This window comes from Thauera sp. 2A1 (genome assembly GCF_009469595.2).
Lineage (GTDB): Bacteria > Pseudomonadota > Gammaproteobacteria > Burkholderiales > Rhodocyclaceae > Thauera.
Genome location: NZ_SSXV01000022.1, coordinates 1 through 55172, shown reverse-complemented (window position 1 = coordinate 55172; position 55172 = coordinate 1). Strand labels below are relative to the sequence as shown.

General features: G+C 65.6%; 59 protein-coding genes (1 of these 59 running past the window's edge). 31 read left to right on the top strand and 28 right to left on the bottom strand.

What is annotated here, in order from left to right; translation table 11 throughout:
- From GH664_RS17550 to GH664_RS17520, 7 genes are all read left to right on the top strand, one after another.
- Positions 1–893, top strand: partial view of an ABC transporter permease gene (locus GH664_RS17550; RefSeq protein ID WP_153169361.1) — the 3' portion only. The gene continues 232 nt to the left of window position 1, outside the view; 893 of the gene's 1125 nt are visible here — the last part of the coding sequence; its start codon lies beyond the left edge, outside the window; its stop codon occupies positions 891–893.
- A complete protein-coding gene (locus GH664_RS17545; RefSeq protein ID WP_153169360.1) occupies positions 890–1669 on the top strand; it encodes an ABC transporter ATP-binding protein in 780 nt (259 codons plus the stop codon). Before GH664_RS17550 ends, GH664_RS17545 begins: the two co-directional genes overlap by 4 nt.
- Before the next feature lies 1 nt (position 1670).
- Positions 1671–2615, top strand: coding sequence for an MlaD family protein (locus GH664_RS17540; RefSeq protein WP_153169359.1), 945 nt, complete (start codon positions 1671–1673; stop codon positions 2613–2615).
- On the top strand, positions 2616–3284 hold the full coding sequence (locus tag GH664_RS17535; protein ID WP_153169358.1) for an ABC-type transport auxiliary lipoprotein family protein: 669 nt from the start codon (positions 2616–2618) through the stop codon (positions 3282–3284).
- 52 nt (positions 3285–3336) lie between these two features.
- A complete protein-coding gene (locus tag GH664_RS17530) occupies positions 3337–4989 on the top strand; it encodes an acyl-CoA synthetase (protein WP_153169357.1) in 1653 nt (550 codons plus the stop codon).
- 104 nt (positions 4990–5093) lie between these two features.
- The gene (locus tag GH664_RS17525) at positions 5094–5894 is read left to right on the top strand and encodes an enoyl-CoA hydratase (RefSeq protein ID WP_153169356.1); all 801 of its coding nucleotides are present in this window, start codon (positions 5094–5096) and stop codon (positions 5892–5894) included.
- Positions 5895–5925: 31 nt separating this feature from the next.
- Positions 5926–6708 (top strand): TatD family hydrolase, encoded by a 783-nt coding sequence (locus GH664_RS17520; RefSeq protein ID WP_153169355.1) that lies wholly within the window; start codon positions 5926–5928, stop codon positions 6706–6708.
- A gap of 67 nt (positions 6709–6775) precedes the next feature.
- Here the strand turns inward: GH664_RS17520 and GH664_RS17515 are convergent, their stop codons facing one another.
- Positions 6776–7375 carry a TetR/AcrR family transcriptional regulator gene (locus tag GH664_RS17515; protein ID WP_153169354.1) on the bottom strand — a complete coding sequence of 200 codons (600 nt, stop codon included), beginning with the start codon at positions 7373–7375 and terminating at the stop codon, positions 6776–6778.
- 186 nt (positions 7376–7561) lie between these two features.
- Here GH664_RS17515 and GH664_RS17510 point away from each other — a divergent pair, with 186 nt between their 5' ends.
- The 4 genes from GH664_RS17510 to GH664_RS17495 are packed head-to-tail and all read left to right on the top strand — an operon-like array spanning position 7562 to position 11782.
- Entirely contained in the window at positions 7562–8311 is a 750-nt protein-coding gene (locus tag GH664_RS17510) for an electron transfer flavoprotein subunit beta/FixA family protein (protein ID WP_153169353.1), read from the top strand.
- 1 nt (position 8312) lies between these two features.
- Positions 8313–9248 (top strand): electron transfer flavoprotein subunit alpha/FixB family protein, encoded by a 936-nt coding sequence (locus GH664_RS17505; protein WP_153169352.1) that lies wholly within the window; start codon positions 8313–8315, stop codon positions 9246–9248.
- Positions 9249–9275: 27 nt separating this feature from the next.
- The gene (locus tag GH664_RS17500; protein WP_153169351.1) at positions 9276–9941 is read left to right on the top strand and encodes an energy-coupling factor ABC transporter permease; all 666 of its coding nucleotides are present in this window, start codon (positions 9276–9278) and stop codon (positions 9939–9941) included.
- A gap of 44 nt (positions 9942–9985) precedes the next feature.
- Positions 9986–11782 (top strand): acyl-CoA dehydrogenase, encoded by a 1797-nt coding sequence (locus GH664_RS17495; RefSeq protein ID WP_153169350.1) that lies wholly within the window; start codon positions 9986–9988, stop codon positions 11780–11782.
- Positions 11783–11932: 150 nt separating this feature from the next.
- Here the strand turns inward: GH664_RS17495 and GH664_RS17490 are convergent, their stop codons facing one another.
- The 7 genes from GH664_RS17490 to ompR all read right to left on the bottom strand — a co-directional run bounded on the left by GH664_RS17490 (position 11933) and on the right by ompR (position 16740).
- Positions 11933–12715: a peptidylprolyl isomerase gene (locus tag GH664_RS17490; protein WP_153169349.1), complete on the bottom strand. Its 783-nt coding sequence runs from the start codon at positions 12713–12715 to the stop codon at positions 11933–11935.
- Positions 12712–12987 (bottom strand): BolA family transcriptional regulator, encoded by a 276-nt coding sequence (locus GH664_RS17485; RefSeq protein ID WP_228111593.1) that lies wholly within the window; start codon positions 12985–12987, stop codon positions 12712–12714. Before GH664_RS17485 ends, GH664_RS17490 begins: the two co-directional genes overlap by 4 nt.
- Positions 12988–13001: 14 nt before the next feature.
- Positions 13002–13301, bottom strand: a complete 300-nt coding sequence (locus GH664_RS17480; RefSeq protein ID WP_153169347.1) for a YciI family protein — start codon at positions 13299–13301, stop codon at positions 13002–13004.
- Complete coding sequence (locus GH664_RS17475) at positions 13301–13906, bottom strand: septation protein A (protein ID WP_153169346.1); 606 nt, start codon at positions 13904–13906, stop codon at positions 13301–13303. Before GH664_RS17475 ends, GH664_RS17480 begins: the two co-directional genes overlap by 1 nt.
- Positions 13907–13928: 22 nt before the next feature.
- A complete protein-coding gene (locus GH664_RS17470) occupies positions 13929–14378 on the bottom strand; it encodes a group II truncated hemoglobin (protein WP_153169345.1) in 450 nt (149 codons plus the stop codon).
- Between the two features lie 178 nt (positions 14379–14556).
- Positions 14557–15978 carry an ATP-binding protein gene (locus GH664_RS17465; RefSeq protein WP_153169344.1) on the bottom strand — a complete coding sequence of 474 codons (1422 nt, stop codon included), beginning with the start codon at positions 15976–15978 and terminating at the stop codon, positions 14557–14559.
- Positions 15979–15996: 18 nt separating this feature from the next.
- Positions 15997–16740 carry a two-component system response regulator OmpR gene (gene ompR, locus GH664_RS17460; RefSeq protein WP_153169343.1) on the bottom strand — a complete coding sequence of 248 codons (744 nt, stop codon included), beginning with the start codon at positions 16738–16740 and terminating at the stop codon, positions 15997–15999.
- Between the two features lie 341 nt (positions 16741–17081).
- On the opposite strand from ompR, the gene GH664_RS17455 reads away from it, so the two are divergent.
- From GH664_RS17455 to GH664_RS17440, 4 genes are all read left to right on the top strand, one after another.
- Positions 17082–17294, top strand: coding sequence for a hypothetical protein (locus tag GH664_RS17455; protein ID WP_153169342.1), 213 nt, complete (start codon positions 17082–17084; stop codon positions 17292–17294).
- Between the two features lie 55 nt (positions 17295–17349).
- A complete protein-coding gene (tsaB, locus tag GH664_RS17450) occupies positions 17350–18042 on the top strand; it encodes a tRNA (adenosine(37)-N6)-threonylcarbamoyltransferase complex dimerization subunit type 1 TsaB (RefSeq protein WP_153169341.1) in 693 nt (230 codons plus the stop codon).
- Between the two features lie 38 nt (positions 18043–18080).
- Positions 18081–18503 carry a ribosomal protein S18-alanine N-acetyltransferase gene (gene rimI, locus GH664_RS17445; RefSeq protein WP_153169390.1) on the top strand — a complete coding sequence of 141 codons (423 nt, stop codon included), beginning with the start codon at positions 18081–18083 and terminating at the stop codon, positions 18501–18503.
- A 110-nt stretch (positions 18504–18613) separates the two neighbouring features.
- Complete coding sequence (locus GH664_RS17440) at positions 18614–19483, top strand: uracil-DNA glycosylase (RefSeq protein ID WP_308445473.1); 870 nt, start codon at positions 18614–18616, stop codon at positions 19481–19483.
- 87 nt (positions 19484–19570) lie between these two features.
- On the opposite strand, the gene lplT is transcribed toward GH664_RS17440, so the two are convergent.
- Positions 19571–20821: a lysophospholipid transporter LplT gene (lplT, locus tag GH664_RS17435; RefSeq protein WP_153169340.1), complete on the bottom strand. Its 1251-nt coding sequence runs from the start codon at positions 20819–20821 to the stop codon at positions 19571–19573.
- A gap of 154 nt (positions 20822–20975) precedes the next feature.
- Here lplT and GH664_RS17430 point away from each other — a divergent pair, with 154 nt between their 5' ends.
- From GH664_RS17430 to GH664_RS17420, 3 genes are read left to right on the top strand one after another with little or no spacing between them, the layout of a single operon-like run.
- A complete protein-coding gene (locus GH664_RS17430; protein ID WP_153169339.1) occupies positions 20976–21896 on the top strand; it encodes a LysR family transcriptional regulator in 921 nt (306 codons plus the stop codon).
- Positions 21896–23266, top strand: coding sequence for a DNA repair protein RadA (gene radA, locus GH664_RS17425; RefSeq protein ID WP_153169338.1), 1371 nt, complete (start codon positions 21896–21898; stop codon positions 23264–23266). Before GH664_RS17430 ends, radA begins: the two co-directional genes overlap by 1 nt.
- A gap of 49 nt (positions 23267–23315) precedes the next feature.
- Positions 23316–24806 carry an NYN domain-containing protein gene (locus GH664_RS17420; RefSeq protein ID WP_153169337.1) on the top strand — a complete coding sequence of 497 codons (1491 nt, stop codon included), beginning with the start codon at positions 23316–23318 and terminating at the stop codon, positions 24804–24806.
- Between the two features lie 92 nt (positions 24807–24898).
- Here the strand turns inward: GH664_RS17420 and GH664_RS17415 are convergent, their stop codons facing one another.
- From GH664_RS17415 to GH664_RS17400, 4 genes are all read right to left on the bottom strand, one after another.
- The gene (locus tag GH664_RS17415) at positions 24899–25759 is read right to left on the bottom strand and encodes a hypothetical protein (RefSeq protein WP_153169336.1); all 861 of its coding nucleotides are present in this window, start codon (positions 25757–25759) and stop codon (positions 24899–24901) included.
- 31 nt (positions 25760–25790) lie between these two features.
- A complete protein-coding gene (locus GH664_RS17410) occupies positions 25791–27290 on the bottom strand; it encodes a nucleobase:cation symporter-2 family protein (protein WP_153169335.1) in 1500 nt (499 codons plus the stop codon).
- Positions 27291–27675: 385 nt separating this feature from the next.
- Complete coding sequence (locus GH664_RS17405; RefSeq protein WP_153169334.1) at positions 27676–28191, bottom strand: AmiS/UreI family transporter; 516 nt, start codon at positions 28189–28191, stop codon at positions 27676–27678.
- Positions 28192–28419: 228 nt separating this feature from the next.
- A complete protein-coding gene (locus tag GH664_RS17400) occupies positions 28420–28608 on the bottom strand; it encodes a hypothetical protein (protein WP_228111592.1) in 189 nt (62 codons plus the stop codon).
- A gap of 26 nt (positions 28609–28634) precedes the next feature.
- Here GH664_RS17400 and GH664_RS17395 point away from each other — a divergent pair, with 26 nt between their 5' ends.
- From GH664_RS17395 to leuE, 5 genes are all read left to right on the top strand, one after another.
- Positions 28635–28880 carry an FCD domain-containing protein gene (locus GH664_RS17395; RefSeq protein ID WP_153169332.1) on the top strand — a complete coding sequence of 82 codons (246 nt, stop codon included), beginning with the start codon at positions 28635–28637 and terminating at the stop codon, positions 28878–28880.
- Between the two features lie 448 nt (positions 28881–29328).
- On the top strand, positions 29329–30201 hold the full coding sequence (locus GH664_RS17390) for an aspartate/glutamate racemase family protein (RefSeq protein ID WP_153169331.1): 873 nt from the start codon (positions 29329–29331) through the stop codon (positions 30199–30201).
- 259 nt (positions 30202–30460) lie between these two features.
- Entirely contained in the window at positions 30461–31363 is a 903-nt protein-coding gene (locus GH664_RS17385; RefSeq protein WP_153169330.1) for a DMT family transporter, read from the top strand.
- Between the two features lie 225 nt (positions 31364–31588).
- The gene (locus tag GH664_RS17380; protein WP_228111594.1) at positions 31589–32626 is read left to right on the top strand and encodes an ankyrin repeat domain-containing protein; all 1038 of its coding nucleotides are present in this window, start codon (positions 31589–31591) and stop codon (positions 32624–32626) included.
- Between the two features lie 167 nt (positions 32627–32793).
- Complete coding sequence (gene leuE / locus GH664_RS17375; RefSeq protein ID WP_153169388.1) at positions 32794–33465, top strand: leucine efflux protein LeuE; 672 nt, start codon at positions 32794–32796, stop codon at positions 33463–33465.
- Between the two features lie 237 nt (positions 33466–33702).
- On the opposite strand, the gene GH664_RS17370 is transcribed toward leuE, so the two are convergent.
- Together GH664_RS17370 and GH664_RS17365 are read right to left on the bottom strand one after the other, a co-directional pair.
- On the bottom strand, positions 33703–35388 hold the full coding sequence (locus tag GH664_RS17370) for a diguanylate cyclase (protein WP_153169328.1): 1686 nt from the start codon (positions 35386–35388) through the stop codon (positions 33703–33705).
- Positions 35385–36434: an extracellular solute-binding protein gene (locus GH664_RS17365; RefSeq protein WP_153169327.1), complete on the bottom strand. Its 1050-nt coding sequence runs from the start codon at positions 36432–36434 to the stop codon at positions 35385–35387. Before GH664_RS17365 ends, GH664_RS17370 begins: the two co-directional genes overlap by 4 nt.
- A 183-nt stretch (positions 36435–36617) precedes the next feature.
- On the opposite strand from GH664_RS17365, the gene GH664_RS17360 reads away from it, so the two are divergent.
- Both GH664_RS17360 and GH664_RS17355 read left to right on the top strand, forming a co-directional pair.
- On the top strand, positions 36618–36998 hold the full coding sequence (locus GH664_RS17360; RefSeq protein WP_153169326.1) for an antitoxin Xre/MbcA/ParS toxin-binding domain-containing protein: 381 nt from the start codon (positions 36618–36620) through the stop codon (positions 36996–36998).
- Positions 36958–37683 carry an RES family NAD+ phosphorylase gene (locus tag GH664_RS17355; RefSeq protein WP_228111591.1) on the top strand — a complete coding sequence of 242 codons (726 nt, stop codon included), beginning with the start codon at positions 36958–36960 and terminating at the stop codon, positions 37681–37683. Before GH664_RS17360 ends, GH664_RS17355 begins: the two co-directional genes overlap by 41 nt.
- Positions 37684–37838: 155 nt before the next feature.
- Here the strand turns inward: GH664_RS17355 and GH664_RS17350 are convergent, their stop codons facing one another.
- The 9 genes from GH664_RS17350 to uraH form a co-directional block, all read right to left on the bottom strand.
- Positions 37839–39242: a nucleobase:cation symporter-2 family protein gene (locus GH664_RS17350; protein ID WP_153169325.1), complete on the bottom strand. Its 1404-nt coding sequence runs from the start codon at positions 39240–39242 to the stop codon at positions 37839–37841.
- A gap of 156 nt (positions 39243–39398) precedes the next feature.
- On the bottom strand, positions 39399–39587 hold the full coding sequence (locus GH664_RS17345; RefSeq protein ID WP_153169324.1) for a 4-oxalocrotonate tautomerase: 189 nt from the start codon (positions 39585–39587) through the stop codon (positions 39399–39401).
- Positions 39588–39726: 139 nt separating this feature from the next.
- Complete coding sequence (locus tag GH664_RS17340) at positions 39727–40491, bottom strand: class II aldolase/adducin family protein (protein WP_153169323.1); 765 nt, start codon at positions 40489–40491, stop codon at positions 39727–39729.
- A 140-nt stretch (positions 40492–40631) separates the two neighbouring features.
- Complete coding sequence (locus GH664_RS17335) at positions 40632–41144, bottom strand: ureidoglycolate lyase (RefSeq protein WP_153169322.1); 513 nt, start codon at positions 41142–41144, stop codon at positions 40632–40634.
- A 94-nt stretch (positions 41145–41238) separates the two neighbouring features.
- Positions 41239–42288, bottom strand: coding sequence for an allantoicase (alc, locus tag GH664_RS17330; RefSeq protein ID WP_153169321.1), 1050 nt, complete (start codon positions 42286–42288; stop codon positions 41239–41241).
- Between the two features lie 72 nt (positions 42289–42360).
- Positions 42361–43293 carry an allantoinase PuuE gene (puuE, locus tag GH664_RS17325; RefSeq protein WP_153169320.1) on the bottom strand — a complete coding sequence of 311 codons (933 nt, stop codon included), beginning with the start codon at positions 43291–43293 and terminating at the stop codon, positions 42361–42363.
- A gap of 50 nt (positions 43294–43343) precedes the next feature.
- Complete coding sequence (gene uraD, locus GH664_RS17320; RefSeq protein ID WP_153169319.1) at positions 43344–43892, bottom strand: 2-oxo-4-hydroxy-4-carboxy-5-ureidoimidazoline decarboxylase; 549 nt, start codon at positions 43890–43892, stop codon at positions 43344–43346.
- Between the two features lie 33 nt (positions 43893–43925).
- Positions 43926–45119 carry a urate hydroxylase PuuD gene (locus tag GH664_RS17315; protein WP_153169318.1) on the bottom strand — a complete coding sequence of 398 codons (1194 nt, stop codon included), beginning with the start codon at positions 45117–45119 and terminating at the stop codon, positions 43926–43928.
- Between the two features lie 30 nt (positions 45120–45149).
- Positions 45150–45500 carry a hydroxyisourate hydrolase gene (uraH, locus tag GH664_RS17310; protein WP_153169317.1) on the bottom strand — a complete coding sequence of 117 codons (351 nt, stop codon included), beginning with the start codon at positions 45498–45500 and terminating at the stop codon, positions 45150–45152.
- Between the two features lie 215 nt (positions 45501–45715).
- On the opposite strand from uraH, the gene GH664_RS17305 reads away from it, so the two are divergent.
- A complete protein-coding gene (locus tag GH664_RS17305; RefSeq protein WP_153169316.1) occupies positions 45716–46672 on the top strand; it encodes a LysR family transcriptional regulator in 957 nt (318 codons plus the stop codon).
- An 88-nt stretch (positions 46673–46760) separates the two neighbouring features.
- Here GH664_RS17305 and GH664_RS17300 read toward each other — a convergent pair whose 3' ends face one another.
- The gene (locus GH664_RS17300) at positions 46761–47234 is read right to left on the bottom strand and encodes a universal stress protein (RefSeq protein ID WP_153169315.1); all 474 of its coding nucleotides are present in this window, start codon (positions 47232–47234) and stop codon (positions 46761–46763) included.
- A gap of 187 nt (positions 47235–47421) precedes the next feature.
- Positions 47422–48450 (bottom strand): AraC family transcriptional regulator, encoded by a 1029-nt coding sequence (locus GH664_RS17295; protein WP_228111590.1) that lies wholly within the window; start codon positions 48448–48450, stop codon positions 47422–47424.
- 241 nt (positions 48451–48691) lie between these two features.
- On the opposite strand from GH664_RS17295, the gene antA reads away from it, so the two are divergent.
- The 3 genes from antA (at position 48692) to GH664_RS17280 (ending at position 51609) form a co-directional block, all read left to right on the top strand.
- Positions 48692–50080 carry an anthranilate 1,2-dioxygenase large subunit gene (gene antA, locus GH664_RS17290; protein WP_153169314.1) on the top strand — a complete coding sequence of 463 codons (1389 nt, stop codon included), beginning with the start codon at positions 48692–48694 and terminating at the stop codon, positions 50078–50080.
- Between the two features lie 4 nt (positions 50081–50084).
- Positions 50085–50585 (top strand): anthranilate 1,2-dioxygenase small subunit, encoded by a 501-nt coding sequence (antB, locus tag GH664_RS17285; RefSeq protein ID WP_153169313.1) that lies wholly within the window; start codon positions 50085–50087, stop codon positions 50583–50585.
- A 103-nt stretch (positions 50586–50688) separates the two neighbouring features.
- On the top strand, positions 50689–51609 hold the full coding sequence (locus GH664_RS17280) for a DMT family transporter (RefSeq protein ID WP_153169312.1): 921 nt from the start codon (positions 50689–50691) through the stop codon (positions 51607–51609).
- A 29-nt stretch (positions 51610–51638) separates the two neighbouring features.
- On the opposite strand, the gene trmA is transcribed toward GH664_RS17280, so the two are convergent.
- Positions 51639–52733: a tRNA (uridine(54)-C5)-methyltransferase TrmA gene (gene trmA / locus GH664_RS17275; protein ID WP_153169311.1), complete on the bottom strand. Its 1095-nt coding sequence runs from the start codon at positions 52731–52733 to the stop codon at positions 51639–51641.
- Between the two features lie 280 nt (positions 52734–53013).
- Between trmA and GH664_RS17270 the strand changes: the two genes are divergently transcribed.
- Together GH664_RS17270 and GH664_RS17265 are read left to right on the top strand one after the other, a co-directional pair.
- A complete protein-coding gene (locus tag GH664_RS17270) occupies positions 53014–53943 on the top strand; it encodes a DMT family transporter (RefSeq protein ID WP_153169310.1) in 930 nt (309 codons plus the stop codon).
- 63 nt (positions 53944–54006) lie between these two features.
- Positions 54007–54765 carry an SDR family oxidoreductase gene (locus tag GH664_RS17265; RefSeq protein WP_153169309.1) on the top strand — a complete coding sequence of 253 codons (759 nt, stop codon included), beginning with the start codon at positions 54007–54009 and terminating at the stop codon, positions 54763–54765.
- Here the strand turns inward: GH664_RS17265 and GH664_RS17260 are convergent.
- Positions 54746–55172 (bottom strand): hypothetical protein (locus tag GH664_RS17260; RefSeq protein WP_194270433.1); only part of this gene is annotated, 427 nt, incomplete at its 5' end. The two genes, GH664_RS17265 and GH664_RS17260, sit on opposite strands and share 20 nt — an antisense overlap.

Sequence of the window (55172 nt, the reverse complement as noted above, 5' to 3'; positions counted from 1 at the left end):
CTGAAGGGCTGGGCGAGGCGCAGCGGAGGGTGATCGAGCGCGTCGCTGCCAGCTCCGGGAAACTGCGGCCTGGAGGTGCGCGTTTCGGCGTCGTGGACGCGATCATCCTGCTCGGCCGTGCGTTGCTCGGCTTTCGCTCGCATGCGCTGGGCTTCATCGCGCTGTTCGGGCAGATATTTCTCGACCTTGCACATCTGCTGCGCTATCCGCGCGAATGGCCACTGCGCGAGGTGTCTGCCAACATCCACAAGGTCGGGGTGAAGGCGATGCCGGTGACGGCGCTGGTCGGCTTCCTGATCGGGGTGGTGCTGTCCTATCTGTCGGCGTTGCAGTTGAAGATATTCGGCGCCGACATTTTCATCGTGAACATCCTCGGCCTGGGCATCATCCGCGAGCTGGGGCCGGTGCTGGTGTCGGTGCTGGTGGCGGGGCGCTCGGGGTCGGCGATGACGGCGCAACTGGGCGTGATGCGGGTGACCGAGGAAATCGACGCGCTGGCGGCGATGGGCATCTCGCGCAGCCTGCGGCTGGTGCTGCCCAAGGTGCTGGCGCTCACGCTGGCGATGCCCTTGCTGGTGCTGTGGACGTCGGCGGTGGCGCTGCTCGGCGGCTGGGTGTCGGCGCGGCTGGAGCTTGACCTGTCGCTGGGTTTCTTCGTCCAGACGCTGCCTGCGGTGGTGCCGATCTCCAACCTCTACATCGGCCTTGCCAAGGGCGCGGTCTTCGGTTTCCTGATCGCGCTGATTGCCTGCCATTTCGGCCTGCGCGTGCGGCCCAACACGGAAAGCCTGTCGGTGAACACGACGGCGTCGGTGGTGACGGCAATCACCATGGTGATCCTTGCCGATGCGGTGTTCGCCATCGCCACCCGTTCCATCGGGGTGCCCACATGAGCGACGGGCCGGTCGTGGCGCTGCACGACATCGTCACCCGCTTCGATTCGAACCTGGTGCACGACGGTCTCACGCTCGAAATCCAGGCGGGCGAGATCGTCGCGCTGGTGGGCGGCTCAGGCAGCGGCAAGACGACCCTGCTGCGCCACATCATCGGCCTGACGCGGCCTGCGGCTGGCACGGTGAGGCTTTTCGGCGAAGGCCTGCGCGACGGCAGCGTGCATGAGCGCATCGCACGCCAGCGCCGTTTCGGCGTACTGTTCCAGCAGGGCGCGCTGTTTTCGGCGCTGACGGTGGGTGAGAACATCGCCTTCCCGCTGAAGGAACTCGGCGTGGCGACCCACGCAGAGTTGCGCGACCTGGTGGCGCTCAAGCTGGCAATGGTGGAGATGGAGCCCGGGCATGCGTCCTTGATGCCGGCCGAACTGTCCGGCGGCATGGTCAAGCGCGCGGCGCTGGCGCGCGCACTCGCGTTGGAGCCCGAGCTGCTGTTGCTCGACGAACCGACGGCCGGGCTGGACCCCGATCGCAGCGCTGCCTTCGTCCGCCTGATCCGCTCGCTGCACCATGAGCTGGGGCTGACCGTGGTGCTGGTGACGCACGACGTCGATACGCTGGCCGCACTGGCGACGCGGATCGCGGTGCTGGCCGAGCGGCGCATCGTGAGCTTCGGGACGCTGGAAGAGACCTTGGCGCAGGATCATCCTTTCATCCAGCGCTTTTTCCTGGGCGAACATGGGCGTAACGCGCTGGCTCGCCACGGAGGAAATCACTGACATGGAAAATCGGGCTCACGCACTGGCAGCCGGGCTGTTCGCGCTCTTCCTCGGGGCGGGCCTGGTCGTCGCGCTGTGGTGGTTCTCGCAGAGCCGCGAGCCGATGCGCGAATACATCCTGGTGTCGAAAGGCACGGTCAATGGCCTCAACCTACAGGCGAGGGTGCGCTACCGGGGCATGGCAGCGGGCAACGTGACCGACATCGGCATCGATCCGGCCGATGTGCGCAACCTCCTGGTGCGCATCCGGCTGCGCGGGAACCTGCCGGTCACGCGCGGCACGCGCGCGACGCTGGGTACCCAGGGTGTCACCGGGCTGGCCTTCATCCAGCTCGACGATCGCGGCACCGACCCCACGCCGCTCACGGATGATGGCTCGGGGCCGCCGCGCATTGCCCTCGAACCCGGCCTGATCGAGCAGATCAGCGACCGCGCGCTGCAGACGGCCGAGCGTGTGCGGGTGGTGGCGGATCGGCTGGCCGCGCTGTTCGACGAGCAGAGCGTGGCGCGCTTGGGCCGCACGCTGGCGCATCTGGAATCTGCGGCGTCGGGCGTGGACCGCAGCGTTGCGCAGTTGCCGGCGACGGTCAGTGCGCTGCGCAGCGCACTGAGCCCGCAGAACATGCAGAAGCTCTCCGCCACCCTTGCCAATCTCGAGGCGGCCAGTCGCGAGGCGGCACCGGCGGCGGGCGAGATCCGCGCCCTGGTGGCCCGTATCGACCAACTCGCGCAGCGGGTGGACAAGGTCGCCGGTGTGGCCGGCGAGGGGCTGGTCGAGGGCACGCTGCCGCAGGTCGACGCGTTGCTGCGCGAACTGACGACGACCTCGCGGCGCCTCGGCCGTGTGCTGGAGGAAGTCGAGACGCAGCCGCAGGTTCTGTTGGCCGGGCGCGACGCCGGCGAGCCGGGGCCGGGCGAGGAAGGCTATGTGTCGGGAGGGAAGTGAATGAAGGATGGCAGCAGGAGCGTTCCGCCGCCGCTTGTGTGGCCTGGGCGTCGTTTCCGGCAGCTCGCCGGCGCGGCCTTGGTTGGGATTGCGCTTGGCGGCTGTGCCGGACTGCAGTCGCCGCCGCTCGCCATGTACGATCTCGGGCTGCTCGATGCGGTCGTCGTTCCCGCTGCGCTCGCGCCGGCCCGCATCGAGGTGGCAGTGCCAAGTTGGCTCAGTGGCAGCGCCATGCAGTACAGGCTGGCCTGGAAGCAGCCCGAGCGCCGCCGCAGCTACGTCGAGAGCCGCTGGGCAGCAGCGCCCGCCGACATGCTTTCGCAGTCCCTGACCCGGGCCTTGCGCCCGGCAGGCGGTGAGGCCGCGGGATCTCGTTGCCGGCTGAGGGTGGAACTGGACGAATTCGTGCATGTGTTCGAGACCGAAGAGCGCAGTCATGTCGAGCTCGTCGCACGGGCCCGGCTGCTGCCGGCGCGCGGCGAATTGCCGGTGGCGGCGCGGGACTTCAGCCGGCACGATGCGGCGGATACGCCTGATGCCGAGGGTGGCGTTCGCGCAGCGCGCAGCGCAGTGCGGGGATTGGCGGACGAGGTGGCGACGTGGCTCGTCGAACTTGACCGCAAGAGCGTGCACGGATTGAATAACGGCGGACGTTGCGCGTCGTCATGAGCTTTGCATGGGGACGGCTTTCGTCCGTTGTTTCATACAAGAGGGAGCAAGCATGACCGAGAACAAACAATCGCCCTATGACCATGGGCTGGACAAGAACCCCGCGAACTACGTGCCGCTGACGCCGCTGACTTTCATCCAGCGCAGCGCCTACGTGTATCCGGACCGCCTCGCCGTCGTTCATGGCAAGCGGCGCTTCACCTGGCAGGAGTGCTATGCGCGCTGCCGCCGTCTCGCTTCGGCCTTGAAGCAACTGGGCGTGGGCAAGAACGACACCGTTGCGGTGGTGCTCAACAACACCCCGGAAATGTTCGAATGCCACTTCGGTGTGCCGGCCTGCGGCGCCGTGCTGAACACCGTCAATACCCGCCTCGATGCCGAGGCGGTCGCCTTCATCCTGAACCACGCCGAAGCCAAGGTGCTGATCACCGACCGCGAGTACGCGCGCGTGATGAAGAAGGCGGTCGAGCTCGCCGACCGCCCCGACATGATCGTGATCGACGTCGACGATCCTGAATACACCGGCCCGGGCGATCGCATCGGCACGCTGGAGTACGAGGCGCTGCTCGCTTCGGGCAGCGAGGAATTCGTCTTCGAGCAGCCCGCCGACGAGTGGGAGGCCATCTCGCTGAACTACACGTCCGGCACCACCGGCAACCCCAAGGGTGTGGTCTACCATCACCGCGGCGCCTATCTCAATGCGATGTCGAACATCGTGTCGTGGGGCATGCCGCCGCACTCGACCTACCTGTGGACGCTGCCGATGTTCCACTGCAACGGCTGGTGCTTCGCATGGACGATGGCGGCCAATGCGGGCGTCAACGTCTGCCTGCGTCGCGTCGATCCGAGGCTGATCTTCGATGCCATCCGCGAGCATGGCGTCACCCATTACTGCGGCGCGCCGATCGTGCACTCCATGCTCGCCAACTCGCCGGAGGAGTGGCGCAAGGACATCAACCACAAGGTCTATGGCCTCATTGCCGCCGCGCCGCCCCCGGCCGCCGTGATCGAGGGCATGGCGAAGATCGGCTTCGACATCACTCACGTCTATGGACTGACCGAGACCTACGGCCCCGCTTCGGTGTGCGCCAAGCACGACGAATGGAAGGAACTGCCGCTGGCCGACCAGGTGACGCTGAACGGTCGCCAGGGCGTGCGCTACCACGCCCAGGAAGGCATCACCGTGCTCGATCCGAACACGATGGATCCGGTGCCCTGGGACGGCGAGACGATGGGCGAGATCATGTTCCGCGGCAACCTGGTGATGAAGGGCTACCTGAAGAACCCGACGGCCACCGCCGAGTCCTTCCACGGTGGCTGGTATCACACCGGCGACCTGGCGGTGATGCAGCCCGACGGCTACGTCAAGATCAAGGATCGCTCCAAGGACATCATCATTTCGGGCGGCGAGAACATCTCTTCGATCGAAGTGGAGGATGCGCTCTACAAGCATCCGGCGGTGATGGCCGCGGCAGTGGTGGCGCTGCCTGATCCCAAGTGGGGCGAGGTGCCGTGCGCCTTCGTCGAGCTGCGCGACGGCGTCGAGGCGACCACCGACGAGATGGTCGCCCATTGCCGGGAGCATCTCGCCGGCTTCAAGGTGCCCAAGAAGATCATCTTCGGTGAGGTGCCGAAGACTTCGACCGGCAAGATCCAGAAGTTCGTGCTGCGCGAGAAGGCGAAGTCGACCGCTTCGTTCGAGTGATGCAGGCGGGCTGAGCCCGCGTTGACCGATGGCCGTTCTGGGAGCGACGCGCTACCATGAACGGCCATTGACGTTAACGTAAACCGAGAAGTCGAGGAGGAGACATGAGCCCCACCGAACACCCTACTGACGAAGCCATGCTGCTGCGCCGCGACGACGGTGGTGTGGCCACGCTGACCCTGAATCGTCCCGCGCAGTTCAACGCGCTGTCCTCGGCGATGCTGGAGGCGCTGCTGGCCGAAGTGGACCGCATTGCCCGCGACGAATCGGTGCGCGTGGTCGTGCTGGCCGGTGCCGGCAAGGCTTTCTGCGCCGGTCACGACCTCAAGGAGATGCGCAGCAACCACACGCTCGCTTTCCAGCAGGGCCTGTTCCGCCTTTGCGGCAAGCTCATGATGAAGCTCACCGAGCTGCCGCAGCCGGTGATTGCCCGTGTGCATGGCATCGCCACCGCGGCGGGATGTCAGCTCGTGTCGATGTGCGATCTGGCGGTCGCGGCGGACGTGTCGCGTTTTGCCGTGTCCGGGATCAACGTCGGCCTGTTCTGCTCCACGCCCAGCGTCGGGCTGTCGCGCAACATGGGACGCAAGCAGGCATTCGAGATGCTGGTGACGGGAGACTTCATCGATGCGCACGAGGCGCAGCGACGCGGCCTGGTCAATCGCGTGGTGCCGCTCGAGGCGCTCGACGGCGAGGTGGAGCGCTTGTGTGCGTCGATCGTTGCAAAGTCGCCGGTGGCGATCCGCATGGGTAAGCAGATGTTCTACCGCCAGCTCGAGATGGGCCTGGATGCGGCCTATCAGATGGCGTCGGAGACGATGGCCTGCAACATGATGAGCGAGGATGCGGCCGAAGGCATCGATGCCTTCATGGCCAAGCGCCAGCCGCAGTGGAAGGGCTGCTGAGGTCGCGCTGATCGCGGAAGGAGGCGCCGCCATGCTCGTCGACACCCACATTCATCTCGACGCGGCGGAGTTCGATGCCGATCGGGAGCGGGCGATGGCCGCGGCGCGCGCGGCCGGTGTCGGTCGCTTCATCGTCCCTGCGGTGGATGTGGCGAGCTTCGACCGGGTCGCGGCGCTTTCCGCGATGCATGCGGATGTGCAACACGCCTATGGGATCCATCCCATGTACGTGATGCAGGCGCGCGACGCCGATCTCGATGTGCTCGAAGGGCGGCTTGCGCAGGATGTCGCCATCGCGGTGGGCGAGATTGGGCTGGATTTCTTCGTGCCCGGCCTCGATCCGGCGCGGCAGGAGCGCTTCCTTGCGGCACAACTGCGCCTCGCGCGCGAGCATGGCCTGCCGGTGATCCTGCACGTGCGCCGCGCGGTGGACCAGATCCTGAAGCATCTGCGGCGCGTCGAAGTGTGCGGCGGCATCGCCCATGCCTTCAATGGCAGCCGCCAGCAGGCCGACACGTTCATCGCGCTCGGCTTCAAGCTTGGCTTTGGCGGCGCGATGTCCTTCGACGGCTCCAGCCGCATTCGCAAGCTTGCCGCAGAACTGCCGCTGGAGTCGATCGTGCTTGAAACCGATGCGCCGGACATTCCGCCCGCCTGGGCGCAGGGCCAGCGCAATGAGCCGGCCAACCTGGCCCGATTCGCGGCCATCCTCGCCGACCTGCGAGGGATGCCGGTAGAAGAGGTGGCTCGCGCCACTTCGCGCAATGCCGTGGCGGTCTTTCCCCGCCTTGGCACGGTCGCTGACGGCTGTTGAGCGCCTGCTCGGTTGCGGGCGGGCGAATGCGCCGTGCGTGAGCGTGTCACGCTCCGATCGATCGATGTCAGGCGGGTGATGCGGCGTCGCGTTTGTTACGCGCGATGATGTCGGCAATATCTCGCTTCAGGCGAGGGATGTCGGCATGGAACTTGTCGTACAGCATCAGCGACAGGCCGAACACATAGGCATAGAGCAGCATCGAGTGGCTGGAAGCCTCTTCCTGCGACAGCCCGCAGGCGAGGAAAAGGTCGCGGGTGCAGCGCAGGCGGATGTCATCGACTTCGGCGACGATCGCCGCGGCTTCGGCGTCGCGTCGGGCCCAGTCACGCACCGCCAGTTCGATGACGACCCCCCGGCGGCTGCGACTGGTGCTGTAGACATCGATGACATGGTAGATCTGCTCGAGTTCGTTGCCGGGCTGGGTGCGCGTCTGCTTCAGAATGTCGCGGATGCGTCCTTCCTTCCATTCGCCGAGGACGGCCATCAGCAGATCACGCCGGTCCTGAAAGTGCCAGTAGAAGCTGCCTTTGGTGACTTTCAGGCGTTTCGCCAGCACTTCCACGCGCAGCCCGGCGACCCCTTCTTCCGCCATGACCTCGAAAGCGCATGCGATCCAGGCCTGTCTGTCGAGCTGCGGTCTCTTCTGCTTGATTTTGGTTTCCATACGGACAAGTATTGACGATTTATTGTCCATACGCTACCGTATGCACACCATACTGAGTGGTATGGAAATGCGCCGGCTGGATGAGCCCACCCCCAAAGCTGGCAAAGCGGTGACATAATTCGACGGCGGTTCGCCCGAGCGGGCGGCATGAGCCGACGAACAACACAACCTGAGGAGCACGGCAGAGTGAAGATTCTTGTTCCCGTCAAACGCGTGGTCGATTACAACGTCAAGGTCCGGGTGAAGGCCGACGGCACTGGCGTGGATATCGCCAACGTCAAGATGAGCATGAACCCATTCGACGAGATCGCGGTGGAAGAAGCGGTGCGGCTGAAGGAAGCGGGCGTGGCTACCGAAGTCGTTGCCGTGTCGTGCGGCGTCGCGGCCTGCCAGGAGACCTTGCGCGCGGCGATGGCGATCGGCGCCGACCGCGGCATCCTGGTCGAGAGCGACGCCGAGCTGCAGCCGCTGGCGGTGGCCAAGCTGCTCAAGGCAGTGGCGGACAAGGAAGGCCCGAATCTGGTGATCTGCGGCAAGCAGGCGATCGACGACGACGCCAACCAGACCGGGCAGATGCTGGCTGCGCTGCTGGGCTGGCCGCAAGCGACCTTCGCGTCCAAGGTGGCGCTGGCTGACGGCAAGGCCTCGGTCACGCGTGAGATCGACGGGGGCCTCGAGACGCTGGCGATCCGGCTGCCGGCGGTGGTCACCACCGATCTGCGCCTGAACGAGCCGCGCTATGCGACGCTTCCCAACATCATGAAGGCGAAGAAGAAGCCGCTCGACACGTTGAAGCCGGCCGATCTGGGCGTCGATGTGGCGCCGCGGCTCACCACGCTGAAGGTGGCCGAGCCGCCCAAGCGCAGCGCGGGAGTGCGGGTGGCCGACGTGGCTCAACTGGTCGAAAAACTGAAGAACGAAGCGAAGGTGATCTGACATGGCGATCCTGGTTATTGCGGAACACGACAACCAATCGATCAAGGCGGCCACGCTCAACACCGTCGGCGCGGCGGCGAAGATCGGCGGCGACGTTCATGTGCTGGTGGCCGGTGCCGGCTGCGGCGCGGCGGCCGCGGCGGCCGCGAAGATTGGCGGTGTGGCCAAGGTGCTGGTGGCCGATGCCGCGCATTACGAGGCGCAGACCGCAGAAAACGTCGCCGAGCTGGTGAAGGGTTTGGCGAGCAGCTACAGCCACGTGCTGGCCCCGGCCACGTCCGCCGGCAAGAACATGCTGCCGCGCGTGGCAGCGCAACTGGATGTGGCGCAGATCTCCGACATCGTCGGCGTGGAATCGGCCGACACCTTCGTGCGCCCGATCTATGCCGGCAACGCGCTGGCGACGGTGAAGAGCTCGGACGCGATCAAGGTCATCACCGTGCGCACCACCGCCTTCGAGGCGGTCGCGGCCGAGGGTGGCGCGGCGGCGGTCGAGTCGGTGGCGGCTGCGGCCGATCTGGGCCTGACGCAACTGGTGGGTCGCGAGATCACCAAGAGCGCGCGTCCGGAGCTGGGTGCGGCGAAGATCATCGTGTCGGGCGGTCGTGGCGTGGGCAGCGGCGAGAACTACCATGCCCTGCTCGAGCCGCTGGCCGACAAGCTCGGTGCGGCGCTCGGCGCCAGCCGTGCGGCGGTCGATGCGGGCTACGTTCCGAACGACTACCAGGTGGGCCAGACCGGCAAGATCGTCGCGCCCCAGCTCTATGTTGCGGTGGGCATCTCGGGCGCCATCCAGCACCTGGCGGGCATGAAGGACTCCAAGGTGATCGTGGCGATCAACAAGGATCCGGAGGCGCCGATCTTCCAGGTGGCCGACTACGGGCTGGTGGGGGATCTGTTCCAGGTGGTGCCCGAACTGACCGCAACGTTGGGCTGAGGCTTCCCGCGTGCGCTGGGCGGCGGCATGAATCTGGAGCCATCGCAGTTCTCGACGACATGGCACGTCTTCATGCTGCTCCTCGCGCTCGCCGCGGGCTACGACATTCTTCGACGGGCACCGTGGACGCGGCTGCGCGAGGGGCCAACGTTGAATGTGATGCTGGGCTGCGCGACGGCATTGACGCTGCTCTGGAGCATGAAGGCAGGCGTCAAACCCGGACTGGACCTGCATCTTGTCGGTGCCATGGCGGCGACGCTGATCCTTGGCCCGAGGCTGGCGATGGTGGCGATGGCGCTGGCGCTGTGCGGAATAGCCCTCAACGGCAGCACCGAATGGTTGGCATGGCCGGTCAATTTCATGCTGATGGTCGTCGTGCCGGTGCTCATTGCGGCGGGCCTGCAAAGGCTGGTCGAGCGCTGGTTGCCGGCCCATTTTTTCATTTTCATCTTCGTCATCGGCTTTGCCGGCGCGGCATTGACCGTGATCCTGCAGGGGGTGTTCGCTTCGCTGGTGCTGGCGCTCGCAGGTGCCTATCCGGCCGAATTCCTGATGACGGAGTACCTGCCGTTCTTCCTGCTGCTGGGTTTTTCGGAAGCCTGGATCAGCGGTGCGGTAGTCACCCTGCTCGTGATCTACAAGCCGGAGTGGGTATCGAGTTTCGACGATGACCGCTACCTGCTGAACAAGTGACGCCAAGTCACATTTCAATCGAACGAAACGGAGGGAATCAACCGATGAGCAACTACGCTGCACCCATTCGCGACATGCAGTTCGTGATGCGCGAGCTGGCCGGCCTCGACGAGGTCGCTGCGCTGCCCGGCAATGAAGAGGTTTCGGTCGATCTGGTCGATGCCATCCTCGAAGAGGCCGACAAGTTCGCCAGCGGCGTGCTCGCGCCGCTGAACTGGACGGGCGACCAGGAAGGCGCCACCTGGCACGACGGGGAAGTGAAGACCGCCACCGGTTGGAAGTCGGCCTACGACCAGTTCACCGAGGCGGGCTGGACCGCGCTGGCGGGCGAACCCGAGTTCGGCGGCCAGGGCCTGCCCAAGCTCGTCGCGACCGCGGTGATGGAGATGTGGAAGTCCGCCAACATGGCCTTCTCGCTGTGCCCGATGCTCACCACGGGTGCAATCGAGGCGTTGCTGCTGTGTGGCAACGACGAACAGAAGGCGATGTACCTGCCGAAGATGGTCTCGGGCGAATGGACCGGCACCATGAACCTGACCGAACCTCAGGCTGGTTCCGACCTCGCCGCGGTGCGCACCAAGGCCGAACCGCAGGGCGACGGCACCTACAAGATCTTCGGCCAGAAGATCTTCATCACCTATGGCGAGCACGACCTCACCGACAACATCATCCACCTGGTGCTGGCTCGCCTGCCGGACGCGCCCGAGGGCGTGAAGGGCATCTCGCTGTTCGTCGTGCCGAAGTTCCTCGTCAATGCCGACGGCAGCCTGGGCGCGCGCAACGACGTGCATTGCGTGTCGATCGAGCACAAGCTCGGCATCCACGCCAGCCCGACCGCGGTGCTGGCCTTCGGCGACAAGGGCGGTGCCATCGGCACCCTGGTGGGCGAGCCCAACCGTGGCCTCGAGTACATGTTCATCATGATGAACGAGGCCCGTTTTGCGGTGGGAATGGAAGGTCTGGCGCTGTCCGAGCGCGCCTACCAGCACGCGCTGCAATACGCCAAGGAACGTGTGCAGGGCACCGAGGCCGGCGTCCGTGGTGGCCCCAAGGTCAGCATCATCCACCATGCCGACGTGCGCCGCATGCTGATGTCGATGAAGAGCAAGACCGAGGCGATGCGGGCGTTGGCCTATGTTGTGGGGGCTGCCTCCGACAAGGCGCATTGCCATGCGGACCCCGAGGTGCGCGCGCGCAACCAGGCTTTCGTCGACCTCATGATTCCGGTGGTGAAGGGCTGGTGCACCGAGAACTCGGTCGATGTGGCCTCGGTCGGCGTCCAGGTGCACGGCGGCATGGGTTTCATCGAGGAAACCGGCGCAGCGCAGCATCTGCGCGACGCCCGCATCACGCCGATCTACGAAGGCACCACCGCGATCCAGGCCAACGACCTGATCGGGCGCAAGATCGCACGTGAAAACGGCGTGACCGTCGCTGGCGTCGTTGCCGAGATGCGCAAGGTCGAGGCCGAACTCGGCGCCACCGATGGCGAAGCCTTCGCGGCGATCCGTCGCGCCCTGGGCGCCGGGATCACCGCAGTGGAAGAGGCGGTTGCCTACATCCTCGCCACCTACGCCAAGGATATCAAGGCGGCATCGGTGGGGTCCGTGCCTTTCCTCAAGCTGCTGGGCATCGTCGCGGGCGGCTGGCAGATGGCGCGCGCGGCGCTCATCGCGCAGAAGAAGCTTGCCGCAGGCGAAGGCGATGCGCGTTTCCTGCAGGCGAAGATCGTCACTGCGCGCTTCTACGCCGACCACGTGCTGGCCGAAGCACCGGGCTTGTCATACACGGTGGTCAATGGCGCAGGGGGCGCGCTGGAGCTTGCCGAAGAGCAGTTCTGACGGCTGACTGGCCCGAGGCCTGGCGGGTCGTCGCCGGACCTCGCGGCACGCAAGCCCAGATGAAAAAGGCCGGCGGAGCGATCCGTCGGCCTTCTGTTTTTCGTGCCCGGTGCGGCGAACTGCGGCCGGGCCTGTTGCTGCTCGCTGTGCTTACTGCACCTTGGCCTTGCTGCGCAGCTCGAGCACGTGCTTCTCGACCTTCTGCTGCTGCAGGCGTTGCTGCAGTTGCGGCTTCACTTCATCGAACGAGGGTGCCTGCAGCGGACGCACGTCGTCGAGCATGATTACGTGGTAGCCGAAGTCGCTCTTCACCGGGGTGGTGGTGTACTTGCCTTTCTCGAGCTTGACCATCGCGTCGGAGAAGGGCTTCACGAACATGCCCGGATTGCTCCAGCCGAGATCGCCGCCGCGCTCCTTCGAACCCGGATCGCGCGACTCCTTCGCCAGGTCTTCGAACTTGGAACCGTTCTGCAGCTTGGAGATGATCGCCTTGGCCTGGTCCTCCGTCTCGACCAGCACGTGGCGCGGCTTGTACTCCTTGTCACCCATGCGCGACTTGATGCCGTCGTACTCCTTGCGCAGATCTGCATCGGTGACAGGATTCGCTTTCACGTAATCCTGCAGGTAGGCGCGGATCAGGATCGCCTGCTTGGCCATGTCCATTTGCGCCTGCACGTCGGACTTCTTGTCGAAACCCTTCTTCGACGCCTCCTGGCTCAGCACTTCTCGACGCACCAGTTCTTCGCGGACCGCGTCGCGCAATTGCGCACTTTCGGGGGCGCCCTGGGCACGCTGCTCGGCGATCATTGCGTCCGCGCGGGCCGCCGAGATGGCCGTGCCGTTGACGGTGGCGATCGGCTCGGCCGCCAGCGCAGGAAGAGTGAGGAAGCCGGCAAGCAGGGAAATGGCGAGACGGCTCGGAAAAATCTTCATCGGGGTTCCTCGTGACTGAGTTGCTTGGTGGCCTCGGTGGCCGAAACGGCGCGGATGGCGAGCGCATGAATGTCGGTCTTCATCATGTCGCCAAGCGCGTCATAAATCATGCGGTGGCGTGCCACCGTATTCCTGGATTCGAACTGCGCCGAAACGATCAGCAGGCGGTAATGGCCGCCGCCGCTGCGCGCTCCGGCGTGGCCGGCATGCAGTGCGCTGTCGTCGCCGATCTCGATGCGTTCGGGCTGCAGCGGGGCGAGTCTTGCCCTCATCTTTTCCTGGGTGGTCACGGGAGGACCTTCTTGAAGGGCTTCACGCTGGTACGGGCAAAGACCCCCTGCGTGACGTAGGGATCGTCGGCAAACCATTGCTCGGCGGCCGCCAGCGACTCGAATTCGGCGACCATCAGCGTGCCGCTGAAGCCGGCAGGACCGGGATCCGGCGAATCGATCGCGGGCATCGGCCCGGCCAGTACCAGGCGCCCCTCGTCACGCAGCGCCTCGAGACGTGCCAGGTGCGCCGGGCGAGCCTTCAGGCGTGCCTCAAGGCTGCCCGGAACGTCGTCTCCGATCATGGCGTAAAGCATCAGTTGGTTTCCTCGATGTGTCTGGAAAGATACACGCCCTGGCCCAGCACGAACGCAAGCATCAGGCCGGTGGCGCCGAACAGCTTGAAATTGACCCAGGTTTCCTCGCTGAAGCTGTAGGCGACGTAAAGGTTGATGAGGCCCATGGCCAGGAAGAAGCCCGCCCACGCCAGATTCAGCCGCGCCCATACGGAGTCGGGCAACTGGATTTGCGCCTCGAGCATCTTGCGAATGAGATTCCGTCTGAATAAAGAGGCGGAAACGAGCAGCACCGCACCGAACAGCCAATAGAGGGCGGTGGGCTTCCACTTGATGAATGTCGGGTTGTGGAAGAACAGCGTTGCGCCGCCGAAGACCACGATGATCGCGAGGCTGACCCAGAGCATCGCATCCACCTTCCGATGCTTGATCCAGACGATGGCGATCTGCAGGAAGGTGGCGACGATGGTGGCCGCGGTGGCGATCAGGATGGGGGCTTGCGTCGCCATGATGCCGCTGCCGAACCACTGGGTCGCCAGCGCATGGGCCGCGTCCGGATTGGCGCCTGCGATCTTGTAGGTGGCGAAGAAGAGGATGACCGGCAGGAGGTCGAAGAGGAATTTCATGAACGCGAATTATAGAGGACCGTCACGGCTTTGATCCCGCGCTGCCGTCATCGGCCTGCGCTGGAGACTCGGCGCGATTGCGCATGTGGTTGGCGAGGGCAGCGAGGGATTCGTGCAGGCGGATGCGCAGCGCCCCGTCGTGCACGAACTCGTCAAGCGCCTGGCGCATGCACAACATCCATTGGTCCCGCTCGGCACGGCCGATCGAGAACGGAAGGTGGCGGGCACGCAGGAAGGGCGGGCCATAACGTTCGACGTAAAGATTCGGGCCGCCCAGCCAGCCAGACAGGAAAAGGAAGAGCTTTTCCTCGGATCCTGCGAGGTCCGCACCGTGCAATTTGCGCACATCCCATGCCTCGGGGAGTGTGTCCATCAGTTCGTAAAATCGTTTGACGATGGCACGCACGGTCGGTTCTCCACCGATCAGTTCGTAGGGGGAGAGCGGGGGCTTGGGGCTTGTTTCAGGCTGCATGAATGTCGATCAGGTTTGAGCCCAGGCACACGGCGGCTCGCTTGGCGCCGTTCTGCGGTGTGCCGGGGAAAGAACGCCGCAAATTATTCATCAGTTCCGGGAATTGCGTGCGGGAATTTCCACGACTGGGGCAACTGCGCCGCCGGCGCGGTCCCGGCGGGGCGGCGAAGGGCGTGGTTCATCCTTGCCCACCCTTCATCAAGGCTCTTGCGCTGTCACCCGGCGGGGCGGGCCTGGTCGGTGACCCGCCGGTGCGCGGCAGGCGAAGAATGGCACGCAGTCCGCCACCCTCGCGCGGCAACAGGTCGAGGCGTCCATGGTGGGATCGCATCACGCGGTCGACGATCGCCAGGCCCAGGCCCGCGCCCTTGGTGTTGGAGCGTGCTTCCTCCAGCCGGGTGAAGGGATGGCGCATGCGCTCGACCTGGTCGAGGGGGATGCCGGGGCCTCGATCGGCGACCTCGATGCAGACGTCCTTGTCTTCCGAATACACCTGGACATCGATCGGTTTGTCCTCGCCGGCGTAGCGCAGCGCGTTGTCGATCAGGTTGGAGAGCGATCGGCGCAGCGGCAGCGCGCGCGCCTCGGTGACGAGCGTGTCCGGTGCGTCGATCCTGACGTCGAGCCCCCTTAGCCTGTAGGGCTCCGTGACGTCGCGCGCGAGCCCCGCGGTGTCGACCGGCTGGGCCGGTTCCTGGCTGTCACCGCGCCCGAAATCGAGGAACTGGCCGATGATGCGGTCCATCTCCTCGATGTCGGCAACCATGGCGAGCACCTCGCCCGACGGTGCGCCAGACATCTCGATCCCGAGCCGCAGGCGAGCAAGCGGAGTGCGCAGGTCGTGTGACACTCCCGCCAGGATGAGCGCACGGTCGGCGTCGGTGCGGGCCAGTTCCCCAGCCATGCGGTTGAAGGCGCGCGCCACCACTGCGATCTCTTGTGGCCCCTTCTCTTCCTGCACCGGCGGGGTGCGGCCGCTGCCGACCATCAGCGCCGCCCGTGTCAGATTACGCAAGGGCCGGCTGATGCGCGAGACGATGACGAATGCCCCCGTGAGCGCAACCAGCAGCGCGGCGCCACCCCAGGCGAGCCATTCGAAGGCGTGGTGTTGCTCGATGCGGTCCGCCGGCAGCATCACCCAGTACTCGTCGGTATTGTCGTCGGGGTCGAGCCGGAAGCTGACCCAGAATCCGTCGAGCGACTTCCAGCGCGAAGCAAAGCGGGTGTGCGCGCCGAGCTGCTGGCGCACGTGGGTGGTGAGGAGGTTCAGCGGACGGGTGTCGGGCAGTGGCTCGACGTCATCGGAAGGCTCGGCCGGGTAGATCCGGATGCCTTCCAGCGCCGCAAGCTCGATCAGCAGGTCGGTGCGGCGGTCGGCATCGGCGTTGATGAGCGCGGTGCGTGTCAGGTTGACCACGCTTGCAACCATCTGGGCGACGTCACGCGCGCGTGCGGGCTCCTGGAAGTAGCGAAAGATCTGCGACCAGACGCCCAGCGAGACGATGAGCAGCAGCCCCACGAGAATGAAGGTCTGCCATAGGAGCGAACGCGGCAACCATCGGGAAAGCGGCGCAGCCAGCGTGCGCAGGAAGCTCGACATCAGGTATGCGGCGCCGGTCTACTGTGCCTCATCGCCAGCAGACTTGCTGTCGTCAGGCACGAAGACATACCCGAAGCCCCACACGGTCTGGATGTACCTCGGCTTGGCCGGATCGTCCTCCACCAGCTTTCGAAGTCGCGAGACTTGCACGTCGATGGCGCGATCGAACACACCGTATTCGCGACCGCGTGCGAGTTCCATCAGCTTGTCGCGCGAAAGCGGCTGGCGTGGATGCTGCAGCAGAACCTTCAGCAGCGAGAACTCTCCGGTCGTGAGCTGGATTTCCTCTCCGTCGCGCGTGAGTGATCGCGTGCCCAGATTTACCTGCACGCGGCCAAAGGAGACGACCTCGTCTTCAGGCGTGGGCGCACCCGGCAGCGTCTGCGGCTGGCGGCGCATGACGGCCTGGATGCGCGCGACGAGCTCGCGCGGATTGAAGGGCTTGGCGAGGTAGTCGTCGGCGCCCATTTCAAGGCCCAGGATGCGATCGACGTCGTCGCCTTTGGCCGTCAGCATGATGATGGGGATGGGATTCTCGGCGGCTCGCAGGCGCCGGCAGATGGCAAGGCCATCCTCGCCGGGCAGCATGAGGTCGAGCACGATGAGGTCGAAGTGTTCGCGGTGCAGTGCGCGATCCATCATCGGCGCATCGCCGACTGCCTTGACGGCAAATCCCTGTTCCTGGAGATAACGCGACAAGAGCTCGCGCAGGCGAGCGTCATCGTCGACCAGCAGTACGCGGTAGCGGGTTTTTGCATTCATGGGACGAATCGTATCCTCGACGAATTCCAGTTGCCAGTGGACGCCGTGTGCCGCGGGCAGCTTGCACGGTAACGCTTCGTAAGTGCGCATAGGGAGCGCAACATGGGCTTACAAAAGGCCCGGAGAGCTGCGGCGGGACGCTATCCATCGTTGTTCGATTGCCGTATTTTTCGCCCATCCACCCAAAACCTTCGCGGGGATCAGTCCGGCCTCGCGAGTCTGCGATGAAGTTTCCATTCTCATCTGCCTCGTTCCGACCGCTGTGCAGGTTTCGCCTACGGCATCTGCTGCTTGTTGTCATGTTGCCCCTGGTTTGTATGGGTGCCCATGCGCGGCCGCCCATGTTCGATGGTTTCCTTGCGGGCGAGCGCGACCGCGCCGAGCGCCCGGCCGGACTGCGTGAATCTCTCGCGCCGCGCAACGACCGTGAGGAATCGGCGCCCACGAGACGCAAGCTGAGCACCGAGGAGCGCAGCGCGCTTCGCCGTGACCTGCGCGACGCTATGCGAGGCGCCTATCCGGAAGACCCGCGTCCGCCGCGCCGGCGCAACTGACGCCGGACGCCGGTGGAGAGGACTGCACGCATCGCTGGCAGTAGAATGCCGGTCCATGAACATCCTGGCGATCGAAACATCGTGCGAGATCGGCAGCATTGCGCTGCTGAGCGGAGAAGACCTCCTGGAGTGCGAGCTGGACGGCATTGCGGCTCACTCCGAAGGCGTGCTGCCAGGCATCGACTGGCTGCTCGCTGAGGCCGGGCTGACCGTGAGCCGTCTCGACGCGATCGCGTTCGGCAGCGGGCCGGGCGCATTCACCGGCCTGCGGCTGGCATGCGGTGTCGCTCAAGGTCTGGCGCTTGGCGGGGGCCAGGGGGTGATCCCTGTGTGCAGCCTCGAGGCGCTTGCCTCGCTGTGTCCGGAACAGCGCATCCTGGCCGCCACCGACGCGCGGCTGGGCGAGCTGTACTTCTGCTTCTATGAGCGCGACGGCGACGGCACCCTCGTGGCGCAGGGTGAGCCAGCCTGTGTGCGGCCCGAAGCGACTGCCGTGCGCGAAGGGAAGTGGTTCGGTGTCGGCTCAGGTTTCGCGGTGCACGGCGAGGCCCTGCGTTCGCGCCTTGGTGAAGCGCTTGCTGGCTTCGATGCAGAGGTCATCCCACGCGCCGCGCAGGTAGCCCGGCTAGCGGCAGCACGTTTGCGACGCGGTGAAGTGGTCACGCCGCAACATGCCGCTCCGCTGTATGTGCGCGACAAGGTGGCGCTCACCACGGCCGAGCGACTGGCCAGCGGAGGCAGGGCTTGAAGTCGCAAGCCTCCTCTTCCGACCTTCACTTCGGTCCGATGACGGAACAGGATCTCGACTGGGTCGTCGCTTGCGAACGGGATCTGCATGCATTTCCGTGGACCCGCGGCAACTTCGTCGACTCACTGGTGGCCGGATATGGTTGCTGGCTGCTGAAGGTGGAAGGGCGCCGCGCCGGCTACGCGGTGATGATGCGGGTCCTCGACGAGGCGCATCTGCTCGACATCAGCGTCGACCGCAGCTATCAGGGGCGCGGTCACGGTGCGGCATTGCTCGACCACCTTCGCGAAGAGGCGCGACGCCATGGCGCCACGCAGTTCTTCCTCGAGGTGAGGCCCTCCAACGAGGCGGCGCTTGCGCTGTATCGGAAGCATGGCTTCGAGCATATCGGGCGCCGGCGAGACTACTACCCAGCGGTGGATGGGCGCGAGGATGCGATCGTGATGAGGTGTGCACTTTGACAGCGTCCATCGCGCATCCATCGTCGGCCGCCAGGCGCCGCGCCGCAGTGCTGCGCGAGATGGGGTTGGGTCCGGTCTGGCGCTTGCGCGGCAGAGACCACGCTAAAGTGATGGCGCCGAACGCTGAAGCGCTCGCAGCGCGGATTCCCGATGCGGCGGCCGCGCTCCCGATGGCGGCGGGCGGCGTAGCTTCGGCGCCGGAGCCGCAGCGGTCGACGCCGACGCAGCCATTGGAGCGCATTGAGCGCCTGCATGCCGCCGCCCAGTCGCGCCCGTCAGGCGGTGAAGGGCGCCAGTTCGCCGCGGATCACCGCTCCGCGCCGCTGAAGTCGGCCGCGCACGACTCGGCACCGAGGTCGTCTGCGCGGACCGGGCTGGATCAGGATCCGTCTGGCGAGCGCGCCCGACGCATCGCCACGCTGGCCTGGGACGATCTCGAGGCGGACATCCGTGAGTGCCGTGCGTGCGTGCTGTGCGAGCGTCGTAGCCAGGCGGTTCCCGGTGTAGGCGACCGGCGTGCGCGCTGGATGCTGGTGGGCGAGGGACCCGGGGCCGAGGAGGACTTGCGCGGCGAGCCCTTCGTCGGCCAGGCGGGGCGGCTGCTCGACAACATGCTCGGCTCAATCGGACTCAAGCGCGGTGACGATGTCTACATCGCCAACGCAGTGAAGTGCCGCCCGCCGCATAACCGCACGCCCGAGGCCGGCGAGGTCGCCGCCTGCCTGCCCTACCTGGAGCGGCAGATCGACCTCGTGCAGCCGCGGCTGCTGGTCGCGCTCGGACGGCCGGCTGCGCAGGCGCTGCTGGGCAGCGAAGTCCGCATTGGTGCGGCACGTGGAAAGCTGTTCGCCCACCGCGGGATTCCGGTGGTCGTGACCTACCATCCAGCCTATCTGCTGCGCAACTCGCAGGACAAGGGCAAGGCCTGGGAAGATCTGTGCTTTGCGCGGCACTGCATGCAGGCAAGCCCCAGCGCCTGAAGTCGGCGGGCGGCGTCATTGCTTGCTGTCAATGACGAGCCGGCAGAAGACGGAAGAGGCGGCCTCATCTGGCCGCCTCGACGCCAGTCAATGCGGGTGGTCTTCGAGCAGCGATACCGCGTCGTGCTCGCGCTGGTTGGCCTGGTGGCGCAGCCTCACCAGATACATGGAAATCGCGACGAACAGGCCGAACAGCACGATCACGGTGTTGATCGAAAGCCCGAGCATGATCAGCACGGCGTAGGTGCCGGTCATCATCAGGATCGAAAGGTTCTCGTTGAAGTTCTGCACTGCGATGGAGTGTCCGGCCCCCATCAGGATGTGCCCGCGGTGCTGCAGCAGGGCGTTCATCGGGACGACGAAGAATCCCGCCAGGCCGCCGACGATCACCATCAACACCATCGCGACACGGGAATCGGTCACACCGATCATCACCAGTACCACCAGGCCCATCGCAATGCCGAGCGGGATGACCTGCACCGAGCGCCGTAGCGTGATGAACCGTGCGGCGAGCACGGCGCCCAAGGCGACGCCGATGGCCACTACGCCCTGCAGCATCGAAGCCTGGGACAACGACAGGCCGAGGTTGTGTTCGGCCCACTTGATCACGATGAACTGCAGGGTTGCGCCCGCGCCCCAGAACAGCGTGGTGACGGCAAGCGAGATCTGGCCGAGCTTGTCGCGCCAGAGCAGCTTGAGGCAGTGGTTGAAGTCGTGGATCAGGTACAGCGGGTTGTTCTTGAGCGGCTTGTGGTCGACTCCGGTATCGGGCACATACAGATTGAAGCCCGCTGCGATCAGGTACAGCGTGCCGATCGCCAGCACGCCCGCCTCGAAGGCCGAATGCACCAGCGGCAGGTGCAGCGACAGCAGCCAGGCGGACACGTCGTTGCGGATGAGGATGCCCCCCATCACCGTGCCCAGGATGATCGCGCCCACCGTCAGGCCCTCGATCCAGCCGTTGGCCACGACCAGCAGACGGTGCGGCAGGTATTCGGTGAGGATTCCGTACTTCGCGGGCGAATAGGCGGCGGCACCCAGGCCGATCACCGCATAGGCAAACAGCGGATGCACGCCGAGGAACAGCATCAGGCAGCCGCCGATCTTGATCGTGTTGCTGATCAACATCACGCGCCACTTGGGCATCGAGTCGGCGAACGCGCCGACGAAGGCAGCCAGGGCGACGTAGGACACGGTGAAGAAGAGTTTGAGCAGCGGCTCGTACTCCGCAGGAGCGGACATGTCCCGCAGCAGGGCGATTGCGACGATGAGCAGGGCGTTGTCGGCGAGCGCGGAGAAGAACTGCGCTGCCATGATGATGTAGAAGCCGAGCGGCATCGTGTGAGTCGAGCGTCGCGATATCGGGAGCGCGGTTTATAACACGAAGCTGCACGCCTTGTGAGGCGCGGCTGCCGGCTTCGAGTCGATGTCGTGGTGAGATCGACGGGATTTTGTGATCTAATTCCGTTCATAAAACACACTTATCATGCGTATGGCAGATCGCAGACTCCAGGTTTTTCACGCCGTGGCGAAGCACGGCTCGTTCACGCGCGCGGCCGAGCATCTCTTCATGACGCAGCCGGCGGTCACTTTCCAGATCAAGCAGCTCGAAGAGCACTTCGACACACGGCTGCTCGATCGCGGGCATGGCAAGATCAGCCTCACGGCGGCCGGCGAGCTCGTGCTTGCTTACGCGGAGCGGATCCTCGGCCTGTCGGAGGAGCTCGAGTCGCGCGTTTCGGAGCTCACCGACGAACTCGCCGGCACGCTCAACATCGGCACCAGCACGACGATTGCCGCCTACTGGCTGCCGCGCCTGCTGGAAGGCTTCAAGCGCCGCTTTCCCCGGGTGGTGCCACGCGTCGTCGTCGGCAACTCCCAGCTCACGGAAGATCGCGTGGCGGCGCGGGATCTGGATATCGGCCTGATCGAGATCGTCAGCGACCAGAACTCGATCGAGTGCCGCAGCGCGGCCAAGGACGAGCTGATGGTCATCTGCAGCGCGGACCATCCGCTCGCCCGCTTCGAGCGGCTCAAGGCCGGTGACCTGGTCGGCCATCCCTTCATCAACCGCGACAGCGGCAACGCGATCCGTCAGCTCTCGGAAGAGTTCTTCGCCGCCGCCGGGATCCAGATGAGCGAGGTTCCGCTCTGCGCGGAGCTGGGCAGCCTCGCTACGGTGAAGCATCTCGCCGCCGAAGGCCTGGGCTTTGCGATTGCATCGCGCGTTGCGATCCGGCGCGACGTGCGCGAGGGCAAGCTGGTCGCGGTGCCGCTCGAACCACAGATGTTCACGCCGCTCGAAGTCATCATTCCGCGCGACAAGTTCCGCTCGCGGCTGATCACCACCTTCGCCGATTTCGCCTGTGAGGAAATGGCGAGAATGGAACGGGAAGCCTGCGGGACGGATTGATGGCGAAATCGCGCACGGCCTACGTCTGCACCGAGTGCGGCGCGCAGCTTGCACGCTGGCAGGGGCAGTGCCCGCAGTGTCAGGCGTGGAACACGCTGGTCGAGAGCGTGGTGGAGGCTGCGCCGGGCGCGGGCGGGCGGTTCGCCGCAATTGCCGGCCAGGCGAGCCGCCTGCAGCCCTTGTCGTCGCTGCAGCCGCGTGAGGAGCCTCGGCAACCGACCGGGCTGGAGGAGTTCGATCGCGTGCTGGGTGGCGGCCTGGTGAGTGGCGGCGTGGTGCTGATCGGCGGTGATCCCGGCATCGGCAAGTCCACGCTGCTGCTGCAGGCCCTGTCGCACCTGGCCGGCAGTCAGAGCGTGGTGTACGTGAGCGGCGAGGAGTCGGGCGAGCAGGTGGCGCTGCGCGCGCAGCGGCTGCAACTGCCGCCATCGCCGCTGCAGATGCTGGCTGAGATCAACCTCGAGCGCATCCTCGCCGCGCTGCGCGACAGCCGTCCGCGCGTGGCAGTGATCGACTCGATCCAGACGGTCTATTCCGAGACCTTGCAGTCGGCGCCGGGTTCGGTGGCGCAGGTGCGCGAATGCGCGGCACAGCTCACCCGCTTCGCCAAGCAGAGCGGCACCAGCCTGATCCTCGTCGGCCACGTCACCAAGGACGGCACCCTCGCCGGTCCCCGGGTGCTAGAGCACATCGTCGATACCGTGCTGTATTTCGAAGGCGACACGCATTCCAGCTTCCGGCTCATCCGCGCATTCAAGAACCGCTTCGGTGCGGTGAACGAGCTGGGCGTGTTCGCGATGACCGAGCGCGGCCTGCGTGGCGTGTCCAATCCGTCGGCCATCTTCCTGTCGCAGCATGGCCAGCAGGTACCCGGGAGTTGCGTGCTGGTGACGCAGGAGGGGACGCGGCCGTTGCTCGTCGAGATCCAGGCGCTGGTTGATGCCGCGCACAGCCCCAACCCGCGCCGGCTGTCGGTCGGGCTCGAGCAGACGCGCCTGGCGATGCTGCTGGCAGTCCTGCATCGTCATGCCGGCATCGCCTGCTTTGATCAGGATGTCTTCGTCAACGCGGTGGGCGGTGTCAAAATTGCCGAACCTGCTGCCGATCTCGCCATCCTTTTCGCCATTGTCTCCTCGCTGCGCAGCCGACCGCTGCGGCGCGGGCTGGCGGTGTTCGGCGAAGTGGGCCTGGCGGGCGAGATCCGGCCTGCGCCGCGCGGTCAGGAGCGGCTCAAGGAAGCAGCCAAACTCGGCTTCGACGTCGCCATCGTTCCGAAGGCCAATGCGCCGAAGCAGGCGCCCGAAGGAATGCGGGTGATCGCCGTCGAGCGGGTCGAGGAGGCCCTGGAGCGGCTGCGCGATCTGGAATGAAAACTTCTCCGCCACGCATCACGCGTTCGCGGACCCATTGGAGAACAACATGGCCTCATCGTCCGACAGCGTCAGCATGGCGCTGTTCTGCGACTTCGAGAACGTCGCGCTCGGCGTGCGCGATGCGAACTACGAGAAGTTCGACATCAAGCGCGTGCTGGAGCGTTTGCTGCTGAAGGGTAGCATTGTCGTCAAGAAGGCGTATTGCGACTGGGATCGCTACAAGAGCTTCAAGGCCTCCATGCACGAAGCCAATTTCGAGTTGATCGAGATTCCGCACGTGCGCCAGTCCGGCAAGAATTCGGCCGACATCCGGCTCGTGGTCGACGCGCTCGACCTGTGCTACACGAAGTCGCATGTTGATACCTTCGTCATCATCAGTGGCGATTCCGATTTCTCGCCCCTGGTTTCCAAGTTGCGCGAGAACGCCAAGCAGGTGATCGGCGTGGGCGTGAAGCAGTCGACCTCCGACCTGCTGATCGCCAATTGCGACGAGTTCATCTTCTACGACGACCTCGTGCGCGAGAGCCAGCGCAATGCGCGCAAGGAGGCGCGTGAGACGCAGGCGTCGGCCAAGCGCTCGCCCGAGGAAGAGAAGCGCCGGCGCGAGGAGGTCGAGGCGCGCAAGGCGCAGGCGATCGAGTTCGCGGTGCAGACTTTCGACGCCCTTTATGCCGAACGCGGCGACTCCGGCAAGATCTGGGCTTCGGTGCTGAAGGAAGCAATGAAGCGGCGCAAGCCCGACTTCAGCGAGTCGTACTACGGCTTCCGCGCCTTCGGCAACCTGCTCGAGGAGGCGCGCGCGCGTGGCCTGCTCGATTTCACGCGCGACGAGAAGGGGCGGACCTTCGTGTCACGCGGTCACACCGAGGCTGTGCGCATCGACGCGCCGAATGGGCGCGGATCCGGCGAAACGGCGGAGGTCCTTGCCGACAGCGATGCTGAGGCGGCGATGGCCGAGGGAACGGTGGATGTCGCGCCGCGGGAGGGCGGCCGCAAGCCGGCCAAGGAGGGCCGCCGTCGTGGTCGCAAGACCGGCGAGGCGACGTCAGTTGCGCGCGAGCCGGTGGCGAGCGAGCTCGCGGGGGGCGAAGCCCTTGCAAGCCAGGTGGAGCCGGGCCAGGTGGAGCATCGGGCCGAGGCCGTAACACCGGGAGCCGACGAAGGGATCGAGGCGGGGATGCCGTCGGAGGCTGCCGCGCAGGCCGCTGCCGAGAGTGGCTCCGGACAGAAGCGCAAATCTGCCACGCCACGCGGTGGCTCGGCTCGCAAGCGTGGACGCAAGAGTGCGGACGAGGCGACTGCCGCTGACCACGTGACGACAGCCCCAACGCTTGAAGCCGCCACTGTTTCTCCGACTGGTGCGGGCGCCGGCGATGCGGAGAGGGCGCAGCACCACGAGCCGGTGTCAGAGCCGCAGCCGGCCGTCGTGGCTGCAGTGGCCGAGGCGGATGCCGTGGCTGAAAAGAAGCCGCGCAAGCAGGCCAGCCGCGGCCGGCGGCCGCGCAAGCAGGAGTTGCCTCCCGACGCCGTCGAATAGGCGTCCTGTCCGTTATGTAAACGGGCAAGCCGGGCCTGCTGCCACCGATGGGTGGAGCGGGCCCGGCCGCGCGGGTTGTCTTCAGGCCGCGATCAGAAGTGCCATTCCATCTGCAAGGTCGGGGCGTAGGTGTTGATGCCCGGCTTCTCGCGACCGTTAGCGAAGGCGTGGTTGCCGAACTTGTTCAGCCAGAGTTCGTAACCCACCCCCATGAAGAACACGTTCTTCTTGCCTGTCGCCATCTGCCCGACGTCCGCCATCAGCGAGGTGCGCATCAGCGTCTCTGCCTCGGTCTTCACGCCGGCGTAGTCCTTGCCCTTCTCGCTGTTGTAGTTCAGGAAACCCTGGAATTTCAGCGGTACCGGGCCGGCCTGGAACGGGATGCCCCAGGCTACGCTGACGATCCACTGCGGATCGAAGGAAATGTCGTGGTTGGGGCAGAGCCTGTCGATCAGGCCGCAGTGGTTCCACTCCTTGCCGTACAGCAGACTGACGTCGAGGAAGCCCGGAACGTCAAACTTCAGCGTCGGACCCACCACGAGCAGGCGCTTGCGCGGCGCGAACTCGGTGTTCTTGCTGTTGAGGTCGAAACCGGCAGTCAGCGCCACTTCCTTGACCGGTCCGAACGCGAGGTTCCTGTCGAATGCCTTGCCGAGATGGAGCTGGTGGCGGTAGGTCAGGTAAAACTCGGTGGCGCCATCCTTGCTGCGATTGGCGGGGTCTTTCGAGTCCGACTGCAGGACATCGAGGTTCACGAAGTTCTGGCCAATCGAATATCCGCTGGCATGGGTGAATTGCAGTACGTTCTTCTCGACTTCGTTGCGGTTGTTCGGTTCCCGGAATTCGCCGCTATAGCGGTAGCCGATGAAGGTATCGCTCCAGGTCGCGGCCTGGGCGGCGGGCGCGGCAAGCGTGGCGAGGGCGAAGGCGAGGGGGGTGAGTCGTGATTTCATGCGGAGGTCTCCGTGTGCTTGGGGTTTTGGATCAGTGAGCTTCGGCCGCCTTGGCCGCCTCGATGGCGCCGGCCCTGTCTTCCTTGCCGCCGTTGAAATACAGGTTCAGCAGGACAGCGGCGATGGCGGTCAGCAGGATTCCGGATTCGAGCAGCGGGTGCAGGCTGTGCGCCATGTGCTGCATCCAGCGCAGCGCAACCAGCGGCACCAGGCCGAAGCCGATCGACAGCGCGACGATGTACAGGTTGTTGCGGTTGCCGCGGAAATCGACGTTGGCGAGGATGCGGACGCCGGTCGCCGCCACCATGCCGAACATCACCAGACCGGCCCCGCCGAGCACGAAGGTGGGCACGGATTCGACCAGCGCGGCCATCTTCGGCAGCATGCCCAGCACCATCATGATCACGCCCGCCGCCACGCACACCCAGCGGCTCTTGACGCCGGTCACGCCCACCAGGCCGACGTTCTGCGAGAAGCTGGTGTAGGGGAAGGTGTTGAAGATGCCGCCGATCAGCGTGCCCAGGCCGTCGGTACGCAGGCCGGCCGCGAGCTCGGTACGGGAAATGCGCTTGTCGGTGATCTCGCCCAGCGCCAGGAACATGCCGACCGACTCGATCATCACCACCACCATGACCAGCGTCATGGTCAGGACCATCACCGGATCGAAGGTGGGCATGCCGAAGGCGAAGGGTGTGACGACGTCGAACCAGTGCGCTTTCGCCACCTTGTCGAAATGCATCTTGCCCATCACCACCGCGACGACGCAGCCGACGATGATCCCGAGCAGCACCGCGATGTTGGCGAGGAAGCCGCGGCCATAGCGGACGAGGAGCAGGATCACGACCAGCACGAACGCCGCCACCGCCATGGTGTCGAGCGCGCCGTAGTTCGGGTTGTTGGCCATCGGGATGGGGCCGGGCAGCTTGGTCAGCTCGACGCCGGTCTCGAGCGCCTTGGCCTTTGCCCCGTCGACCATCTGCACCAGCTTGGGCACGTCAACGCTCTGCGCCAGGTTGGCGGGGCCGCCCAGCGCCCAGCCCACGCCAACACGCATCAGGCTGATGCCGATGATCGCGATGATGGTGCCGGTGACAACTGGCGGGAAGAAGCGCAGCAGCCGGCTCATGAAGGGCGCGATGAAGATGGAGATGATGCCGGCGCCGATGATCGCGCCGAAGATCGCGCGCGCGCCCTCGGGACCACCCTGGACGTTGGCCATTGCCACCATCGGGCCAACGGCAGCGAAGGTGACGCCCATCATCACCGGCAGCTTGATGCCGAAGTACTTGCTGAAACCCAGCGACTGGATGAGCGTCACCAGACCGCAGCAGAACAGGTCGGCAGAAATCAGCATCGCCACCTGTTCTGGAGAAAGGTTGAGGGCGCGGCCGACGATCAGCGGCACTGCGACCGCGCCGGCGTACATCACGAGTACGTGCTGCATGCCCAGGGCTGCGAGGCGGCCACCGGGTAGTTTCTGGTCGACGGGATGGACCTCGGGGGTGCCGCCTTCCAGTGCGTGCTCTGACATGGGTGTCTCCTTGCTTCTTTCGATTGTCTCTCGTTGGCCAATCCGGCCTGGGTGGGTGCGCGTCGTAATGAACGCGTTCTGCAAGGGGTCAGGCAGCAGGTTCCCTGTGTTCTGTCCGCTTGGGGGTTTCCCGTTGCAGTGTTGTCCGGCGGCTCTTGCCCGCATCGCGCTGCGCTGACCTGGAGCGCAGCCTAGGAGAATCGACTTTGGTGATGTCGCGAGCTGGGCTAATAGCTGGAATAAGAAAATTTATATTGTCGCGACGCAATATTTCGCAACATTTGTTTCTTTTGATTCGGCTCCCGTGTACGTGGCAAGGCCGTGCGTTCGCTGGAACGGCACGGCCTTGGGGAGGAAAGACCGGATTATTCAGGGGCGCGGGAAGTCAGGCTAGCGCACCAGTCAGCAGCAGGTAGCCAGGCAGCCAACCGGTGAAGATGCCCTGGCTGATGGCGACGCCGGCGGTCAGGCGGGCGATTGGTTTCTGCAGGGCCAGCAGTACGAAGAAGAGCAGCCACAGCACGGCCCATGCGGCCCACGATAGCCCCAGCCACCAGTCCCAGGTCGTGGACGCCATGCGCAGGGAATCGATCGCAACCGGTATTGCCGTGACGGCGACGAAGAGGCTGAACCACCCCAGGCCACGGCCGTCGGCGCCGGTCAGGCGATTGAATGCCACCCAGAGGTAGGTGAATGAGAACAGCAGGGACAGCGCCGCGCCCTTGATCGATGCCGCGTCGGCGCCCTCGCCGAGAGCGAGCTTGAGCGATATGAGCAAGGTCAGCCCGCCGGTGAACAGGTTAATGATCGTGATCTCGCGATCTGCGATCCGGCCCAGCATCCACAAGCCGTTGAGAATCAGCACTGCTCCGACATAGAACAGCGACAGACCGAGCAGCATTGTGCACTCCTTTGGTGCAAATGGTGGCGTACGGAGTTTAAGGGCAAGCCGCTCCCGGGGCACTGCGCAAGCCGTGATAGGGCGGATCAGCAGCTCCGTATCTTCGCGACCGCGGCTTGTTCTCGCGCATGGCGGCGAGCGGGTGGTCTGGCGTGCTTTCTGATGTTAGGGTGGGCGGCACGCAAGACGGGTTCCCGGGCGCCAGGCGTTGGCCGGGAATCGTTTCCCTTACTTGCTCTGGACCTTGCCCCACAGGCGCAGGCGCGAGACGCAGCCTTTGGGGAATATGTTGAAGCGGATGTGGGTGATCGTCTCAGGCTTGGCGACCTGTTCGATGAAGGTGTGGATCTGGCCGTTCTTCGCAGCCTGTCTTGTATTCTTGCCGAGATCGGATGGGGATATGGGTGTCGCCGCCACCTTGATGGCGTCCTGTTGACTAGGCGCTGCACGCGGCGCTTGCCGCGGCGCTGCGAAACGACAGCGCGCACGAGATCGACCTGCGCAAGCGCGACCGCATTTCCGTCATCCAGCATTCACGTCCGCTGCTGCCCGATCGCATCGTGCCGGCGATGGAAGAGCATTTTGCGATCATGGATGCAATCGCCGAAGGGAACGAGGAGGTGGCGGCCGGCGCGGTCAGGGAGCATTTCCGCCAGACACTGCGCTGGTGGGGTATTGTCGTCGGCTGAAGTCTGTCGCGCACCAGATGGAAGACGACCAGAAGGATGGCGAGCAGTGGGTCGATGAAGGCTGGGAGGATGTCCACCGTGCACTGGGTCACTTTTGGCAAGCTGAGTCGCTTCGACGGCCGATGGAGATCAGGTTGACCGCAGCGATGGCGCAGTTTTGGCGCACCGCGACCATCGCCGGCTATCGGCTGCGGTGCTGGGGCTTTGCTCGCCGTTGCCGTGGTGCGGGCGCATCGTCGCGTCTATGTCGCTCGCCACTGGATCGCACGCCCCTTGCTGGCCGAGCGACTGCGCCCGCGTGGGTGATGGGACATCACTTTGCATGCATTCTCGCCCCCGAAGCAAGATGGCGCTCGGGGCATCGAGACGGTCATGGGCAAGGGCATCCGACTCCGCCGGTTCCGCCGCTTCTTGATCACCTCGGGATAATCAGAGGAGACGACACTCAATGCGACCGACCCCACCCGATACCGGGCGCCGCTTCCCGAGCGGTGCGCCCATTGCAGCCCATTCCGCGCCCGCGCAGCCGCATGCGGTGCGGGCAGCCGAACGTGAGGCGGTGCAAGGCGAGGCTTCTGTTGTTCGAATCCTGGTGGTCAACCCGAATAGTTCGGACGACTTCACCAGGTTGATCGCCCGTGAGGTCCGCCGCGCCGCGTCGCCCGGCGTGGAAGTGGTCGAGACCACGGCAGCTTTCGGGCCGCGCTACATCGGTACCCGCGCTACGGCGGCGATTGCCGGCCATGCCGCAGTCGACGCGCTGGCCCGTGTGCTTGCCACCGATGCCTGCTTCGATGCCGCGATCCTCGCGGGTTTTGGCGCCCAGGGAGCGGCGGCGATGCGCGAGCTGGCACCGTTCCCGATCGTGGACATGCTCGAGGCGTCCGCCTCGGCGGCCATAGCGCTCGGCAAACGCTTCTCGGTCCTCACCGGCGGCGAGCGCTGGGTGCAGATGCTCAAGGAGCGTTTCGATGATCTGGGCCTGTCGAGCCGGGTCGCGTCCGTCCGCTCCATTCCCCTGACAGGCGCCGAGATCGTCGAGGATCAGCAGCGTGCCTTCGCATTGCTTGCGCAACTGTCCGAGACCTGTGCACGTGAAGACGGCGCGGATTGCGTGATCCTGGGCGGGGCGGCAGTGGCCGGGATTCCACGCCAGATCGCCGACAGGGTGAGCGTGCCTCTGATTGACAATGTGGCAATCTCGGTTGCGATGGCGGAATTGCTCGCCCACAATGTCGGCCGCGCGAGGGCGGATGGCAAGGCACGGCCCGGGATCGAAAGTGCCGGCCTGTCCCCGGCGTTGGCGGCGTTGATCAAGTAGGTAGAAGCCGGCAGGACGGCGGGCAGTACCGATTTTTCGACGGCCGCGCTTGTCGCCACATCGTCCCGCGTGGCGACGGCATGGGCGGGTCGTCGTGATCGGTACTATCACGATCGTGATATCTCCATCTTTCTTTGCCGGAATATGATTTCCGCCTGAACATCGTTTTTGCCGGTCACGACGGCGACCTTTCTGAATCTGCATTTCTTCGACCGTGCCATCCTCGCGGAATGGCGCGGACTTTTTCTTTGGAGATCCGATGCCTGCGTCTGGCAAGTCTCGCCTTGCGTTCGTCGCGTTGACGCTTTTGGCCTTGATCTGGGGCTACAACTGGGTGGTGATGAAGCAGGTCATCCAGTATGTCGATCCGTTCGATTTCTCTGCCATCCGCACCGTGCTCGGCGCCGCCACCCTGTTTTTGGTGTTGTTGATCCTGCGCCGGCCGATGAAGATCACGGCCTTGCGTCAGGTGGCGCTGCTCGGCGTGCTGCAGACGGCAGCCTTCACCGCGCTGATCCAGTGGGCTTTGGTGGCGGGCGGCGCGGGCAAGACCGCAGTGCTCGTGTACACGATGCCGTTCTGGGTCTTGCCGATGGCCTGGTGGCTGCTGGGAGAACGGATAAAGGGGTCGCAATGGTTCGCGATTGCGGTCGCAGGCCTCGGCCTCGTGCTGGTGCTGGAGCCGTGGGCGATGCGCGGGAGCCTGTTCAGCAACCTGCTGGCCATCGCCGGCGGCCTCATATGGGCGGCCTCGGCGGTGCTGGCCAAGCGCATGCGCCGCGACCACGCCTTCGATCTGCTGTCCCTGACCGCCTGGCAGATGCTGTTCGGCGCGCTTGTGCTGTGCGTGATCGCAGTGCTGCATCCATCGCGGCCGATCGATCCCACGCCGTACTTCTTCGGCGCGCTGGCCTTCAATGCGGTGCTGGCGACCGGCCTGGCTTGGTTGCTGTGGCTATACGTGCTGCAGCATCTGTCCACCGGCCTGGCCGGATTGTCCACGCTGGGCGTCCCGATGATCGGCGCGCTGGCCGGGTGGCTGGAACTCGGCGAGCGCCCGGGCGCGGTGGAACTGACCGGTATGCTGCTGATCGGAACGGCGCTGGCGCTGATCAGCGTGATGGCCCTGTGGCAGTCCCGCCGGGCCGGGGCGGATCGATGAGGGCCGTCCGAACGTGCCTGCCCGATTGCGCAGGTGTCTTGCGTGCATGGTGTGCGCGGAGCCCGAGCGGCGACAGGGCGGGATCGCTCGTCGCGGGCACCTCCGTATTTCTACGGAGCGGGGCAGGCCACCCTGCGTAGGTGCCCGGATGGGCCGAGGCACGGGAAATTCATAGACTCCATTCATCGATCGGACATGCCGATCCCCTACCGGTGAGCCGCATGAATAAGCAGCCCCTTCTCGCTTCCGTACACCGCGGCGTCGACGCGCAACGCCACGTCGGCCATGCTTGAAACCTCGCAGACGAACGCGGGCGCCGCCACGCTCGGCGACATCCCGGGCTTCCTCGTGCTGGGAGGTGGCGTGCCGGTGAAGGCGGGCGACGAAGTCGTTGGCGCAGTCGGCGTCGGCGGTGCTCGCGGTGGCCACCTGGCCGAGCAGTGTGCGGTCGCCGGTATCGAACGTGCAGCCGACCTGCTGAGTAAGCGCGCAGCGGGGCGCCCGCATGCTTCGGCACCGGGCGCCGCTCGATCTTCAAGGAGGGAAGTCACCATGGCCCCCAGGACACTTCTTGCCGGCGCCGCGCTGGTCGTTGCCGGACTGGCGGCCGGTCTTGCACCGCTGGATGCTGCGGCACAGGTGCCGCCGTCGGCGCGCGAGGCTGCCGCGTACTCGGGCCTGCACGCGGCGGCGTGGTCCGGCAACGCGGCCGCGATCGCCCGCCTGGTCGCCCAGGGGGCGGCGCTCGATGCACGCGACGGGCGGGGCCGCACGCCCCTGCATGTCGCCACCCATGCCCGCCGGCGCGACGCGATCCGCGCACTGCTGCAGGCAGGGGCGAACATCGACCTGCTCGATGCCGACCGCTACGACGCCGTCACCATCGCCGCGGTGGCCGATGACGAGCAGACCCTCGACCTGCTGCTGGAACTCGGTGCTCGTGCCGACCAGGTCACCAGCCGCTACGACGGCACCGCGCTGATCGCCGCTGCCCACCTTGGCCACGACGGCGTCGTGCGCCGCCTCATCGCGGCCGGTGCGCCGCTGGACCATATCAACAATCTGCACTGGACCGCGCTGATCGAGTCCATCGTGCTCGGCGACGGCGGTCCGCGCCACGTCGCCACGCTGAAGGCGCTGATCGATGCCGGCGCCCGGAGCGACATCGGCGATCGCAGCGGCGTCTTGCCGCTGCAGATGGCGCGGCAGCGCGGCTACGACGATATGGTGCGTATCCTCGAACGCGCCGAGGCGGCCCGATAGCTCGCCCCCTCCCCCCAAGCATCCCCTGCCGCCAGCCCCGCCATGTCGCCGCTGCTTCATGAAGGCGCCGGCGGCCGCCATGCGATGACCGCGAGCCGCGCGGGGTGGAGCGAAGCGCCGACGCGTGGCAAAGTGAGCGCCCCGATCCTTCTCAGCGTGACGACGCGATGTTCTACGGCATCACCGACCTGACGACCTTCATCCTCGGCACCGTCTTCATCGTGCTGTTGCCGGGGCCGAACTCCCTCTATGTGATGGCGACGGCCTCGCGCTGGGGCGTCGCGGCCGGCTACCGCGGGGCCTGCGGCATCTTCGTCGGTGACACCATCCTGATGCTGCTCGCGGTCACCGGCACTGCTTCGCTGCTGCGCGCCACCCCCGAGCTGTTCATGGCCATCAAGTATGCGGGGGCGGCCTATCTTGCGTGGGTCGGCTTCAATTTGCTGCGCGGTGCGCTGGCCACCTGGCGGCGCGGCGACGCGACGCCGGATTCCACCGCCGGCACCGCGCCGGACTATCCCAAGGTCCGCGGCACGCCGCACCCCTTCCGCACCGCGTTGATCATCAGCCTGATGAACCCGAAGGCGATCCTGTTCTTCGTGTCCTTCTTCATCCAGTTCGTCGACCCGGGCTACGCGCACCCCGGGCTCTCCTTCCTGATGCTCGGCGTCATCGTGCAGGTGTGCAGCGTGATCCACCTGTCGGTGCTGATCTTCGCCGGCGCCCGGCTCGCCGCCCAGTTCCGCCGCCACCACCGCGTCGCCGCGGGCGCCACCGCCGGCGTCGGCGGCTTGTTCATCGGTTTCGGAGCCAAGCTGGCGACGGCGACGCTGGGGTAGGGGGCTGGCTTTCAGGCAGCCTGCTCTCGACGTCCCGTCCTTGCCGCCCATCGGCTGCGGACGAGGTGGAGTCATCGCAGATCGTCCGCTGCCGGCAAGGAACGCCCTGGCCCATATCTCGACCGCGGGCTGACTTGTGGCGTGTCGGATCGTGTAGACCAGCGCAAGCATCGCCGCCCGCATGCGCGGCGAGCCCGGGCTCGCCAGGCGGATCGGTCGTGGGTGGCTGCAGCGTGCCTAAGCGCGCGCATTTTGCTTCACACGGTACATCGCCTGGTCGGCACTCTTCGACAGCGTGGTGACGTCGGCGCCGTCCTCGGGGTATATCGCGATGCCGATACTGGCTGACACCGAAACACCCTGTCCGCCGAGTGCCAGCGGCTGCGCGATGGCCCGTGCGATCTTCTGCGCGACATTGGCCGCATCCTCTCGGCCGTGGGTGTTTCGCAACAGGACGACGAATTCGTCGCCTCCAATGCGTGCCGCCGTGTCCGATTCGCGGATGATTCCCAGGATGCGGTCGGCCACGGCCTTCAGTACCAGGTCGCCGGCCGCATGGCCGAGCTGGTCGTTGATCGGCTTGAAGTGGTCGAGATCGATGAACAGCAGCGCGAGGCGGGTGTCCTCGCGACGGGCCGCGGACAGGGCGACATTGACGCGGTCGTCGAACAGCGCACGATTCGGCAGGCCGGTCAGCGTGTCGTGGCGCGCAAGGTGTTCCAGCTCGCGGCGGTTCCGGTTCAGGTCGGCAATCTGCTGGTGGATCTGATTGCGCAGCAGGTTGACGCTGCGCGCCAGGACGCCGATTTCGTCGCGGCGATCGAGCGGTAGCTTGGGCGTGTGACTGTCATCCGAGAAGTGTTCGACCGCCGCGCTGAGGTCGTTGATCGGGCGGGTGATGGCGCGTGCCAGTACGGCGGCGACCGGGATGCCGGCCAGGCACAGGATCGCCACGATCTGAACGGTGACCATGCCCAGCGCGTCGGCCTGCTTCAGCACTTTTTCCAGGGGCTGCGCGAGGCCCAGGATCACTTGGCTCTCGTCGGTCGTGACCTGCGGTCGCAGGGCGATGAATGCGGCTACCACTGGCTTTTTCGCATAGCGTCGATCCTTTGCCGTGGTGACGACGTGCGCCGCGCGGCCGTCGACCAGGTCGCGGGTGTCGGGGAACTCGTCATGGACGAGGATCCGCCGGCCTTTGTCGAAGCCGAAGGTGAGCGACGCGTCTGGGTGAATCAGGAAATCGCCCTGGCGATTGGTCAGGAACAGGTGGAACTCCTGGCGCAGGTCCTGCGCCAGGAGTGCGAAGACACCATCGAGGTCGACGTTGATCACGATGACGCCGCGCGCGATGCCCTGAGGGTCCATCACCGGCATGGCGTACTGGACAGCGGGCTGGCCCAGCGCAGCATGCGAACCGCGCTCGTTGTTGATGGCGATGCGCGACATGTAGGTCTGGCCGGCAGCTATCTTCAGTGCATCGAAGACGTAGGGGTAATGGCCCTTCTCCTGCAGTTCGTCGCCGTCGACGCGCAGCAGGGTCGTGCCGTCGCGGTCGACGCGCACCCGCTCGAGGCCGCCGTCCTCGGCGGAGATCAGGCGGATCTGGAAGTAGGCCGGGTTGGCCTCCATCAGCAGGCTGAACAGGACGGCCAGCTCGTCCTCGCGTGCCCGGTCGGCCTGCTGCAGGGCGGCCAGGGCGGCAGGATGGTGGGCGAGGGTGCGCAGATTGCGGGAGCCCTCCTCGCGCGCCTGCAGGATGCGGCGGCCGAGCACCTGGGTGGAGGTGAGGAGCTCTTTCTTCGCCGAATCGATCAGCAGCTTCCTGCTGGCCGTGTATGCGTAGAAACCGGTCAGCCCGGCCGCCAGCATGCCGACAAGGGCCAGCACCAGGCCGAGCTTGGCGGCGATGCCGATCCTCATGGCGTGAGCACTCGCGACGCCCGGTAGCCGGACAGGATTCTTTCCCAAAGCTGGTTGCGGCGCTCGACGCTCTCGACCGGTTGCAGCCAGGCGAGGCGGTCGCCCGCAGCGTGATCTTCGGGCTGTACCCGGGTGTTGGCCAAGCCGTGACGGGTCGTGAGCAGTCCGGACGGGCCGGGCTCGAGCAGGTAGTCGATCCAGGCTGCAGCGAGGGCCTTGTCGCGCGCGCCACGGGTGATGACCCAGCAGTCGAGCCACGCCAGGGCGCCCTCGTCGGGCAGGACGAAACCCACGTCTGCGCCTGCCGCACGAAGCAGATGGAGTTGCTGGGTGCCATAGTTGGCGAACAGCAGCGCAGCCTGGCGGCTGACGAACAGCTCGGCCGACTCCTCAGGTTGGCTGTAGAAGGTGAGTACGTTGCGGCGCAGCGCGATCAGCGCATCCACGGCGATGGCCCAGTCGCGCTCGGCCAGCGTGAAGGGCGAAGCGGCGCCGATCTTCTGCGCGGCGAGGGCGAAATTGTGCGTCCCGCTGTTGTAGGCGAGCACCTTGCCCTTGTAGCGCGGGTCCCACAGCGCAGCGATGGAGGCGGGTGGCTCGCCGATCTGCCGCCTGTCGTAGATCAGCCCCATGGCGGCATAGGTGTAGGGAATGGCGTAGGCCTGGCCGTCATAGGTGACGCCGGGTAGCGCAGCGAGGTCGCGAAAGCGAGGCAGTTGCGCGCTGCGGTTGCGAATGGTGCCGAGATCGATCGGCACCACGAGCTTTGCGGCGATGTAGCGCTGCAGTTCTGCGGTGTTGACGGCGAAGACGTCGAAATCCTCGGCATGCCGGTGGCTGATCTTCTGCCACAGGATTTCGTCGGAATCGATGCGGGTGACCTCGACCTTCGTCCTGGTACGCTGTTCGAAGATCCGCACCACGTCGGGGTCAGCATAGCCCGGCCAGGCCAATACGCGCAGCGTGTCGACCGCCAGTGCCACTCCGGGCAGAAGGGCGGCGAGCAGCGGAACCAGCAGAGCGCGACAGCAGCGGAGCCTGGACATGGGATGGACATGGCCGACAAGCAGACGCGTCGAGTGTATCGCAGGCGCAACGCCGTAGGCGCGCGGGTTGCGAGGATGTCAGCGGGGAAATCAAGCACTGTCCCGAAGTCTCGCCGGGGACGCGAAATCGTCTTTCCATGGAAAAAAGATCGATATAATATTTCCCAAGAAAAGGAGAATGCCATGACTGTCAGCGCCAGGCCCATTCCCAATCCTGCGGATGCGGCGGTCGTGCTGACCAAGGCCGTCGCTCGCGCGGCCGAGCGGCTCGAAGTCTCGCGTTCGCTGCTGGCACGGGTGCTGGGCGTCAGCCCCGCCACTGTCACACGCCTGTATGCGGGGCGCTATCGGCTCGAGCAGGACCGCAAGGAGTGGGAGTTCGGCTTGCTCTTCGTACGCCTGTTCCGCTCGCTCGATTCCATCGTCGGCGACGAGCGCACCGCGCGGCAGTGGCTCGCCAGCGACAACCGGGCGCTCAACGGGCGTCCGGTGGAGCTCATCCGCAGCACCGAAGGCCTGGTCCGTGTCGTTCAATACCTGGACGCCGCCCGCGGTCTCGTCTGAGGCGCGGCCATGGGCCGCGGCCGCGTGGCGCATCGTCGAGGCGCAGCACACCGCGTCGACGATGAAGATCGTCGATGACGCGGCCGAGCAGGACTTGCTCGAGGCGCTGCTCGATGCGAGCAAGCCGCCGCGCCCGCAGGCGGTTGCGGGCCTGGACTATCTGCTCGCCACCCCTTTCCGCTATGACCCGCGGCGCGGCGGATCGCGCTTTCGCGCGGCCACCGACCCCGGCGTGTTCTACGGTGCCGAGCAGGTGCGCACCGCCTGCGCGGAACTGGGCTACTGGCGCTGGCGCTTCCTGCGCGACGCGGTGGATCTGGAGCGGCTCGAACCGGTGGCCCATTCCGCCTTCCGTGTGCGCCTGGCGACACAGGCGGTGGATCTGCGCCAGCCGCCCTTCGCGGACGATGCCGCCCGCTGGACCGATCCGGTCGGTTACGGCGCCACGCAGGCCTTTGCGCGCGTGGCGCGCGATGGCGGCATCGGCGCCATCGTCTACCGTTCGGTGCGTGATCCCGAACCGGCCTGGTGCGTGGCGGTGTTGACCCCGGACGCCTTCGCCCAGCCACGGCCGGACTCGGGCACGCAGACCTGGTGGCTCGCCGTGCAGCACGAGGGCGTGGTCTGGCGCCGCGAGGGCATGGCGCTGCATTTCGACGCGGTCCCCTGGGCGGCGAGCCTGTAGCGGGTCGCGGCGCGGCCGATCTGCGATCTTCGCCCCATGCAAGCGGTCATCTCCATTTTCCGGATGCGTGATGCCCGCAAACCCGGCATGCGGCTTTGTAGCGCAGGGTGCGGCGTGCGTCTGCGCACACCGCACCCTGCGCCTGGCCTCGATGCTCAGTGCGCGTGGCTCGGCTGAATCAGATCGTCGGTTCCGGCGTTGCGGCGCGTGCCGTTGAGGAACAGGTTCAGGCCCACCGCGGTGATCGCGGCCAGCAGGATGCCGCTGTGCAGCAGCGGCTCCAGCGCGTGCGGCATCTGCTGGAAGAACTTCGGCGCCACCATCGGGATCATCCCGGCGCCCACCGACAGCGCCACGATGTAAAGGTTGAAGCGGTTGGTGCGCAGGTCGGCGGAAAGCAGGATCTTGATGCCGGTGGCTGCGACCATGCCGAACATCACCAGGCCGGCGCCGCCAAGCACGTACTGCGGTACCGAAGCGATGATCAGCGCCATCTTGGGGAACAGGCCGAAGGCCATCAGGATGGCGCCACCGACGACGCATACCCAGCGGCTCTTGACGCCGGTGACACCCACCAAGCCGACGTTCTGCGAAAACGAGGTGTGCGGAAAGGTGTTCAGGAAACCGCCGATCAGCGTGCCGAGCCCGTCGGTGCGCAGGCCGCGGGTGAGATCCTCGCGTGTGAGCTGGCGGTCGGTGAGTTCGCCGAGTGCGAGGAACATGCCCAGCGACTCGACCATGACGACCACCATGACCAGGCACATGGTGGCGATGGAGACGAGGTCGAAGATCGGCATGCCGAAGTGCAGCGGGGTCACCAGCGAGATCCACGGCATGTCGGCCAGGCCGTCGAAGCTGACCTTGCCCATCGCGATGGAGATCGCGAAACCCACCGCCATGCCCAGCAGCACCGCGACGTTCGACATGAAGCCGCGGCCGTAGCGGGTGATGGCGAGCACGATCAGCAGCACGATGCCGGCGATCGCCAGGTATTCGAGCGAGCCGTAGGCCGGGTTGTCGATGAACTGGCCGGTGGCCGCGTCGCGGATCCTCGGCTGGCCGCCGGCGGACCAGTTGATGGCGACCGGCATCAGCGAGATGCCGATCACGGCGATGATCGAGCCGGTCACGATGGGTGGGAACAGCGGCAGCGCGCGCGACACCAGCGGCGCGAAGAAGATGCCGAACAGGCCGGCGGCGATGCCCGAGCCGAGGATGGCATTGATGCCGAGCGCCGGGTTGGTCGCCATCGCCACCATCGGGCCGACCGCCGCGAAGGTGACGCCCATCATGATCGGCAGGCGGATGCCGAAGCGGCCGACCCCCAGCGCCTGGATGATGGTAACGAGGCCACAGCACAGCAGGTCGGAGTTGATCAGCAACGCGATCTGATCCTTGGGCAGCTTGAGCGCGCCGCCAACGATCAGCGGCACCGCGATCGCGCCGGCATACATCACCAGCACGTGCTGCAGGGCCAGGGTGAAGAGGCGGCCCCCCGGCGGGCATTCATTGACCGGGTCGATCGCCTGCAGGTCGGGCGTGTGGTTTGTCGCGGACATCGTGCGTCTCCTCGTTGTTTTGGACTGTCGGATTCCAGTCTAGGGGGACGCGTGAATATGAAAACGTTTATGGACTTATAGAACGCATCACGGAAATCATATTGGAGCGCTGCGAATCCCTCCCTGCGATGCGCACCCGGGAGGGTGCCTTCCAGGCTAGCTTCGCTCGGACCACATGACTCCGCCAGTGGCCCAGTTCTCACGCTTGACGTCGATGAGGACGATGTCGACCGCAGCAGGCTCGCATTCGAGCACGCGGCAAGTCTCGCGGGTGAGGGCTTCGACCAGTTCACGCTTCTTTTCCGGGCTGCGGCCTTCGAACAGTTCAATGTGCATGGTGGGCATGGTGGGCTCCTGTCAGGTGGAAGAGACGGTTGGGGAGAAGGAATTCCAGGTTGCTTTCATCCCGGGGACGAGGGTTGGAAGTTCGGGCGTGCCGGCCAACCGGGCCCTCGATGTAGTGGCCGACCGGCGTCGGTGCGGATCAACGTGCGAAGGCGGGATCGAGCCGCATCAGGCCGCGCAGCAGCGCAGGCCATTCCAGCGTACCTTCGGGCCCAGGGTCGGCGATGAGTTGGGCGTGCGTGCGCTCCAGCACATCCTCGGGCGGCATGCGCACCGCGCCGGCGGCCATGGCCTGAAGCTGGATGCGACACGCCTTTTCCAGCGTGTCCATCAGCACGAAGGCCTCGGCAGCCGTGCGGCCACAGGTCAGCGTGCCGTGGTTGCGCAGGATCATCGCGCGATGCAGGCCAAGTTCGGCAACCAAGCTTGCCTGTTCGGCGGCGTCGAAGGCGAGGCCCTGGTAGTCGTGGTAGGCGATGTCGCGCCAGAAGCGCATTGCGTGCTGCGACAGCGGCAACAGCCCATGCTCGAGTGCCGACACGGCGATGCCGGCATTGGTGTGCAGATGAATCACGCAATGTGCATCCGTCCGTGCTCGGTGCACGGCGCCGTGGATGGCGAAGCCGCCTGGATTGGCGATGCGGTCGGTGCCGTCGATCACGCGGCCGTCGAGATCGATCAGCAGCAGGCTGGAGGCCGTGATCTCGTCGAAGGTTGCACCGAAGGGGTTGATCAGGATGGCATCCTCGCGGCCCGGCAGGCGCAGCGAGATGTGGGTGTAGATCAGGTCGCCCCAGCCGCGCTGCGCCGCGAGGCGGTAACAGGCGGCGAGGTCGACGCGGGCGCGCCATTCTTCGGTGCTGACGCGCGGCGGTCGGGCGGCGTAGGGGTCGGAGGGCTGCATGGCGGTGGCGGCTGGTGATCTGGTTCGCGGGGCCCGGCCGGATCTGTCCGGCTTCAATGACGCAGGGGCTGCACGTAGGCAGCCCCCGGTGAATCATGCTGGATGCATCGCCCCGGAAGGCATGCAACCGGCTGCTGCGATCAGGCCGCGGCGGGAATGACGCCGGGCGCCTCGAGCTGGATCTCGTCGCAGTTTGGGTTGGGCCCGCTGCGATCGACGACGAGGAAGTCGCACACGCCTTCGAGCGCGAGCAGGGGATGATGCCAGACGCCGGTGGCGTAATTGACGCCTTGGTCGCCACGGGCGAGGAAGACCTTGAGCTGCTCGACACCGGGGGCTTCGCCAGCCGGGGCGACGACGACGAGATAGGGTTTGCCCGACATGGGGATGAAGGCCTGGGAGGCGAGCGGATGGCGCTCCATCATCTGGACGGTGAAGGGCAGGGAGCGCGGCTGGCCGCGGAAGATCGACACGATGACGCGGCCCTCGGGGCCGGGCTCGATGTTGGCCAGGTCGTGGTAGCGCTCGGTATTGCCGGCGTTGATCGTGAAGTGCCGGGCGGCGTCGCTGGCCTCGATGACGTCGCCGTAGGGTGCGAAGGCTTCGCGGGTCAGCGGCAGCACGTCGAGCGTGATGGCGGTTTTCGCGGACATGGGGTGCTCCCGTAGATTGTGGGGCTCGCCGCACCCGCATGCGCTGGCGCCGGACTGGCCGGGCGGCAGCGCATGCGGGGCGGCGGGGCGCTGCTTACTTGGGCTCGACCTTGCCCCACAGGCGCAGGCGCGAGACGCCGCCGTCGGGGAAGATGTTGAAGCGGACGTGGGTGATGGGCCCGAGCTTGGCGACCTGTTCGGTGAAGGTGTGGATGGCGTCCATCTCGAGCTTCTGCTCGGGCAGCAGGGTCTGCCAGAACATCGACTGGGTGGTGATGGAGCGGTCGGTGCCGCCGGTCACATAGGCGGCCTGCACCGAGCAGCGGTCGGGGTAGTTGCCCTTGAAGAAGGCGGTGTCGACCTCGATCTTGTCGACCGTGCCGGGGGCGCCCAGCTCGATCACGCACCAGTCGTTGCCCGGTTCGCGGCGGCGGCGGGTTTCCCAGCCGTCGCCCATGTTCATGCCACGGCCCGGCAGCAGCAGGGCGGAGGCGGAGGAGCCGAAGCTGGCGTCGTTCCAGGACACGGCGCGGCCGCCGTTCTCCATCGCGACCAGGTCGACCAGCTCGCCCGAGGCGGCCTTGGCGGCGAGCGTGCCGACCGGGCGGCCATAGACGCGCAGACGGGCGATGCCGCCGTCGGGATACATGTTCACGCGCAGGTGGGTCCATGCCGCATCGCTCGCGCACGCCAGGATGTGGTGGCTGTTGGGGCCGCAGGCGGTGGCGGGGAGGATCTCGGTCCAGGTGGCGGCCTTCAGCGCCTCGACGTCGTCGGTGTCGGACACGCAGGCCTCGATGGAGACGGCCGGCGGGTAGTTGCCGGTGAAGTGGGAGGTGTCGACGTCGAAGCCGCGGATCACGCCCTTGACGCCGAGCTTGACGAGCGCCCAGTCATGGCCGGCGACGCGCTTGCGGCGGGATTCCCAGCCGTCCATCCACTTGCCGTTGGTGTCGAACTTGCCGGGGACGAACTGGGCCGGCTCGGGGTTGAGCATGCGCGAGACTTCGGCGAAGAAGTCGTCGGAGGCGGCGAGCGCCTTGGCGCCCAGGCGCGGGTTGGCGAGGTCGACCGAGCGCAGGGCCCAGTCGGGCAGGTCGGCGGGTGGGGCGAAGACGGGGGCGCCGGGAGTGTGGCTGGCCATGGGGGTTCTCCTTTGGGTTCGGGGGGTTTGAGGCGGATCCCGCAGTCTTGCGGGCCCGCCTGCGCTGAAAACTTATTTCGCGTTGTAGGGGTGGTGCTCGATCCAGTGGCGGGCGACGTCGACGCGGCGGCACACCCACACGCGGTCGTGCTTCTCGATGTGGTCGAGGAAGCGCTGCAGCGCCCTGAAGCGGCCCGGCCGGCCGAGCAGGCGGCAGTGCATGCCGATCGACATCATCGCCGGGCGCTCGTCGCCCTCGGCGTACATCACGTCGAAGGCGTCACGCAGGTACTCGAAGAACTCGTCGCCGTGCGAGAAGCCCTGCGGCAGCGCGAAGCGCATGTCGTTGGTGTCGAGCGTGTAGGGCACCACCAGGTGCGGCACGGTCTCGCCACTGGTCTTCTGCACCTCGGTCCAGAACGGCAGGTCGTCGCCGTAGTAGTCCGAGTCGTACAGGAAACCGCCGTAGTCGGCCACCAGGCGCCGGGTGTTCGGCGAGTCGCGGCCGGTGTACCAGCCCAGCGCGCGCTCGCCGGTCAGGCGCTCGATGATCTCCATGCCGATCTTCATGTGCTCGCGCTCGACCTCTTCGGGCGTGTTCTGATAATGGATCCAGCGCCAGCCGTGGCAGGCGATCTCGTGGCCGAGCTCCTTGAACGCGGCGGTGAGCTCGGGGTGGCGCTCGAGCGCCATCGACACGCCGAAGATCGTCATCGGCAGGCCGCGGCGCTCGAACTCGCGCAGGAAGCGCCACACGCCCACGCGCGAGCCGTACTCGTAGATGCCTTCCATCGACAGGTGGCGCTCGGGGTAGCTGGCGGCGTTGAACAGTTCGGACAGGAACTGCTCGCTGCCGGCATCACCGTGCAGCACGCAGTTCTCGCCGCCTTCCTCGTAGTTCAGCACGAACTGCACGGCGACGCGGGCGCGGCCGGGCCAGTTGGCGTACGGCGGGGTCCGTCCGTAGCCGATCAGGTCGCGAGGGTAGGCCTGGTTCGAAGTCATGATGTCGATCCGGAAAAGGCGGTGGGGGAGTGTCGGAGCAGGGCGGAGCGTCACACGCTCGCGCCGAACATGGCGTCCAGCCGGAAGCGCGCGATCTTGCCTATCTCGTTCAGGCAGGTACGGAATTCAGTGTCGCGGTCGTTGGCAAGGCGAGCTTCGACACGATCCATGATCTGGTGGCGGGTGAGCCCCTTCACCGCGACCACGAAGGGAAAGCCGAAGCGCACACGGTACGCCTTGTTCAGATCGCGCAGGCGCTGCAGTTCTTCCTTGCTGCACTGGTCGAGGCCGGCGCCGCGCTGCTCGCCGGTGGAGGCGGTCGTCAGCGTGCCTGCCTCTGCTTCCTTGCCCGCGAGCTCCGGGTGGGCGCTGATCAGGCCAAGCTGTTCGTTCTTGCAGGCGGTATCGACGACCAGGCACATGGCGGCGTGCAGCGCATCCATGGTGTGGAAGGGGCCGGCGCTCCAGGTGCGCTCGGCGATCCAGGGGGAATGTTCGAAGATACCCTCGAGCCGGGCGACGAAATCGTCCTGCGTCAGTCGGGAGAGTTCGGCCAGCGCGGCCTCGGTGCGATCGGGTGTGGCGGTGTTCTGAGTCATGGTGATGTCTTCCAGCCGTGTTCGTATGCGGTTTCAATCCTTGAGGCGGGCGCCCTGGGCGTACCAGATTGCGATCGCCTCGCGCTCCTTGTCGGTGATCTGGGTCAGGTTGCCGAGCGGCATGTAGCCACTGGCGACCGTCTCCGCGATCTTGGCGGCGTGCTGTGCGATCTGCTCGGGCGTCTCCAGCATCACGCCCTTGGGCGGCTGGGCGAAACCTTCCTGCTTGGGCTGCGCGGCGTGACAGGTGACGCAGCGCTGCTCCAGGGTGCTCTTCACGGTCGCAAAGCTGACCTTTTCGCCACCGGCATCGACCTGTTTCGGCGCCATCACGACCACCAGCAGGGCGAGCAGGGCGGCGCCGGCAGCCGGCAGCCAAGTCTTGACCTGGCCGCGATGGCGCAGAACGAAGAACTGGCGGATCAGCACGCCGGCGAGCATCACCACGCCGAGGATCAGCCAGCCGTGCTTGTTGGCGTAGGTCATCGGGTAGTGGTTGCTGATCATGATGAACAGCACCGGGAGCGTGAAGTAGGTGTTGTGAACCGAGCGCTGCTTGCCGACGATGCCGGGCATGGAGTCAACGGCCTCGCCGCGGCGGATCTGCTCGACCATCTTCTTCTGGCCAGGAATGATGTGGAAGAACACGTTGGCTGCCATCATCGTGCCGAGCATCGCACCGACGTGGATGTATGCTCCGCGGGCCGAGAAGACGTGGTGCAGCAGGTAATTCGCTGCCATCACGAAGACGAAGACGATCGCGGCGAGCAGGCCGTCCTTGCCGATCATGTTGCGACACAGGATGTCGTAAAAGACCCAGCCGCTGATCAGGAAGGCGATGGAGATGCCTACCGCTGCCGCTGGCGTCAGGGCCATGACGTTGCTGTCGATCAGGTAGCTGGAGGCGCCGATCCAGTACACGATGGCGAGCATGCCCATGCCGGACAACCAGGTCGTGTAGGCTTCCCACTTGGACCAATGGAGGTCCTCGGTCAGCGGCTCGCCCTTCGGGCCGGTGAGGTATTTTTGGCTGTGGTAGAAGCCGCCGCCGTGCACCGCCCAGAGTTCGCCGAATACGCCGCGCTTGGCATCATTCGGGTTCTTCGGCGCTTTCAGGGAGTTGTCCAGCATGACGAAGTAGAAGGATGCGCCGATCCAGGCAATGCCTGCGATCAGGTGCAGCCAGCGGACCAGGAGATTGGCCCAGTCCAACAGGTAGGTTTCCATTTGCTTGTCTCTATGTCCGTGAAGCTGGGGTTAGCTGCCGCGGTAGGTGGAGTAGCTCCACGGCGAGACGAGCAGCGGCACGTGGTAATGCTGGTCGGTGTTGGCGATGCCGAAGCGCAGCGCGACTTCATCGACGAAAGGCGGTTCGGGCAGGTTCAGCCCCTGGGCGCGGAAGTAGTCTCCAGCCGCGAAGATGATTTCATATTTGCCGGTCTCGAGCGCGGCGCCCTCGAGCAGGGGCTTGTCGCAGCGGCCGTCGTGGTTGGTGACCGTACTGGCGACTACACGGCGCTCGCCGTCGAGGCGGTAGACCGTCACGGTGATGCCGACGCCGGGGGTTCCCCTGGCGGTGTCGAGTACGTGGGTGGTGAGGCGTCCCATGCTGCTGTCTCCTTGTCGTTTCCGTGTGTGCGGGGATCGTGTGAGCGCAGTGTAAGTCTGCGTTGTGTTATGGAAATGGATATGACTTTATAAGTGATATATTTATTTTCGTATTTTGTACGCGGGCCTGCAGGCCGACACTCTGCGCCGTGGCCACCCGCGAGCCGCTCTGGGTGTGCGTCGACGAATGAGAATGATGGGATGAGGAGACGGATATGACTGGAAGACGCATCGACGACCCGCTGGACACCTATCTGTTGCGCGTCTTCGTGCTGCTGATCACCGAGCGCAGTGTGTCGCGCACCGCGCTGCGCCTGAACCAGTCGCAGCCGGCAATCAGCGCCGCGCTGAAGCGGCTGCGCGACATCCTGGGCGACCCGCTGCTGGTGCGCGAAAAGGGCGGCATGGTGCCGACCGAGCGCGCGCTGGCGCTGTTGTCCCACGCCAAGGGCGCGCTGGCCGAGATCGATCGCATGGTCGATGCGCCCGAGTCGTTCGAGCCGCAGACTACGCGCCACGAGTTCCGCATTGGATCACCGGACTACCTCGCGCCCCTGTTCGTCGCCGCCGTCGCCGAGCGTTTTCGCCGCGAGGCGCCGCAGGCCAGGCTGGCGCTGCATTCACTCGGGCCGAACTTCGACTTCGAGCGCTCGCTCGCGGAGGGCGACCTGGATGTGGTGATCGGCAACTGGCCGGAGCCGCCGCACCGCATGCACCTGTCGATGCTGCTCGAGGACGAGATCGTGCTGCTCGTCTCGGCAAGCCATCCGGCGGCACGCAAGGGCATGAGCCTTGCGGACTTCCAGCGCGCAGTGCATGTGGTGCCCATGCCGTATTCGATCAGCCAGCGAGGGGTGATCGACAGCGTGCTGGCGTCGATGCGCATCAACCGCGACGAACGCGTGGTGGTGCAGTCCTTCACCGCTGCGCCCTATCTTCTGCAGAACACCGACCTGGTGTTCACGACCACGCGTCACTTTGCACAGTTCTATGCGGACCTGTTGCCGCTTGCGATCATCCCGTCGCCAATCGCGTTTCCGCCCATGCGCTTCTACCAGTTGTGGCATGAACGCAACCACCAGTCTCCCGGCCACCGCTGGCTGCGGCGGCTGCTAGCGGAGTGCGGCCGCCACATCGCCACGCAAGCTGCCGCCGCCGCAAAACCTGCCTGAGCGCGATTGCGACAAAGGATGCGGCCGTGGCGGCTGAGCAGGCTTTTCCGCCCAGCCGCCACGGCCGCATCCTTGGAGAGGCAGGCAGTCAGCGGTCGATCGGCACCAGCATGACCGGGATGTCGGCCTTCATGGTGACCTTGTGGGCGACCGAGCCCAGCAGCAGTTCGCCCAGCGTGCTGTGGCCGCGCGAGCCCATCACGATGACGTCAGCCAGCACATGCTTGGCCACGTCGAGGATGCGGCGCGAGGGTTCGCCTTCCAGCGCCCGTACGCTGGCCAGCACGCTCTTCACGTCGAGGTCGGGATGGGTCTCGGCAAAGACGTCGATGCGCTGGCGTAGCAGGGCCTCGGCCTTCTTGTGGCCGGCCAGCTTGATCTCGTCCATCTTTTCTTCGCTGATGAACTCCTCGTAGGGCAGGCTGGTGGCAGGCAGCGTGACGGTCACCGCGTGAAGCTTGGCGCCGAACTTCATGGCGAGGCCGACCGCATGCAGAAACACCGCGGGCGAGCGGGGTGTGAGATCGGAGGCGTACAGGATCGACTTGATTTCGTAGCTCATGCTTCAGCTCCAGGTGGGCGAGTTCGTAACTGGACGACCGTGGCCGGCTTGCTGCACGCGATCGCATCGTCAACCCGAGTTTACGAGCGGGGCCGGGGCCCATGCGATGCCGTGGCTGATAGCCTACATATGGATTGCGTGATGGCCGGTCCCGGGCATGGTCGCGACGGGTGGGGTAGTGCCCGCCTCATCCCGCTGCCTTGGCCTGATGGCGCGCCAGCGTCTGGGATGGTGTCTCGCCGAAGAGCTTGCGGTACTCGATCGAGAAGCGACCAAGGTGGGAGAAGCCCCAGTCCATCGCAATGGACGAGACGTTGCCGGTTCCGCGGTCCGTGATCAACGCGCGGCGCACCTGCTCGAGGCGGAACTTCTTCAGGTAGGCCATGGGCGACAGGCCCAGGTAGTGCTTGAAGTCCTCGAACAGCCGGGAGCGCGCCACGCCCGAGACCGCCTCGATGTCTTCCAGTGCAATGTCCTCGCGCGCGTTCGCGTGCATGAAGTCGCGCGCCCGCAGCAGGTAATGCGGCAGCCTCACGCTCCCGGCCTGTTCGAGTTCGGTCGTGTAGTTGTTGGGCTGCGACAGGATCAGCCCCTTGATCAGCGCCTTCTCGAGATCACCGGAGAAGAAGGCGTTGCCGTACAGGTCGCCGGCCGCACCCTCCATCTCGCTGACCATGTGCCGCACCATGCGCCACCACGAGGCCTGGCGGCCATTGGCGGCGTCCATGCCCGGTTCGAAGACGAGCGGCTTTTCCGCCGGATGCTGCAGCAGTTCCTCCAGCACCTGGCGCATCGCCGGGCGCGGGATGGCGACCAGCAGCTTGCGGCAGTTGCCGGCGATGGTGAGTTCCTGCAGGGCGTCGGGCGACACGATCACGCCGGTGTCGGGGTCGGAGACGAGCAGGTTCCCGCGTATCGACAATTCCTGCTGGCCGGAGACGGGCAGGCTGACGCTGTAGCAGTTGAGCGGTGTCTCGGTGTCGATGCCGACGGTGACGTCGGTGCCGTACTCGATCAGACCCATCGTCGTCGACATCGATTTCAGCACGTTGCCGGAATGCTGGAACTGCAGCCGGCTTGGTGCCCCGACCTTGAGCCAGTGCGGCCCGCAGATGGCTTCCATCCAGGAGCGCGCGCCATCCAGGTCGCGGCGTACCACGCGGATGTCAGGTGTTTCGGCAGCTTCGGGGGCAAGAGGAACGATGTGTCTCGGCATCGGGGAGGGTGTCCCGTCGGGGGGCTTGGGCTGGAGTCGTCGAGTGCGAGTGAGTCTGTCGCTCACTTCCTTGTAAATCATAGCTTTTTCGTCCGGCCGCGCAATCGGTGGCGCAGCGCCCGGCAGCCGCGTTCATCCCCTCCTGGAAAAAGTGGACAGAAATGGCCAACTCCGCGGATAGAGCGTCTGGCACGACAGGCGTGTAATGGCCCCCGTCGCACACCTGACATGAGGGGACAACATGAATACCCAGCGCACCTACGCCGAATGGCGTGATTTCGTCAAAGACTGCCTCGACTTCCGTCCGGCCGAAGGCGTCTATCGCATCGCCCGCGAGATGTTCACCGAGCCGGAACTGTTCGATCTCGAGATGGAGATGATCTTCGAGAAGAACTGGATCTTCGCCTGCCACGAGAGCGAGATCGCCAACCCGAACGACTATGTGACGATGCGTGCCGGTCGCCAGCCGATGATCATCACCCGCGGCGCGGACGGCAAGCTCAACGCCCTGGTCAATGCCTGCCAGCATCGCGGCGCGACCCTGACGCGCCTGCACAAGGGCAAGGCGTCGAGCTTCACCTGCTCGTTCCACGCCTGGACGTACAAGAGCGATGGCCGCCTGCTGAAGGTGAAGGCGCCTTCCGAGTACGAGGAGAATTTCGATCTCGGCAAGCACGACCTCAAGAAGGCGCGCATCGAGAGTTACAGGGGCTTCGTCTTCATCAACCTGGATGTCGACGGTACCGAGACGCTGGAGGAATACCTCGGCGACGCCAAGGCCTTCTTCGACATGATGGTGGCGCAGTCACCCACGGGCGAGCTCGAAGTGCTGCCCGGGCGCTCGCAATACACCTACGACGGCAACTGGAAGCTGCAGTGCGAGAACGGGCTGGACGGCTATCACGTCAGCACGGTGCACTACAACTACGTCGCCACCGTGAAGCATCGCCACGAGGTTAACGCCGACAAGGGCGGCAAGGTGGAAAGCACGCTGGACTACAGCAAGCTGGGTGCCGGCGACGCCGAAACCGACGATGGCTTCTTCTCCTTCCGCAATGGCCACAGCCTGCTGTTCAGCGACATGCCGAACCCGTCGGTGCGCCCCGGCTACGCGACCATCATGCCGCGGCTGGTGGAAGAGTTCGGCCAGTCCAAGGCGGAATGGATGATGCACCGGCTGCGCAATCTGAACATCTACCCGAGCCTCTTCTTCATGGACCAGATCAGTTCGCAACTGCGGGTGATCCGTCCGGTGGCGTGGAACAAGACCGAAATCCACAGCTACTGCATCGGTGTGAAGGGGGAGTCGGACAAGGACCGCGAGAGCCGCATCCGCCAGTTCGAGGACTTCTTCAACGTGTCGGGCATGGGCACCCCGGACGATCTGGTTGAGTTCCGTGAAGCGCAGCGCGGCTTCGAGGCGCGGCTGGAGCGCTGGAGCGACATCTCGCGCGGCCACCAGAAGTGGGTCGAGGGCGAGACTGCCAACAGCAAGGCGATCGGCATCCGCCCGGTGCTGACCGGCACCGAATTCACCCAGGAGGGTTTGTACGTGAATCAGCACGGCGCCTGGCAGAAGTTCCTGCTGAAGGGCCTGGACAAGAAACTGCAGATGGCGAACGAGGAGTAAGCGAATGAATCCGAATCTTCAATACGCGGTCGAGCAGTTCATGTACCGCAAGGCCGAGCTGTGCGACACGCAGGACTGGGATGCCTACCTCGACATGTTCGACGAGGAGAGCGAATTCCATGTGCCGCAATGGTCGTCCGAGCACGAATACACGACCGATCCCAAGCGGGGCATGTCGCTGATCTATTACGCGAACCGCTCCGGCCTGGAGGATCGCGTGTACCGCATCCGCACCGGCAAGTCGGCTGCGTGCACGCCGATGCCGCGCACGCAGCACCAGATCAGCAACGTGCGCATCGCCCCTCGTGCGGGCGGGACCGACGGTGAACTGGAGGTCAGGGTGAACTGGTCCACGCACTACTATCGCTTCGCAGTGCCGGGTCATTTCTTCGGCTATGCGACCTATCACCTCAAGCCTGCCGGCGAGAGCTGGAAGATCACGCGCAAGCATGTGGTGCTGCTGAACGACACGATCAACGCGGTGCTGGACTTCTATCACCTCTGAGTGTCCGCCGGGACGACCCGCTGGTTAAACTGGCGGGCCCTTGGTATCACCTCCTGCCCGCGCGCCTCGCCGGGCCCACGGGCAGGAAGGTCCCGGAGCTCCGATGCAACTGTCTCCCCGCCTTGCCGTTTTGCTGGCGACCCCGCCGCTGTTGTGGGCCGGCAACGCGGTGGTCGGCCGCATGTCGATCGACAGCATCAGCCCCTTGTGGCTGAACGCCTTGCGCTGGGTGGTTGCCTTCGTGCTGCTGCTGTTGTTTGGTTGGCGCGCGCTGGCGACGACGGAGGCGAGGGCGCAGATCGCTGCGCGCTGGGGCTACCTTGGCACGCTGGGGCTGATCGGCATCGGCGGGTACAACGCCTTGCAGTACATGGCGCTGCGCACCAGCACGCCGCTGAACGTCACTCTGATCGCCTCGAGTTCGCCGGTGTGGACCATGGCGATCGGTGCGCTGGCCTATGGGGTGACGCCCAAGCGCCTGCAACTCGTTGGCGCTGCGCTGTCGCTGCTGGGCGTGGCGCTCGTGCTGTCGCGCGGCGATCTTTCGAGCCTGACGCGCGTCGAGTTCGTCGAGGGCGATCTGCTGATGCTGCTGGCCATCCTCGGCTGGTCCGTCTATAGCTGGATGCTGGCGAAGCCGCCGGCACACACGCTCGGCGACCGGCGACCCGCATGGAACTGGGCGGAATTCCTCGTCGCCCAGGCGGTGTTCGGCGTTCCGTGCGCGGTCGCCAGCGCGCTCGTGGGCGATGTGGTCGCTCCAGGGGCGCCAGCGCAGTGGTCATGGGGGCTGGCGGCGGCGATCGGTTTCATGGCCATCGGTCCATCGATCATCGCCTACCGCAGTTGGGGTCTCGCGGTGGCCGAGGCGGGGCCCGAGATGGCCGCCATCTTCTACAACCTCACGCCGCTGTTCGCGGCCGTCCTGTCCGCGGCGGCGATCGGGGAATGGCCACATGCCTACCATGGGCTGGCCTTCCTGCTGATCGTCGCGGGGATCGCGGTGTCCTCGCGTGGGCGTTGATTTCCCGGTTCAGACCGTCTCGGCGAGGGTCAGGCCTGGCGGCGGACGAGGTGCAGGCCGCACTCCAGATGATGAGTGTAGGGAAACTGGTCGAACGCGGCAGCCGCAGCGATGCGGTGCGTGTCCTGCAGGGCGGCGACGTTCTGCTTCAGCGTTTCCGGGTTGCAGGAAATGTAGAGCACGTTATCGAAGCTTCGAGCCAGTTGCAGCGTCGCCTCGTCCAGGCCGCTGCGGGGAGGGTCGACAAACAGCGTGCCGAAGCGATAGGCATCGAGGTCGATCCCCTGCATGCGTCGATACTGGCGTCCGCCGGCAATCGCGTCGCTGATCTCCTCGCTCGACATGCGGACCATCGTCACGTTGTCTACGGCATTCGCATCGAGGTTGAAGCGCGCCGCGTTCACCGAGGGCTTGCTGAGTTCAGTCGCGAGGACGCGATCGAACAGCGGTGCCAGCGCGATCGTGAAATTGCCATTGCCGCAGTAAAGCTCCAGCAGGTCGCCGCCGATGCCCGCCGCCTGCGTGCGCGTCCAGGCCAGCATCTTGCGATTGACGCCGCCGTTAGGCTGCGTGAAGCTCCCCTCGATCTGCTGATAGCGCAGATGACGGCCGTCCAGTTCGAACTCCTCCAGCAGCCAGTCGCGGTCCAGCACGATCTTCTGCTTGCGGCTGCGGCCGATGAGCTGAACCTTGAGCTCGGTCGCCAGCGCGCGCGCGGCGGTCTCCCAGGCTTCATCGAGCGGACGGTGATAGACGAGGGTGATCATCAACTCCCCACTCAAGGTCGCGAGGAAGTCGACCTGGAACAGCCGGCGCTTCAGGATTTCGGAGCCATTCAAGCGTTCGCGCAGGCGAGGCATCGCTTCGGCAATCGGTGCGGCCGCAGCGGGGAAGTCGTTGATCGCCACGGGCTTGCGCGGGTCCGCCGGATCGTACATCGCATAATCGACTCGATCGCCCTCATGCCACATGCGGAATTCCGCCCGCATGCGATAGTGCAGCGGCTCCGAGCTGAAGATCTCGGGTTCGGGCAGGCCGAATGCCGCAAAGTCTGCCTTGAAGCGGCTGGCCTTGGCGTCAAGCTGGGAGTGATACTCGTCGGGGTTGAAGCTGGGAAGCGGCATGTTCGGCTTTGCGAAAAAATCTGGCGGGAAGGGCGCCCGGGTCGCGGATTCTACGTGATGCGCACCGACCGCGAGTGCTCGCGCGACCGTGGCGTCGATACCGGCAGGTGTCCTCTGCGCCGGCCCGGCTTCATGCAGGCGGGTGCACCATGAGCTGTATGGTGGCGCGAATTGTTTGCCGATTACGAATGGTCTAGCCGATTGTCGGGGCTTTATCCGACTAAAGAAGATAACGATCATTCAGGTTCGATAAATTTGTCTGCAGAGCCACAAGATCAATATGACGCGCACCCGCACCACTGCCTATCTCCTTCTCACGGTGACCTCGCTCTTCTGGGCGGGCAACATGGTGATGAGTCGAGGCCTGCGAGCTGACCTCCCGCCTGTCGCCCTTGCGTTCTGGCGCTGGGTGGTCGCGTTTGCCTGCGTGCTTCCACTTGCCTTGCCTCATCTGCGCAGCCAATGGCCGGCGCTGCGCGCGGCGTGGAAACGGGTGCTCTTTCTCGGCGTGTTCGGAGTCGGTTGTTACAACACTTTCTCCTACGTCGCGGTGCAGTACACGACCGCCACCAGCGCGACGCTGCTGAATTCCTTCATCCCCGTGGCGACGATCGCGCTGGCCTTTCTGTTCCTCGGCAAGCGGTTGAGCCGGATGGAAGCGCTCGGCGTGCTGATTTCCCTCCTTGGCGTGGCAGTGCTGATCAGTCGTGGCAGCGTGGAGGTGCTGCTCGGGCTCACCCTTAATACGGGCGACATCTGGATGCTGGTTGCGGTGCTTTCGTGGAGCATCTACACGGTGGGTCTGCAGTGGCGTCCGCAAGGCGTACACCCGATGCTCCTGCTCGCCGCGTTCATCGTGGTCGGGCTTGCGGTGATGGCGCCGATGTATCTGTGGGAATTGAGCACTGGTGCAACGATCCACCTGAACATGGGTTCGGTCGCCGGCGTGCTTTATGCGGGCGTCGCCGCCGCCTTCCTCGGATTCGTCTGTTTCAACGCCGGAGTCGCCGTCGTCGGGCCCTCGATCGGGTCGCTTTTCATCCACCTGCAGCCGGTGTTTGCGTCCATCCTTTCGGCGCTGATCCTCGGCGAGGCTCCGCAGTGGTATCACTACGCGGGCATGACGCTCGTTTTCGGCGGCATCATCGCGACCATGTGGCGTGGCGCGATCGCCCGCCGCGCACCGCAGGTGCGAACCGCTGCCCGGTGATGAGCCTGCCCCTCGGGTGGGCGACGCCAGTCTCTTTGATCTGGTTTTTGAGTGGGAGGAACCATGGAATCAAGCCTTTTCATCACCGGCGCGACCTCGGGTTTTGGTGAGGCGTGCGCACGGCGGTTCGCTGCCGCCGGCTGGAAGCTGATCATCACCGGTCGTCGCAAGGATCGTCTCGACGCGCTTGCAGAGGAATTGTCCGAGCAGACACCGGTGCTGCCATTGGTTGTCGATGTCCGCGACCGGGCTGCGATGCAGCAAGCGATCGATGGTTTGCCGGACGAGTTCGCGCGACTTCGCGGTCTGATCAATAACGCCGGCCTGGCACTGGGAATTGCCCCGGCGCACGAATGCAGCCTCGACGACTGGGAGACGATGGTCGACACCAACGTCAAAGGGCTCATGTACACGACGCGCATGTTGCTGCCCAGGCTGATCGCTCATGGCGCAGGCGCCAGCATCGTGAATATCGGCTCCTCCACTGGCAACTGGCCTTATCCCGGTGCGAATGTCTATGGCGGCACGAAGGCCTTCGTGCATCAGTTTTCCTTGAACCTGCGTTGCGATCTTGCCGGCACAGGCGTGCGCGTGACCAATCTCGAGCCGGGACTGTGCGAGAGCGAATTCACCCTCGTGCGTTTTCGTGGTGATCAGGCTCGCTACGACGCCACCTATGCAGGCGCCGATCCCGTGCAGCCCACCGATATTGCCGAGACCTGCTTCTGGCTGCTCAACCAGCCTCCGCACATCAACATCAACAATCTCGAAATCATGCCAGTCAGCCAGACCTGGAATGGATTCACCATTCACCGGAAATAGTCGCGGCTGGTTGATGCGTTTCAGGCTGCCGATGCGCGGCTGAGTCCGTCGGAAAGCCGTTGGCCGGTGTCGGTCGGATCGGATTGGCGGAGAAGCCCAGCAGCACGGTTCCTTTGAGATTTTCTTCGAAGCCCTTGACCACTTTCTTTTGCTGTTTATAATGCGCCCCTCTTTGAGCGCTGCGGTGGTTTTGGCCGGTGCGGTGTTGGGGGAGTGGGAGGCGGGAATCCTGTGTTGCGGGGTTCGGTGTGGGAGTAGCCGGATTCGGAAGGGCGGCGCGGGGGGGTTGACGAGTTGTTCTGAGTTGATCATAATTTCGTTTCTCTGCTGCAGCGATGCAGCGGTTCTTTAAAAAGTTGAACAACCGATAAGTGTGGGTGCTTGGTTGTTGCGGCGAAGTCGTTTCG

Coding starts and splice junctions, on each gene's coding strand:
- puuE (WP_153169320.1), bottom strand. CDS start 43,293: ATGACTTCGAACCAGGCCTACCCTCGCGACCTGATCGGCTACGGACGG.
- GH664_RS17415 (WP_153169336.1), bottom strand. CDS start 25,759: ATGAAATCACGACTCACCCCCCTCGCCTTCGCCCTCGCCACGCTTGCC.
- radA (WP_153169338.1), top strand. CDS start 21,896: ATGGCGAAATCGCGCACGGCCTACGTCTGCACCGAGTGCGGCGCGCAG.
- GH664_RS17470 (WP_153169345.1), bottom strand. CDS start 14,378: ATGCAGCCTGAAACAAGCCCCAAGCCCCCGCTCTCCCCCTACGAACTG.
- GH664_RS17335 (WP_153169322.1), bottom strand. CDS start 41,144: ATGTCCGCGAAAACCGCCATCACGCTCGACGTGCTGCCGCTGACCCGC.
- uraD (WP_153169319.1), bottom strand. CDS start 43,892: ATGACTCAGAACACCGCCACACCCGATCGCACCGAGGCCGCGCTGGCC.
- GH664_RS17440 (WP_308445473.1), top strand. CDS start 18,614: ATGGCGCCGAACGCTGAAGCGCTCGCAGCGCGGATTCCCGATGCGGCG.
- GH664_RS17370 (WP_153169328.1), bottom strand. CDS start 35,388: ATGAGGATCGGCATCGCCGCCAAGCTCGGCCTGGTGCTGGCCCTTGTC.
- GH664_RS17475 (WP_153169346.1), bottom strand. CDS start 13,906: ATGAAATTCCTCTTCGACCTCCTGCCGGTCATCCTCTTCTTCGCCACC.
- uraH (WP_153169317.1), bottom strand. CDS start 45,500: ATGGGACGCCTCACCACCCACGTACTCGACACCGCCAGGGGAACCCCC.
- GH664_RS17485 (WP_228111593.1), bottom strand. CDS start 12,987: ATGAGGGCAAGACTCGCCCCGCTGCAGCCCGAACGCATCGAGATCGGC.
- leuE (WP_153169388.1), top strand. CDS start 32,794: ATGTTCTACGGCATCACCGACCTGACGACCTTCATCCTCGGCACCGTC.
- GH664_RS17340 (WP_153169323.1), bottom strand. CDS start 40,491: ATGCAGCCCTCCGACCCCTACGCCGCCCGACCGCCGCGCGTCAGCACC.
- GH664_RS17540 (WP_153169359.1), top strand. CDS start 1,671: ATGGAAAATCGGGCTCACGCACTGGCAGCCGGGCTGTTCGCGCTCTTC.
- GH664_RS17500 (WP_153169351.1), top strand. CDS start 9,276: ATGAATCTGGAGCCATCGCAGTTCTCGACGACATGGCACGTCTTCATG.
- GH664_RS17360 (WP_153169326.1), top strand. CDS start 36,618: ATGACTGTCAGCGCCAGGCCCATTCCCAATCCTGCGGATGCGGCGGTC.
- GH664_RS17545 (WP_153169360.1), top strand. CDS start 890: ATGAGCGACGGGCCGGTCGTGGCGCTGCACGACATCGTCACCCGCTTC.
- antB (WP_153169313.1), top strand. CDS start 50,085: ATGAATCCGAATCTTCAATACGCGGTCGAGCAGTTCATGTACCGCAAG.
- GH664_RS17305 (WP_153169316.1), top strand. CDS start 45,716: ATGACTGGAAGACGCATCGACGACCCGCTGGACACCTATCTGTTGCGC.
- GH664_RS17390 (WP_153169331.1), top strand. CDS start 29,329: ATGCGACCGACCCCACCCGATACCGGGCGCCGCTTCCCGAGCGGTGCG.
- GH664_RS17420 (WP_153169337.1), top strand. CDS start 23,316: ATGGCCTCATCGTCCGACAGCGTCAGCATGGCGCTGTTCTGCGACTTC.
- GH664_RS17345 (WP_153169324.1), bottom strand. CDS start 39,587: ATGCCCACCATGCACATTGAACTGTTCGAAGGCCGCAGCCCGGAAAAG.
- lplT (WP_153169340.1), bottom strand. CDS start 20,821: ATGCCGCTCGGCTTCTACATCATCATGGCAGCGCAGTTCTTCTCCGCG.
- GH664_RS17365 (WP_153169327.1), bottom strand. CDS start 36,434: ATGTCCAGGCTCCGCTGCTGTCGCGCTCTGCTGGTTCCGCTGCTCGCC.
- GH664_RS17495 (WP_153169350.1), top strand. CDS start 9,986: ATGAGCAACTACGCTGCACCCATTCGCGACATGCAGTTCGTGATGCGC.
- GH664_RS17265 (WP_153169309.1), top strand. CDS start 54,007: ATGGAATCAAGCCTTTTCATCACCGGCGCGACCTCGGGTTTTGGTGAG.
- GH664_RS17295 (WP_228111590.1), bottom strand. CDS start 48,450: ATGCCGAGACACATCGTTCCTCTTGCCCCCGAAGCTGCCGAAACACCT.
- tsaB (WP_153169341.1), top strand. CDS start 17,350: ATGAACATCCTGGCGATCGAAACATCGTGCGAGATCGGCAGCATTGCG.
- GH664_RS17350 (WP_153169325.1), bottom strand. CDS start 39,242: ATGTCCGCGACAAACCACACGCCCGACCTGCAGGCGATCGACCCGGTC.
- GH664_RS17530 (WP_153169357.1), top strand. CDS start 3,337: ATGACCGAGAACAAACAATCGCCCTATGACCATGGGCTGGACAAGAAC.
- GH664_RS17315 (WP_153169318.1), bottom strand. CDS start 45,119: ATGGAAACCTACCTGTTGGACTGGGCCAATCTCCTGGTCCGCTGGCTG.
- GH664_RS17490 (WP_153169349.1), bottom strand. CDS start 12,715: ATGAAGATTTTTCCGAGCCGTCTCGCCATTTCCCTGCTTGCCGGCTTC.
- GH664_RS17505 (WP_153169352.1), top strand. CDS start 8,313: ATGGCGATCCTGGTTATTGCGGAACACGACAACCAATCGATCAAGGCG.
- trmA (WP_153169311.1), bottom strand. CDS start 52,733: ATGCCGCTTCCCAGCTTCAACCCCGACGAGTATCACTCCCAGCTTGAC.
- antA (WP_153169314.1), top strand. CDS start 48,692: ATGAATACCCAGCGCACCTACGCCGAATGGCGTGATTTCGTCAAAGAC.
- GH664_RS17465 (WP_153169344.1), bottom strand. CDS start 15,978: ATGTCGAGCTTCCTGCGCACGCTGGCTGCGCCGCTTTCCCGATGGTTG.
- GH664_RS17480 (WP_153169347.1), bottom strand. CDS start 13,301: ATGCTTTACGCCATGATCGGAGACGACGTTCCGGGCAGCCTTGAGGCA.
- GH664_RS17515 (WP_153169354.1), bottom strand. CDS start 7,375: ATGGAAACCAAAATCAAGCAGAAGAGACCGCAGCTCGACAGACAGGCC.
- GH664_RS17300 (WP_153169315.1), bottom strand. CDS start 47,234: ATGAGCTACGAAATCAAGTCGATCCTGTACGCCTCCGATCTCACACCC.
- alc (WP_153169321.1), bottom strand. CDS start 42,288: ATGGCCAGCCACACTCCCGGCGCCCCCGTCTTCGCCCCACCCGCCGAC.
- GH664_RS17385 (WP_153169330.1), top strand. CDS start 30,461: ATGCCTGCGTCTGGCAAGTCTCGCCTTGCGTTCGTCGCGTTGACGCTT.
- GH664_RS17410 (WP_153169335.1), bottom strand. CDS start 27,290: ATGTCAGAGCACGCACTGGAAGGCGGCACCCCCGAGGTCCATCCCGTC.
- GH664_RS17455 (WP_153169342.1), top strand. CDS start 17,082: ATGTTCGATGGTTTCCTTGCGGGCGAGCGCGACCGCGCCGAGCGCCCG.
- GH664_RS17520 (WP_153169355.1), top strand. CDS start 5,926: ATGCTCGTCGACACCCACATTCATCTCGACGCGGCGGAGTTCGATGCC.
- GH664_RS17535 (WP_153169358.1), top strand. CDS start 2,616: ATGAAGGATGGCAGCAGGAGCGTTCCGCCGCCGCTTGTGTGGCCTGGG.
- GH664_RS17430 (WP_153169339.1), top strand. CDS start 20,976: ATGGCAGATCGCAGACTCCAGGTTTTTCACGCCGTGGCGAAGCACGGC.
- rimI (WP_153169390.1), top strand. CDS start 18,081: ATGACGGAACAGGATCTCGACTGGGTCGTCGCTTGCGAACGGGATCTG.
- ompR (WP_153169343.1), bottom strand. CDS start 16,740: ATGAATGCAAAAACCCGCTACCGCGTACTGCTGGTCGACGATGACGCT.
- GH664_RS17280 (WP_153169312.1), top strand. CDS start 50,689: ATGCAACTGTCTCCCCGCCTTGCCGTTTTGCTGGCGACCCCGCCGCTG.
- GH664_RS17405 (WP_153169334.1), bottom strand. CDS start 28,191: ATGCTGCTCGGTCTGTCGCTGTTCTATGTCGGAGCAGTGCTGATTCTC.
- GH664_RS17270 (WP_153169310.1), top strand. CDS start 53,014: ATGACGCGCACCCGCACCACTGCCTATCTCCTTCTCACGGTGACCTCG.
- GH664_RS17525 (WP_153169356.1), top strand. CDS start 5,094: ATGAGCCCCACCGAACACCCTACTGACGAAGCCATGCTGCTGCGCCGC.